Consider the following 57,671-nt stretch of genomic DNA (forward strand, 5'->3'; position numbering starts at 1 on the left):
CGGTCTCGGAGCTGATGCGTGAAATCGGCAACGAGCTCCTTGTCCAGGAAGTCGAGCATCGTTTCACGCGGCTCGATCAGCGTCACGTGTACATCGAGCGCGGAAAATATCGAGGCATATTCGACACCGATAACACCTGCGCCGATGACAGCGACCGACCGGGGCAATTCGCCAAGCTCGAGGATCTCGTCGCTATCGAGAACATACTCGCCATCAAAGGGAACATAGTCGGGGCGGAAGGGCTTGGTGCCGACGGCGATGATGAACTTGTCCGAGGTAATGAAATGAACTTCCCCGGCATCGCCCTCCACTTCGATCTTGTGCGGCTCGATGAACCTTGCCTCGCCCCGGATCGTATCGACCTTGTTTCGGGCAAACTGGTGCTCAAGAACCTCGACCTCGTGATTGAGGGTGATGTGCAACCGCGCACGAAGGTCCGCAGCCGTCAGGTCTTCCTTCACCCGGTAGGAGCGACCGTAGAAGCCTCGTTCGCGCCATCCGGTCAGGTTGAGCACGGTCTCACGCAAAGTCTTGGAAGGAATGGTCCCGGTGTGCACCGAAACGCCGCCGACCCGCCGTCCGCGTTCCACCACCAGAACATTGTATCCGAATTTTGCCGCCTGAATCGCCGCCCGGCGCCCGGCCGGTCCGCTGCCGATCACAACCAGATCGTAGTGTTCCATGTGCCCCTCACTGCCAGTTTTCTGTCAGCCACTTGGCCTCCGTTCGTGCGGAGGCACCTTGTTGAAAATCGCTGCACTGCAAAAACAGCATCTTGGCGGAAGGGTCAAGAAGGCAAGCGGAAAATGAAGGTTTTCCGTGAGCTTTGGTGGAGAAGCCGGTCGTGACCAGAACTTGTATCCAGGTTGCAAGACAAACACGGTCGGTCGTCTATATACTCGCCATCGATGAGATTCTCGGTCTCTGCCGAGCCATTCCCCTCACATTTCATGCGACCTTTCAGGAAGCTGAAGTTCGAGAGCGAAACGTAAATATGAAGGACCTTCACGACAACCAGGCGTGAACGGGTTTCCCAACACTGAAAGGGTCGACCACCGAAATGGGATCATCGCCTTCCCAGACGGCGTGCCGGGCAATGGCATTGCTTGAATGTATTACAGTCAGGCTGCCGCATGCGTTGGTTCTATTCAGTGCGATGCTGCTGTCGCCTATCGATAACGCGAAGGCGGAACAATCCGGCCAATGCCCGATGCATGAAGAGATCGTTCTTGCAGCGGAAGATGCCTTTTTTCCCTATTCAGGCCTTCATGACGGAGAGCTACGCGGATTTGCAGTGGATCTAGTAACCGCTGCCTTGAGCGCAAAACACTGCGACGTCACGCTCCACGTCATGCCGTACAACAGGTGCATACGTGAGGTCGCCCAGGGCAGACAGCTTGGCTGCTTCGACACCACCGGCTCGGATGAAAACAAGCGCAATTACATTTTTCACCAGACACCGCTGTTTTTCGGAAAGATCCTGGTTTACAGCCATCCGGACAACACGGCGAAATTTCATCCCGATTTCTTGAAAGACAAGACCTTCTCCGTGGTCAGAGGGTACACCTACACCGATGCCTTCGATGCCGATGAGACGATCTCGAAGGTTGAAGTGGATTCCGATCTGCAGACACTTGCGCTGGTAGCGAAGAGGCGAACCGACTACGCCGTCGCCTACGAAAAGGTTGCCGACTTTCACATCAACAACAGTCAGGATCTCATTTCCCCAGCCCCCAAGGCTGTCCACGAACTCGCAAGGTTCGGTCTTTTCGTGTCGTTTTCCAAATTGACGCCCGAGCGCTCTAGCGCGGTAGCAGCCCTTCTCGATGAGGGACTGCACGCCATACAGGAGAATGGGACTTATGATGATATCGATGCAGCCTGGGACGAATGGCTGAAGCACGGTCTGAAGGATGGGCGCCCCGCGCCGCACTGGAAAAGCCGGTAAAACGTCAGGTAGTCTTTTTTCATTGCCATCCAGAAGCGTATAATCTATCCCTCTTGCCATGAACATGAACCTGAAAGCAGCTTGGTGGTGGCGTCGCGCGAAATAGGCGGCCAGCGATCAATCATGCTCTGAAGGGATCGAGTATCAAACCAAAGGCCGCCGCGGGACACCGCTGGCGGCCTTGGTTCTTTATAAGGCCGTCACAAAGGCAGCCACCAGAACGGGACCAGAGACATGCCGGTGCTGGCAGACCAGACCTATGAAACCGATTGCGGGATCACCATCCTGCGCACATCGCGCCCTTCCGACTACGAAACCGGAACGTCGGAATGGATCGACCGGCTGGATGCCGAGATGGGGGCGGTCCTTTCCTCCTCCTATGAATATCCCGGACGGTATACTCGCTGGGACATGGCGCTGGTGAACCCGCCCCTGGTGATGGAAGCAACGGACAGAAACGTCGAGGTCCGTGCTCTGAACGACCGCGGCGGCCTGCTGCTGCCGGCAATTGCCGAAGTGCTGAAAAAACATGACGATGTGGACACGTTCAATGTCGACACCGGCAAGATCCAGCTAACGGTCAAGCGGCCCGACCGGTTGTTCAACGAGGAAGAACGCTCACGCCAGCCGTCTACCTTTTCGATAATCCGTGCCCTGAAGGACATGTTCGCCTGTGGCGATGACCAGCTCGGGCTTTACGGCGCCTTCGGCTATGACGTTGCCTTTCAGTTCGAACCCATCGAACAGAAGCTCGACCGACCGGACGACCAGCGCGACGTCGTCCTGTTTTTGCCGGATGAGATCCTGATCGTCGATCACCACGGCAAGCGCGCCTACGTGCTGGAATATGACTTTGTTGTCGGTGGTCGTACCACCAAGGGCATGGAGCGGACGGGAGCCAAGCAGCAGTATACGCCGGCGAACCGTGACCCTGGCCGCGGTGATCATGAATCCGGCGAATATGCAAAGCTCGTCGAGAAGGCCAAGGACTACTTCCGCAGGGGCGATCTGTTCGAGACCGTGCCTGGCCAGACCTTCTACGAGCCCTGTGCCAATCCACCGTCCGCCGTTTCGCGGCGCCTCGCCCAGATCAACCCTTCCCCCTATTCATTCTTCTTCAATCTCGGCAATCAGGAATATCTCGTCGGCGCTTCGCCGGAAATGTACGTGCGGGTCACCGGAGGTCGCCGGGTGGAAACCTGCCCGATTTCCGGAACGATCCGGCGCGGCAAGAACGCCATTGAAGACGAAGCCCAGATCCGCAAGCTGCTGAACTCTGCCAAGGACGAAGCGGAACTGACCATGTGCTCCGATGTCGACCGCAACGACAAGAGCCGCGTCTGCGTTCCCGGCTCCGTTCGGGTGATCGGGCGGCGGCAGATCGAGATGTACTCCCGCCTGATCCATACGGTGGACCACATAGAAGGCATCCTGCGCGAAGACATGGATGCGCTCGATGCTTTCCTCTCCCACACCTGGGCGGTAACCGTGACAGGCGCACCCAAACGCTGGGCCATGCAGTTTATCGAAGACCACGAAAAGTCCCCACGCGCCTGGTATGGCGGCGCAATTGGTGCCGTGCTCTTTAATGGAGACATGAACACCGGCCTGACGTTGCGCACCGTGCGCATCAAGGATGGCACAGCCCAGATCCGTGCCGGCGCGACCCTGCTGTACGACAGTGTTCCGGAAGACGAGGAAGCCGAAACCGAACTGAAGGCGGAAGCCATGCGGGCAGCCGTTCGCGAGGCCGGTCTTGCCGTCAACGCGCAGGAGAAGCGCGAGGACCGGAAACCCGGCAAAGGTATGAAGATCCTGCTGGTCGACCACGAAGACAGTTTCGTGCACACGCTTGCCAACTATTTCCGCCAGACCGGCGCAGATGTCGTTACCTACCGAACCCCGGTGGCAGACCACGTCTTTCACGACGTCAATCCGGATCTGGTGGTCCTGTCTCCCGGCCCAGGCAATCCCAAGGACTTCGACTGTGCCGCCACCATCGGCCGAGCTCGCGCGCGCGCCTTGCCTATTTTCGGTGTCTGCCTCGGGCTGCAGGCGCTCTCCGAATACTTCGGGGCGGAACTGGGCCAGCTTGACGTACCGATGCACGGCAAGCCTTCGCCGATTTCCGTTTCCGGAAACTCGCTGCTGTTTGAAGGCCTCAACGCCCCGGTGGTCGTCGGCCGCTACCACTCGCTTTACGCCAAACGGGAAACGGTGCCGGCAGATATCCGCGTGACTGCGGAAACCGACGACGGGATCGTGATGGCGATAGAACACGAGAAAGAAGCGATCGCGGCGGTGCAATTCCATCCGGAGTCGATCATGTCTCTGGATCAGGATGCCGGCCACAAGATTATAGAAAACGTGGTTACACGCCTTGTTGCGTCAAAAGACCAACAGGTGGCTGCAGCTTCCTGATTTGCGAGCAGCAGGGCAATGTCAGCCCTCTCCAAACGTTGAAATCCCGAACGGCGCCGTTGATGGCGCCGTTTCACTTTTTCCATTCAACGTCTTGTTTCTCAATACCGTTTACCCACGCGCGCGAAAAGTGCCGGTCCATTTCGTTCCTGAAACTTGATGTTCCTCATCTGAAAATTTCGTGACTGAAAAATCAGGAACGATACCGGGTGTCATTGCATTTTCTCCCCGACCGCCTCAACGGCACGGACCTCAAGTCAGGTTTCAGCGAGTTGCAGGTGTCTCACGAAGCAAAGGAGAAAACCAATGCTTACCCTTAAGAAGACAATCGTTCCGCTCATGAGCGCATTCATCGCCTCCACGGCAATGGTCAGCTTCGCACAGGCGGAAGATCCTTGCGGCAGCGACGGAAGCGGCGACAAGCCAATTGTTGCATGTCCTGAAGCAAACGCAGCAGCTGCGGCTGACGCACCGGTTGATGCCCCCAAGGCAATGGTGGGCGATCTTGACGGTGACGAACCGTTGACCGCCGAACAGCAGGTTGAAGGCCGTGTTGAAAACCACGCTTCAACCAAAATGGACCTGGACGGCAATCAGGCAACCAACCAGCCGCTCATGGACAAGACCGACGGCAACGATTCCTAATTGAGCCGTCGAAAAACAGTCGCGCCGAACCGGCGCGGCTTTTTTTCTTTCAACTCCCGGCACCCTCGTGATTTTTGTCACGATTTTTCCCGCAACCTGAGGTAAAGCTGACGCAGTTTTTTTGAAGGAGATTTTCCTTGCATATTCTGCTTGCAGCTCTTGGCATTTTAGCCGCTGGCGCTTTTTGGATCTATCGAGTTCGCAGGGTCGCCGACAACACCAGGGTGGTGCTTGATGCTGCTCAAGACATCAAGGCAGCCGCGCGGCGTTTCGGGTTCAGGACACGAGCAAACCAGCACCCGGCGGAAGGTGTCGATGACCCTCGTGTTTCGGCTGCTGCTCTCCTGGTCCTCGTCGCCGAAACCGATGGCGGCATTTCCAGAGCCGAACAGGATATGATCCTGGAACAGCTTCAGTCGGTGTTTGCAATGCCTGCCGGTGAAGTGGAGGAACTGTTCCAGTTTGCCAAATGGCTCGCCAATCAGAGCAGCAATCCGGACGACATGATCCGGCGCCTCATCAAACGTACGGTAAATCTTGGCGGTCGCGACACTCTGCCAGATTTGATCCGCATGGTCAGTGCGGTGGGAAAGGCCGACACCGGACCCCTTACAGACGACACCCAACAAGTGATCGAGCGTCTCAAACAACTGAATGCCTGAGATCTAATTTTACGTTACGTAACTTTAGTATCGAAAGATAAGTTCTGCATCTTCGTTTCGCATGTTTCAGCATGATTTGAAGACTGCTTTGCCAAAAGAAAGTTGATTAACAGATTACAACAGAGTTCTATAGATATACGCAGTCTGGTTTATTCAGCCTTCACTGTTGAAAAGTATAAATACCAAATCCTGTCAAAACAGGTTTCAGGGAGACATGATGGCCGTAAGCGTACCAGAGGCAAGGACACGCAGGGTTCGGTCGTGGGGTGACGCATGCCGCTGCCTCGTGGCGGCAGCCATTCTGATGTTTCCCTTTTATGGTCAACCTTCCGCTGCCGAAGACGGCGCGTCGTTGAAGAACCACATCCTCGGTCTTGGAACCTGCCCTCCCTGGAACCCGCAATCGGTCGAAATCTGCCGTTACAGTGTGGACAAGGTGATGTCCTCACTGGCCCCAAGGCTCGACGCCGGGCCAGACCGGCAACACTTGCTTGTCAACGAGGGCGCCAGTGCTGCCGCTCTCAAACTCAAGGCAACCGAACTTGCCAACAAGCTCGGACCTGAAGACCGGCTGGTGATCTATGCCAACTTGCCACTTGGTGTTGTCGAGGCAACCGGCACCGCTGACCAAACCAACTATGCGCTGGAGCTCTGGGCCAGTGCCAAGCCCGAGACAACGCTTCAGGCGATCAGCGACGGAACCTGGATGTCTGCTTCCGCGTTTGCGGCACTGATCCACGCCATTCCTGCTGGTGAAGTCATTTTGATACTCGACACCAACAATCCTCAAGCGTTCGACCTTGGCCTTCTTGAACATCATGCGGTCGATAACAAGAACAGGCCGGAAGCGTTGGTCATTTCCTCTGGTCCAGGCCAGTCAGCCAATTATTCCGCAGACCGCACGATTTCGCTGTTCGGAAAGCATCTCGCTGTCGCATTGCACGCTGGCGAAGGCACGCTGCAAGACATCGTGACGACGGCTGTCAACGGCACCCGGCAGGCGGCCATTCCCATCTGCGCGGAACTCAAGGAAAAGCGCGGCGAGACAACCGAACCGCAGCCCGACTGCACCCAGGTGCCGGAAATACACGATCCGGATGCCCTGCTGAACAGGACCGTGCTTCTGCCACTGTCGGAATCCAACGTGAACTGAAGCAGGCGTCTAGCTGGCCAGGTTCTTCTGGTTGGCCGCTTCAAACACCTGCAGCCCGCCGAACTTCAGCCGATCGAGCGCCTCACTCACTTCTTCCGGGATACTCCGGACAAGTTTGGACGTCGGTGCGGGCATTCCGATCAGATAACCCTGAGCTTCGTGGCATCCGCGCTGTGCCAACAGGCAGAGCTTTTCCGTGTCTTCCACGCCTTCGGCGACGACGCGCATCTTGAGAGCCTTGCCGAGCCTGACCACCGTTTCGATGATCGCCAATGAACCGTAATTGCGCTGTGCTTCGGAAACGAAGGACCGGTCGATCTTGATGCAATCGAAGGGAAAGCGGCTCAGGTAGCTGAGGGACGAATAACCGACGCCGAAATCGTCCAGCGCTATTTTCACCCCGATTTCCTTCAGGCGTGTCAGCACCGCCAATGCTCTGGCGTCGTCTTCAATCAGGGTGTTTTCTGTGATTTCCAGTTCGATCCGTCCTGCCGGAACACCTGACGTTTCGATGGCTCTGCGAACGTCATCGACAAAATCCCGATCACGGAACTGAACCGGGCTGACGTTGATGCTGATGCTGGCAGTCGTGATTGTCGAGGAGGCTATCCTCAAGGCTTCAGCCAACACATACTTGCCGATCAGAACGATCTGTCCGGAAGCCTCCGCGACGGGAATGAACTCGGCAGGACTGACAAGTCCTCGCTCGGGATGGTTCCAGCGGATGAGCGCTTCATAGCTGACGATACGCGCGGTTGCCAGGCACATGCGCGGCTGGAAAAACAACTCGAATTCGCCCGCCGAGAGTGCCGTATTCATGTCCTTTTCCAAGGCCCTGCGCTGACGGACTTCATCCCCCATGCCCGGCTGGAAGACACAATAGGTATGCCGTCCGCCGTTCTTGGCATTGTAAAGCGCGATGTCGGCATTGGAGATGACCTGGTCTTCGGCGTCGTATCCGGTCATCAGCGCAACACCGATGCTTGCACCCGGTTTCAGAATTAGCCCGTGACCACAGTCGATCGGCTCCGACAGGGACTTGACCAGACGCATGGCCATATCCTCTGCCTGATTGGCGAATTGGATGCCGTTCTGGATGATCGCAAACTCATCGCCGCCGAGGCGTGAAACGGTATCGCCGTGGCGGCACGAGTGGCGCAAACGCTCGGCGGTGACCCGGATAACGATGTCACCGACCGGGTGACCGTGCAGATCATTGATATCCTTGAAGCGGTCCAGATCGATGATCAGAAGGGCTGCCGACATACCGTGCTGCTTGCACTTGCCGATGGTCTGTTTGAGCTCGGCATTGAAGACGGCGCGATTGGGCAAGTCCGTCAACGGATCGTGCTGGGCAAGGTGCAGGATCTGTGCCTCAGCCTTCTTGCGCTCCCTCAGGTCAACCAGAGCGGAGACGCGGGTCGGAATGCCGCGATAGGAAATGACACGGGTGCGGATCTCGACGGGCACACGCTCGCCGGAGCGGTTGATCAGAGTGACTTCCCTCGGTTCCTTTTCCGCCTTGACCAGATGCTCCTCGAGCGTGCCGGCGAGTTCATTATCGACAAACTCGTACAGTCCGCGCATCTCGAGTTCGTCGATCGGATAGCCGATGAGATCCTCGAAGGTCTTGTTACCGTCCAGGATCCGTCCGTCGACCGAAATGACGATTGCATCGAATGTGGCGTTGGCAAGGGCCGACAGTCGTTCGGCCTCTTCGCGCGTGCGCTTGGCATCTGCGGCACGATTGTGAGCCTGTTCCTCATTCTGAACGGTATCCATGAGCGCATTGAACAGTCGCGTCAGGCGCTCTGAATCATCGCCCTTGGCAACTTCCAGCCTCATGGAAAGGTCCGCCTTGCCGGCAATCAGGCGATCAAGGGCATCTTCCACATGTCCGATACCGAGCCGCGTGCCGTGCTCCGCCTCGTTGAGGCCAAGATCCTCGCTTGCAAGGTCGAGCCGGATCGGCTGCATCTTGTTCAGGACGGACAGGACAAGCCAACCGGACCCGAAACTCCAGACAAAGCAGGCAAGCGCTCCGGTGAACTGGACCAGAAACTGCGGCAGATGAGCTCCCAGCGGCAACTGGTCTGCTGGTGCCAGAAGCGCCAGGCCCAGCGTACCGGCAACGCCTGAAAATCCGTGTACGCTGATTGCGCCGACGGGATCGTCAATCTTCAGGACACGTTCCAGAAGGACCGCACCGAGAATGGCAACGGCACCACCGGCAGCGCCGATCACCAGTGCACCGACCGGGGTCAGAAGATGGCAACCGGCCGTGACGGCAACCAGGCCACCCAATAGCCCCGAGATCGAGTTTTCCGGCAGAATGACCTTGTCTTTCTGCCGGCCAAGAAGATACCCCGCCCCGGTGCCAGCCGCGGCGGCGAGAACGGTGTTGGCAAGGATCATCGGCACATGCCAGGAGGCGGCAAGTGTGGAGCCGCCGTTGAAGCCAAGCCAGCCGACAAAAAGGATCAACGCACCAGACGTTGCAAGAACGGAACTGTGGCCCTGAATGCGATAGGCACGCCCGTCGGCTCCGAAGCGGCCGGATCTCGGCCCCAGGGTCACACAGGCAGCCAGCGCGATCCATGCGCCCGTGCCATGGACCACCGTTGACCCCGCGAAATCGACAAAGCCGATGTTGGCAAGCATTGCCGTGGCATCTGAAAACAGCGCCTGTCCCCAGGCCCAATGCGCAAACACAGGGTAGATCAGCCCGGCGGTCAGCACGGAACACCAGATGTACGCCGAAAGGCGCATGCGTTCAGCCACCGCACCGGAAATGATCGTTGCCGCCGTACCGCAGAACATGACCTGGAAGGCGAAGATGGTCAGGCCCCAGGGATCAAGGTCGGACAGACCGAACAACCGCGTATCAAATCCCGCAAACCAGCTTCCGCCGGCGCCGAATGCCAGCGAAAAGCCAAAGACCGCAAAGATCAGAACGGAGACAGCGAGATCGAGAAGGTTCTTCTGGGCAACGTTGATCGAGTTCTTGGAACGGACGAGGCCAGCTTCCAGCAACATGAAGCCAACTTGCATCAACAAAACCAGCCCGGCTGCAAACAGCACCCAGACCATGTCCAGGCTCTTCTGGAAAGTCGCCAGCTCCATTGTCTGCGCGGCCATTGCCGGCCCCGCCACCAGAATACCGGCACCGCAGAGAACGGATCTAGTGTATGCCGCCCGGCTCATGATGTATTTGCCCCGTCGTTCGAAAACACAGGCATGATTTCGCCGAGAGGTTAATTCTGTCTTGCTAATTTTGTCAGGTCTTTTACTGCAAAACGGGTGCCCATTTCTTCAGCAATCTCGCCTAAGTTCAAATGAACAAAAATCTAAATTTAACTAACTGAAATAATTGATCAAATTCGCCTCAACCACGCCAGCGCCAACGCAGTACCGGGCATATTCCCGCAGAAAACATGCTCAAAATTAAAGCAGCTAACAATCTGTAAAACCTGAAGAATTTCTGCTGCCACTTGCCAGCAGGCGGTTTCACATCAACTCACACAAGTGGATTGCAGGGGCATCTAATTCAGCGGCAATGCAGTGTTCTAACCGGAAGTCCCATCAGGGAGCGCACATGCCCGCCCGGCAATGGCCTCTCCAGTTCCAGCAACAGCTGCCTCCGCCTGGCGCACCGCTACCACACCCTTGAGCCGGGCAGTCAGCCACGTCCAGTCTTGAGGATCCACCCTCACCTCTCCCGTTGCGCTTCGTGGAGGGATTTCCCGGAAGCCATCATCCTGGGCGTCGGCAATCGCAAAGCGGAAAACATAGTTCGGGGTCATGCCCATGCGCAGATCGGAGATGACGAGCTTTCCGTCGTCTAGTTCGGCCCTGTAGTAGCCACGGCTGAACCAGTCCAGTTTCCGGAAGGCCTGCGTATCTTCAACACAGGCAACGAGTTCCGGGTGTCGAGGATGGGTATAGATCTCCGGTTTCCCGCCCTCGTCCAGAAGCGAATAATACAGATTGTCGTAGCGGTCTTCCTGAAGGCCGATGACCTTCCAGACGAGAATGTTGAAGGGAGCGGCAATTGCAAAAACTTTGTCCGGAAGAATGCCTTCCTGCCTGAACAGATCCTGAGCTTTCTGCTCGACATGACGCTGAAGGACGACGCTCAGGCCAAGATATCCGGTCGAAACCACCAGTGCAGCCGTCATCCAGGCCTGAAAGCGCCGTGTCCAGTTTTTCCTGAACAGAGCCCAGATCACGACAGCCAGAAGAGGCAGAGTATAGAGCGGATCAATAATAAACACCGACCCGACGCCGACGGGATCCGGATAAAAAGGCCAGAACAGACGCGTGCCGTAGACCGTCATTGCATCAATGCCTGCATGGGTGGCAAGACACAGGAAGACAGTGAGCCAGGTCAGCCAGCGGTAGTCCCTCAGGCCCTTGAACAGTCTTATCAGCCCCTCGCCCAACAATGGCGCCGCCAATGCATGTACAAAGACCGAATGGGTCCAGCCGCGATGGTAGACGAAACTGTCGATTGGATCATCATAGGGGATCAGGACATCCAGATCCGGCAACGTCCCAAGGGCCCCGCCGATAAGAGCAGCCTTTCTGGGGCCAAGTTTTTTGCCAAGGAGTGCTGTGGAGACGGCTGCGCCGAGAACAAACTGGGTAAGAGAATCCATCTACTGCCTTGGATCTGAACCGGAAGATAAGCCGGATATGTGCGGCGGAAGCATGCGAATGACAAGGGTATTGGGCGAATTGATTTCCCGAACAACCAACAAGCCTTCAGGCTGAAGCGATTGTCTTGCCTTGTCATAACCTTGAAATGACAAACGCCCCACGGCCTATCGGGCGCAGGGCGTTGCAGTTGCAGTTTGCCAAAATTCAGTTCAGCTCGTTGTCAGTCAACAACCCGGAAGGCGCCTTTGGAAGCGCTGGTGGTCAGTTTGGCGTAGGCGCGAAGTGCCGTTGAAACCTTGCGCTTGCGGATCTCGACCGGCTTCCAGGCTTGATCGCCCTTTGCTTCCATTGCAGCGCGGCGTTCGGCAAAGACTGAATCCGGCAGATCGACCTTCAGAACACGGTTCGGAATATCGATCACGATAGGATCGCCTTCCTCGACCAGTCCGATAGCACCGCCTTCGGCAGCTTCCGGAGAAATGTGGCCAATGGACAGGCCCGAAGAACCACCCGAGAAACGGCCATCGGTGATCAACGCGCAGGCTTTGCCGAGTCCCTTGGACTTCAGGTAGCTGGTCGGATAGAGCATTTCCTGCATGCCCGGACCACCGCGCGGACCTTCGTAGCGGATCAGCACCACGTCGCCTTCCTTGACCTTGTTGGTCAGGATCGCGGAGACGGCACTGTCCTGGCTCTCGAAGATCCGAGCCGGACCGGAAAACTTCAGGATGCTTTCATCAACACCGGCAGTCTTCACCACACAGCCATCCTCGGCAATGTTGCCGTAAAGCACGGCGAGGCCGCCATCCTTGCTGTAGGCATGTTCCGCCTCGCGGATGACACCGGTCTTGCGGTCGATGTCGAGATCGTCCCAGCGACGCTCCTGGCTGAAGGCAACCTGTGTCGGCACACCGCCCGGTGCTGCACTGAAGAACTTGTGCACGCTCTCGGAGTTCGTCTGGCGGATATCCCAACGCGAGAGTGCTTCCTTCATCGTGGCCGAATGAACTGTCGGAAGGTCCGTGTGCAGCAGCCCTGCCCGGTCCAGTTCGCCGAGAATACCCATGATGCCGCCCGCCCGGTGGACGTCTTCCATGTGGATGTTTTCGACCGCGGGCGCGACCTTGCACAGCACCGGAACCTGTTTCGACAGGCGGTCGATGTCATCGATGGTGAAGCCGATTTCGCCTTCATGGGACGCTGCCAGAAGGTGCAGGATCGTGTTGGTGGATCCGCCCATGGAGATATCGAGGCTCATGGCGTTTTCGAACGCCTTGAAGTTCGCAATGTTCCGCGGCAGCACGCTTTCGTCGTCCTGCTCGTAGTAGCGTTTAGCAAGATCGACGATCAGATGCCCAGCTTCCACGAAAAGCCGTTCGCGATCTGCGTGGGTTGCCAGCGTCGAGCCGTTGCCCGGCAAGGCCAGACCAAGGGCTTCCGTCAGGCAGTTCATGGAGTTCGCCGTGAACATGCCCGAGCAGGATCCGCATGTCGGGCAGGCATTCTGTTCCATTGTCAGAACGTCTGCATCGGACATCCGGTCGTCGGCAGCGGCAATCATCGCGTCGATCAGGTCGACAGACTTGGCAACGCCATTTTCCAGCACCACCTTGCCGGCTTCCATCGGCCCGCCGGAAACGAAGACAACCGGAATGTTGAGCCGCATGGCAGCGTTCAGCATGCCCGGGGTAATCTTGTCGCAGTTGGAAATACAGACAAGCGCATCCGCGCAATGGCCGTTGACCATGTATTCGACCGCATCGGAAATCACTTCGCGCGAGGGCAGCGAATAGAGCATGCCATCGTGTCCCATGGCGATACCGTCATCGACCGCGATGGTGTTGAATTCCTTGGCGACACCGCCAGCCTTTTCCACTTCTCTGGCAACCAGCTGGCCGAGGTCCTTCAGATGGACGTGGCCCGGCACAAACTGTGTGAAGGAGTTGGCGATGGCAATGATCGGCTTGCCGAAGTCGTCGTCCTTCATGCCGGTCGCGCGCCAAAGGCCGCGCGCACCAGCCATATTGCGGCCGTGAGTGGATGTTCTGGAACGATACGGGGGCATTTTCGTTTCTCCCTACGTGTGCAGGCCTTTGTCCCTCCGGCGCGACGTGCTGCCGGAGCGGATCAGGTTTCCGCGCCCGATTTAGCTCTGATATGGGTTTGACAGGTTTTTTTGCCGAACGAAAGGCCGGAATGGGAAAAAAGAGTACGCTCCGGTACGGTTACCAGTCACAGCCGCGGCCGATGCTGAAATCACGCCGGTTTATTGCCTTCGATATGCCCCCGGCGACGTCCCGACAATCCGTTTGAAGGCCCGTGCAAATGCTGCTTCGGACTCGTAGCCGAGCCCGATGGCAATCTCCGCCAGTGTACGCTTTCCTTCCTTCAGATCCATTTGCGCCAATTGCATGCGCCAATGCAGGGCATACTGCATGGCACCTTCTCCGGTCAGTTGCTTGAAGCGCGCGGCAAACGCGGATCGTGACATACCAGCCCTTTCCGCCAACCTGGCAATGGTCCAGCCTTCCTGCGGAGCCCGGTGAAAGGCCTGCAGGGCCCGCCCGATCTTCGGATCGCGCAAGGCTGCAAACCAACCTGTTGCAAGCGCCTCGTTGCTCTGCAGCCACGCCCGGATCGCCTGTACGACGAGAATATCCGTCAGGCGTGTCAGCACCGTTTCTCCGCCCGGCTGCGGATTACGCGCCTCTTCTGCCAGGTATTTCAACGTACTGTAGATCCATGGGCCGGCGTGCTGAGCGAAGGTGTCCAATCGTATGACGGGGGGCAACAGCTGCTGCAGTCGTTCGGCAGCCGCGTGGTCGAGCTTCAACACACCACAGGTCATCCGGGTCACGGCCCCGCCCCCACCAAAAATCATGGTTTCGTAGGACGGGCTGTGGCGGATGGCAGGAATGTCGAACAGAGGCGTCGCGACAGCTTCGGCATCACTACTCATGACAACCGGTTTGCCATGCGGCAACAGCACAAGCTGCCCGGCGGTCAAGGAAATCGTCTCGCAGTGCTCGGTCTGCAGCAAACAACTCCCCTCGGTCACCACCAGAAGAACCATCTGTCCACCCATGTCCGGAACATCAATCGCCCAGGGAGCTGACAGTTCAGGATTGCAGTAGAAGGTTCCCGTGAGCCGCAGAAGATGCAACACATCGCCAAGCGGGGCAAAATCCAGCGAAGGCGAGGATTGGTCAGCTTGCAAGACCGGGCTCGGCAAGGACATCAGAAACTCCCTCTTGAACGCTGGTCACCTGCCCAGAAATCTGGACGATCTGCAAGTTTTCTTATTCTTTATATCATAGATCATCTGGCACTCGTATCAGATCCTGGTTTCCAGTTCAAACGAACCGGAGACAGCCAATGAACACCCTGAGCAAAAAAGCCGCCCTCGCCCTGTCCGCCCTGACCTTTCTGGTGATCGGCTCCCTGATCGTCTTTGCGCCGGAGCTTCTGTTTTCTTCAAACGGAATAACCCTCAATCCTTCCGCGGCGATGATGAGCGAGGTTCGCTCACCCGGCGTCCTCATCTTGCTGGCGTGTTTCGCCGCTTCGATGGGTCTTTTCTACCGTTCGTGGGAGACAATCGGATTGCTGGTGTCCGCCGCCTTACTGCTTGGCTATGGCACAGGCCGGCTTGTCAGCCTGGCCCTCGACGGCATGCCCCCTGCACCACTTGTCGCCGCGACCGCAGTGGAGTTGGGACTTGGCTGCTGGTGTGCCGCTCACCTGCTTGTCAGCAGGGCAAATACCCCTTTGCACGCATAAAAAGAAAGCCGGTGCGGGTCGAAACCCTGCACCGGCTATCCTTCAGACCGCCCCGGAGGGGGTGGATGTCGGGCGGCCCGAAACCTTCTGGATTACTCCGCCGCGACAGACGCTTCTGCCAAGGTGGGATAATCCGTGTAGCCTTTTTCGCTGCCGCCATAGAGCGTATCGGTATCCAGCGCGTTCAGCGGAGCATTCTTCTCCAGCCGCTCGACCAGATCCGGATTGGAAATGAACGGACGGCCGAACGCGACCAGATCGACTGCGCCTGTTTCCACTGCCTCGATTGCGGAAGCACGGTCGTAACCGTTGTTGCCCATATGGGCGCCGTCGAAGAGTGCGTAGAGAGCTGACAAATCACCACCGTCCGGGATATCGCGCGGACCACCGGTCTGGCCTTCAACCAGATGCAGGTAGGCAAGACCATAGCCGTTGAGCAATTTGATCGCGTGCGAGAAGGTCGCTTGCGGATTGCTGTCGGCAATGTCGTTGGCGCTGGAGAACGGGCTCAGCCTGATGCCGACCCGGTCACCACCCAGCACACCAACAACGGCATCCATGACTTCCTTCAGGAAGCGGGTCCGGTTCTCGATGGATCCGCCGTAGGCATCGTCACGCTTGTTGGAGCCGTCGCGCAGGAACTGGTCGATCAGATAACCGTTGGCAGCGTGCACCTCGACACCGTCGAAGCCAGCTTTCTTCGCGTTTTCGGCGGCTTTTCTATAGTCCTCGACAATGCCCGGGATCTCGCTGGCGTCCAGCGCACGCGGTGTCGGCGTATCGACGAATTGCGTTCCGTCAAACGTCTTGGATTTTGCAGCAATTGCAGAAGGAGCCACCGGATCTGCGCCACCCGGCTGGAGAACCGGATGCGAAATACGGCCGACATGCCAGAGCTGGATGACAATCTTGCCACCTTTTGCATGAACCGCATCAGTGACTTTCTTCCAGCCCGCGACCTGCGCATCTGAATAGATGCCCGGCGTCCATGCATATCCCTTGCCCTGCGGCGAGATCTGCGAGGCCTCGGTGATGATCAATCCTGCTCCGGCACGCTGATCGTAATATTTCACTGTCAGATCATGCGGTGCATCGTCTTCGTGCCGGGCCCGGTTGCGGGTCAACGGTGCCATCACGATACGGTTCTTCAGTTCGATTGCCCCTGCCTTTGCGGGCGAAAACAGTTTTGCTTCTGACATGTTCTTCTTTCCTTTTGAAGTTTGTCTGCTTCACTATTTCTGGACTAAACAGTCCAATATTATGCGCACAACTCCGTGGTTCTTCATGAACGCTTCCACACCGCCCGGGCGATTATGGCATCAGGACGGTCCGTGCCTGCTTCAGGGTTCTGGCAATCCGCTCTGCCGGAACTCCAGCCTTGCGCAGCGCCAGAGTTCCAATGGCAAGCGATGAATAGGCGCTCGCCCTATCCCGGACAGCATCCGGGTTGTCCGGGTCGATCGCCCTGGCAAAGAGGTCTTCGATGTTTTCCAGGTGACGACGGCCAATCTCGGCAACCTTGTCGTCATGGGGGGCAAGTTCGGTGATGCAATTGACCAGAAGGCAACCCCTTGGGCCCCCTTTCGGATCGGACAAAGCCTGCATCATCGCGTCCACCGCGTCATCTTCAGCGGTTTCGGCAACTTCCTTCAGGCCACGGATTCCATTTTTGGAATAATGCTCCAGAGCTCGCAAAAACAGCGTCTGCTTGCAGCCGAAAGTCGCGTAGAAACTGGAACGGCTAAGCCCCATTGCCTTGGTGAGATCGTCCAGAGAAGTCGCTTCAAAGCCCTTCTGCCAGAAAACATGCATGGCCGCCTCAAGCGCCGCGGCTTCATCGAAGCTGCGCGGCCTGCCCGGACCTGACGTGCGTTTTTCCGAGCCGGAAATATGGACCTCTGCGTTTCTCATGCCTCTGATATGGACTACGCAGTCCAGAATGCAAGAGGAGCAAGTCCGATTTCTGGACTGATCGTTTCAGATTATCCCGATACCTGGTCTGTGCAGGATAAAATTACATACGGCACGAACCGGCATAGGCATCGCCGACATCGTCGAAGACCCGGGCAACGGCTTCCATCTCATAGAGCTTGCTGGTGCGCCGGACCCCTTCCACAATATAGAAATCCTGAATGGGAAACTGGTTGGAATTGAAGCGGAAGTCGCCTCGAACGCTTTCAAAGGGAGCCGCACTGATAGCCGAGATCAACGCTTCCTGGTCCTTGATGCCCCCGGTCAGTTCCAGGGCAAAATGGATCAGCTTGGCAGCATCATAGCCCTGCGCAGCGTAGACCGAGGGCTCGTACTTGTAGGCCTTACTGAACTCCCGCACGAACCTCTTGTTGGCCGGATTATCAAGGTTTGGCGCCCAATGAGATGCGCTGTAAAGTCCCTCAGCCATCTCCGCCGTATAGGGTAGCGTGACGGCATTGACCGTGTCGGACGAGAGAAACGGTACAATACCCTTCAGCCCGGAAGTGTGGAACTGTTTCACCAGTTCCACCCCCATGCCGCCCGGCATAAAGGTGAAAATCGCATCCGGTTCTATTTCCTCGATCTGCTTGAATTCATCCGAGAAATCGGTCTGACCCAGTTTCGGGAACAGTTCGCGGGCGATCTGTCCCTTGAAATGGCGGCGGAACGCGGCAACGGCATCCCGGGCAGCTTCATAGTCCGGAGCGATCGTGACGACGTCTTGGTACCCTTTGAGGCTGGCGTAACGCCCCATCGTCTCGTGGACCTGATCGTCCTGTGACGCGGTGGAGAAGAAATAACGGCTGCAATTGCGCCCGGCGATCGGCGCAGGCCCGGAATGCGTTCCGATAAACAAGGTCTTCGACCGCACGATAGGATCGTGCACAGCAAGCATCACCTTGGAGAAATTGACGCCGACGATGAGATCGACGCCATTTTCCTCGATCAGTTTCGTTGCCTGCTCCAGCGCGTTGTCCGGATCCAGCTTGTCATCGACCACGATCACATTGGTGGGCAAGCCACCAAGCGCGCCATTGGATTGCTCGACGGCCAGCATGAAACCGTCGCGCATGTGTTCACCGTAGACGGCCGCCGGGCCGGACAGTGTCGCCAACAAGCCGATCTTCAATTCCTGCACATCCTGCGCGGCCGCCGAGTGGCACGTGAGCGCCATTCCAGCAGCAACGCCCGCCGCCAATCCGACCGTTCGAGAGATGAGGTTAGAGATCCAGCGCGTCATGATCTTTTTTGCCTGTCGTTTCTGGCTTCGCCTTTCGCCCTGCCCGGGCGAAATGCCTGCCGTTCATTCTACCGGCAGGCCATTTGCGCGCAGTTTGTCAGAGACAGGTTAGGCTTTTGCAAACGCACATCCATTTGGCCCCGCAAGACCACAGACCCGTCACATTTCATGCAAAATTCCCTACTGCCGCCGCAATCCGGCCTGCGTGCCGACGCATTAACGAAGATTAATGCTCCGGTACCCAGATATGGCAACCGCTCCGAGCGTGCCCGCACCGCAAAACCAGGAGGGCCACATGTATTCCGTCACCGCGCCAGCCAACACTTGCGACTTCCCCGAAGGCCACGATCCGGACAATGCACCTCAAAAGAACGAGCTGAAGCTCGTCGTTCCAAACGATCCGTCCAAGGACGATGAAGTCCCTCTTAGCGAAACCGAAGTTCACACAGTGGCGGCAGACACAGGTTCTGACGCCAGCACACTTGCCGCCAAGATCCTTCAGATGCATGCAACCGCCGACGAACTGAAGCCGACAGCCTCCCGCCGCCCGACGCTGACAGGTGCAACGGACGAAGCCGGCTTTGATATGCCAGGCGTGTTGCGCACTCCGGTACGAGGCTCCCGGAATATCGGTCTTCAGCCTGAACAAGTCCCCGCACCTGCAGCCGCTTCCAAAGCGGCAGCCAATTTCCGGCATGGTCCGAGTTTCAGAACACTGTTGGTCAGTACACTTGTGATTGTCGGCGTCGGCGCAGGAGCAATCTATTTGAGCCTGAGCGACCTGCTGGCCGGCAAAGAGGCAGACAGCCGCACGGTCCAGACCCAGCAGATCAATACCGAACCGACGATCGAGAGCCTGATTGCCGGCGCAGATCCCGAATACCAGGGCAGGACGGATCTGACCGCAACACCGACCGCAAGCGCAGAGCAGGTAAAGTCGGCCAAGGACCGTATCCGCGAGGTATTCGCCTCAAGGTCGATCGCGTCCACTGCACCTGAAGACCATTCCAACCCGCTGGGGCATGAGACCAACAAGGTTGCCGACGACAAGATCCAGTCGCGACTTGCTCCAGCTCAGCCCGCCCCGGTCAGAACAAATAGCCAATCGGCACGCGGTACCACCAATACGCTCGTTGCCAGCGCTGCTGCAGCAGTGCAGGAGACCGACGAAAATCCGGTATCGGATGCATCGCCGCTGGGAGCTGACATTCCGGCCGTCACGGCACCTGACACCGACACCGCATCCGCCTCTACTCCGGAAACCAGCGCCGCCGCGTCGGAGTTTCCGCTTTCGGCAAAAATCAAGTCATCCGTGAATCTGCGTGAAGCGCAGAACAAGGATGCGACGGTTCTGGCCGTCATCCCGGCTGGAGCCGAGGTTCGTTTCAACACGTGCGGCAACTGGTGGTGTGGCGTTCAGTATGACGGCAAGACCGGCTACGTAGGTGAAAGTTTCCTGGAACCCCAGCAGCAGCCATGAGTAAAACCTGCGTTTGCCAGGTAGAGCCTTGTTAAGTGTCGAGGCGTAATATCCCGTCGATTTAAGATTTGCCCTGCGGACCGCGGGGACAGTTGCATCGACGGGCGCAATCAGCAGCGCCTGTTTCGATTGCTCTCGATATGTCGCAACATTCTTCCGGCCGGTCTCGGCATTTGGATTGTTGCGCTTTCGCGGTGCAAGTCAGGCACTGCAGACAGGAGACGGACCATGGCAAACCGTGCAGCCCTCAACCTCAGCGCTTCCCTTCTCTTCACTTTCCCGGCCGCAATCACACAAGCTCAGGCGGATGGAACCGATTGCACAGTCTATGCGACCGACTATGCCAACGCCCGCATGGGCAGCGGTGATGTCGTCGGAGATGCTGTGTCCGGCGGCATGGCCGGAGCGGTTGTTGGCGGTGAATGGCGCGGGGCTTCGGGCGCTTATCGTGGCGCCCGCGCCGGTGCAGCGCTTGGCGTCCTGGACAACATGGGCTCAATGCCCGGCGGTTGGCAGGCCCTTTACGACATGGCCTACCAGATGTGCCAGCAGCAGACGTCCGGGGTAAACGCCCCCTATTACCAGTCCCCCAGCGTCGGAACGTCTTCCTCCGACTGTCGTTCTTCAGCCAGCGTCAACGCGCCGCTGAAAAGATCCCCGAACGGCGGCATCATGGTCGGCTCTGATTTCGGCAATTGCCGTTAGCACCGCAGCTTGCTGCCAAAGACTTGGTGGAAGAGCGCAGCTCGCCCTGCCGACGGGTTGACGTTACAGGCGAAGCACAGTCAACTATGGCCGATTTTTAAAGGCTCCGGCCTGCCTTTGCGCACAACGACAGGATTTTTCATGACACTCCGCTTCTCCCCGAAAATCGCTGCCACCGCCCTCGCCGGTTTCTGGCTCGCCACCGCGCCTGCTCAGGCGCAGCAGTGTGGCGGCGACTTCCGGCAGTTCCTTGCAGGCGTGAAACAGGAAGCGATTGCCAAGGGCCTTTCCGCGAATGCGGCAGACCAGACCCTGGCGGGCGCGCAGGTCGACCGCAAGGTGCTGTCGCGTGATCGGGCGCAGGGTGTCTTCAAGATGACCTTCCTGGACTTTTCCAAGCGGGTCATTTCCGGCTACCGGATGAAAAACGGCGCCGCGAACATGAAGAAATACGCGAGCGTATTCCAGCGCACCGAATCCGAATACGGCGTTCCGGCACCTGTCATTACCGCTTTCTGGGCGCTTGAAACGGATTTTGGCGCGGTTCAGGGCGATTTCAACACCGTCAACGCGCTGGCCACGCTTGCTCATGATTGCCGCCGCCCGGAACTGTTCCGGCCGCAACTGATCGCTGCCATCGAGATGGTCCAGCACGGTGATCTTGACCCGCGCAGCACGACCGGCGCCTGGGCAGGTGAGATCGGTATGGTTCAGATGCTGCCGGAAGACATCATCAAGTTCGGCCGCGACGGCGATGGTGACGGGCACGTGAAGCTGAAGGAAAGTGCCGCCGATGCCATTCTGACTGCCGGTGCCTTCATCCAGCATCTGGGCTGGCGCCGCGGCGAACCCTGGCTGCAGGAGGTCAAGGTACCGCAGAACCTCAACTGGGCTGAAAGCGGGCTCGACAAGACCAAGACCGGTGCCCAGTGGGCTGCTCTTGGCGTGCAGCCGCGTTGGGGTCAGATTTCCGGCAACCTGCCCGCTTCGCTGCTCCTGCCTCAGGGCCGCAAGGGGCCGGCATTCCTCGCCTATCCGAATTACAACATCTATCTGGAATGGAACCAGTCGTTCGTCTACACGACCACTGCCGCCTATTTCGCGACAAGGCTCGCCGGCGCACCGGTCTACACGGAAGGCAACCCGGACCTTGGCCTGGACGACGCCCAGATGAAGCAACTTCAGTCGAAGCTATCCAGCATGGGTTATGACGTCGGCAAGATCGACGGCATCCTCGGCTCCGGCACCCGAAATGCCGTGCAGCAGGTGCAGCAGAAGCTTGGCATGCCGGCCGATGCCTGGCCGACACCTGAACTGCTGCGCCGTCTCTGAGATCCAAGATCAGAAGACCGCTAATTTCTGCGGTTCTGGACGACACATTGGCCAATGCGCAAAAAGCCCGGGGCCTAGCAAGCCCCCGGGCTTTTTATTGTAGTGACGCGTTTAACTCAGTTGCTGCCGCTCATGCCGGCTTTCAACTTTTCCTCGATCGCTGACAGGTTGAAGGATCCAGGTGTCTGGCTTGGCGGATAGTCCTGCATTGTCTGCAGGAACCTTGAGGCCAGTGCCTGGATCGGAACGATCACGAACGCACGGTCCAGCAACCAGTCGAAATAGATATTCGCATTGTGCTGGGCCTTTTCGAAAGGATCCCGGCGCAGGTTGAAGACGGCGGGCACACGCAGTTCGGTGAAGGGCTCCTGCCAGACGCCGAAGGCCTGACCGCGGTTTTCCAGGAACACGACCTTCCAGTCGTCGTACCGGGCCGCAACCACCTGACCATCGTCATTCACGTACCAGAACTCGTGACGCGGCGATGAATCGGTCTCGCCTTTCAAATAGGCGTTGAGGTCGTAACCATCGATGTAGTTGCGGTAAGTCCGTCCACCGAGTTCAACACCTTCAAGAAGCTGTTCCTTGATATCCGAAGCCCCTGCAATCGCGGCGAAGGTCGGCAGCCAGTCTTCATGGGCAACGATACCGTTCAGCGTCACGTTTTCCTGGAAGACGCCGGGCCAGCGAACAAAGGTCGGCACACGGTAAGCGCCTTCCCAGTTGGAATTCTTTTCGCTCCGGAACGGCGTCGTGCCGGCATCCGGCCAGGTGTTGAAATGCGGGCCGTTGTCAGTCGAATACATCACCACCGTGTTATCGGCGATGCCGAGTTCGTCCAACAGGTCCAGCAGCTCGCCGACATGCATGTCATGCTCGACCATGCCGTCGTGATAGGTATCCCCGCTCGGACCGGCAATCCCTGTGTGCTCCTCCTTCACATGTGTGCGGAAATGCATGCGGGTTCCGTTCCACCAGACAAAGAAGGGAACGCCCTCTTCCACCGCTTCGCGGATAAAACGCTTGGCTTCGGCGAGCGACTCCTCATCGACGGTTTCCATGCGCTTCTTCGTAAGAGGACCGGTGTCCTCGATCTTCTGCGTTCCGTCTGCATTTGCCCATGTATGGAGGACACCACGCGGACCGAACTGTTCGCGGAAAGTCTTGCCGTTCGCCAGAACCATGTCACCCGGGTAGTCCCGGTTTTCCGGCTCTTCTTCGGCGTTCAGATGGTAGAGATTGCCGAAGAACTCATCGAAACCGTGGTTTGTCGGCAGATGTTCGTCCAGGTCTCCCTGGTGGTTCTTGCCGAACTGGCCGGTCTTGTAACCTTGCGACTTCAGGATAGTTGCCATGGTGACGTCGGTTTCCTGCCAGCCCTGTTCGGCACCCGGCAACCCTACCTTTGTCATGCCTGTCCGAACTGGCACATTGCCGCCGATGAAGGCGGCACGGCCGGCCGTACAGCTTTGCTGGGCATAATAGTCGGTAAAGGCAACGCCTTCCTGCGCAATCCGGTCAATGTTTGGCGTGCGGTAGCCCATCATGCCACGGTTGTTGTGACTGATGTTCCATGTGCCGATGTCATCCCCCCAAATTGCGAGAATATTCGGCTTCTGCGCTTCCTGCGCCAGACTTGTCTGGGACGTTACCGCAAAAGCTGCCGCGAGTCCGAGAACCACCGCGCACAAACGCGGCAACGTGCGAAAATAGCTCATGAAAACTCCCACCTGAATGGTTGCTTAGACTGCGCCCCCAGATTGCAGACGCGTTTTGCATCATCCGGCAGACCGTCTTCACTTACCTTAGGTCAGCTTTTGGATCTGACAAGCGATTTTCGATATTTTACAGAAAGTTCGTGTTCCCGAATGTATCGGAAATCGAAAAGAGTCCATTCAATCAATGGGTGTGTAGGACGGTTAGGCGAGATTTCTCGCCGCTATTCGACCTTGTTCTTGTTTGCACCTGGCTTGTCCTCGGCGACCGTTGCCACACCGTCATCCCCGAGCAGGAAAACAGCCAGGATCTTGGCAGGCCCTTCACCGGTATTCTGCCCTTTGTGGGTGACATCCATTGCTTCCAGAAGACCGTCGCCGGCACGGTAGACCTTCTTGCCAAGTTCCTCGTAAGTGACGGTAATCTCGCCTTCCAGAATGTAGGCAAAGAGCGGCGCATGATGCTGGTGCCACTGTGTCTCCTCGCCCGGCTCCATGGTGATCTCGATGGCCTTTATCGAGGGGTTCGATTGCGGAAAGGCGACCTTTTCACCGGCAACTGTCGTATCTCCGGAAAACACGTCCCGCACCGTCGAATAAGGCGTTTGAGCAGCAGCTTCTTCATCCTGCGCGGCTTTGGACCCCGGCTTGGCATGCGGCTTGGAAGGCGCGGGCTTGCCGTCAGGCGTGATCGACTTGTCTGCCGACAAGACAGGCGACGCACAAAGAGCGCCGCTCAGAACCGCGATGAAAGCAAAGCTGGACAGCTTCATGATAAGTCCCCGGTTATTCACTTGCTTGGGTGGCTGGGCCAAAACGACGGCTTGGCTACCATCATAATGTGCGTGCATTGTGCCTGACGATTGAAGGCACAACAATATTCTCACAATGACTTGAACAACTTATCACACACCAAAGCGCATTCAGCCATTCGGGTGTACAGAAGCATCGTCATACCCCAACGATAAACACACCAAATATTTTTACTGCTCTCTGAAACACATTCTTAAAACTATCAATGTTCTTTTCCCCTACCATCTGGCGAAATACTTATTTAATCCAAGCCCCATACCATCAGAGAACTCACTTCAGACATGTTGAGGCTCTCATGAGATTCGGAATTTCCCGCAAGCTGGCGCTGGTATTTGGTGCCCTGGTTCTGGTTTCCCTGTCCATGGGGTTCTTCTCCTACAGTCTCATGAAAAGTGTCGCGAGCGAAGGGGAACACCTGGGAGCAGAATTGGCGCCGCTTGGGGATGCCGCGATGGAGATCAAGCTCACCGCGACGCATGCGCATTTGCTCTTTGAGGAAATCATGTCCGGTGACGACGGCGAGAGCATCGACGAAGTCTGGAATCTCCTCGACGAAACACGGTTTTACGCGAACGCCATATTAAACGGCGCGAGCAACGAAGAAGGAACCTTCTACCCTTCCCGCTCCCCGGAAGTCCGCGAAAAGATCAAGGAAGTTCTGGCCGCAGTCGACGAGTTTGTTGCCTCCGCTCAAGGCCGGTACGCTTCCCTCGCAGGCGATCAAGGTGTCGGCAGTTCGGCTGACGAGAAGTTCGATGCGATCTACGACGATCTGGAACAGAAGATCGCTGCAATCTCCGCACCGCTTACAAATGATGCGAAGGCGCAAGCCCTGGCAGGTGAAGCAAGGTTCAGTCTTGCGCATGGACATTTGCTGGTCGCGGAAATCCTGGGCGGTGATGCCGGTGAGGAATTCGCTGAAGCTCTGGGCAGTTTCGAAAACGCCCGGAAAGCGCTTGAGGCCCATCCGGACCTTCAGAAGAGCAAGGACGTTCTCGCCCAGATCGGCGAACTGATCGACCTTGCGAACGTTCGACACCAGGCCATGCTTTCAACCGAGAAAGCCGGCTCGGGAGCCGATGTTGCCTTTGACGAAACCTTCGAACGTTTCATAGCCCTGGCGGATGACGCCGAAACGCTCATTCACCAGGAAATGGATAACGGGTTGTCATCCCTGCGCTCGGCCGCAGAAACGTCCAATGCACTTCAGGTCGGCGGCACGCTGGTGCTTGCGCTATTTGCGGCAACAGCCTGGTTCTATTTCAGCCGCACTATCGGTCACCGCGCACGGCAGCTTTCCGAAAATGCCAACCTGCTGGCATCCGGCCAGCTTGAAATCGAGCGACCGACCTGGCGGGCAGCAGATGAGCTGGGCCAGCTCCGCGACACGCTGGACGTCTTCCAGGGCTCTCTGGTTGAACAACGCAAGTTGGCAGAAGAAGTCGACCGGCAGCGCGAGGTCCAGGCAGCAGACCGCAAGAAGCTGATGCACAGGCTTGCAGAAGATTTCCGTGCCAGCACCGAAGCGGTCCTCGCGGCTCTCGACAATGCCACAGAGGGACTGCAGGTCGCCGTTGATATGTCCACCAAGGCCGCCGAGGACTCCGGCTCGATCGTACAATCGACCACTCACGCCGCGGACAATGCATCCGGCAAGGTCGATACGGTTGCCGCCGCCGCAGAAGAGCTTACTGCCTCCATTGCGGACATCAGCAGACAGGTGGAAGCGACCGCGTCCGTGGTTGCCTCGGCCACCGGCCAGGCCAGCTTGACCAACGAGAAGATTTCTAACCTGGCCGACGCAGCCGACAAGATTGGTGAAGTTGTCATTCTTATCCAGGCTATCGCCGAGCAGACGAACCTGCTCGCACTGAACGCAACCATCGAAGCGGCGCGGGCCGGTGAAGCAGGCAAGGGATTTGCGGTGGTCGCGGCGGAAGTGAAAGAGTTGGCGACCCAAACGTCCAAGGCGACCGAGGAAATCGGCGGGCAGATTGCAGCCATTCAATCGGAAACCAGAGAGGCTGTGCTCGCAATCGAACAAATTTCAACGACCATGACAGAAGTCGACACCCATACGACAACGATTTCCGCCGCTGTTTCACAGCAGGGCTCGGCAACAACCGAGATTGCCGCAAACGCGCAGGAAACGTCTTCAGATACCAGCGTCGTCTCCCGCAACATGATGCAGATGCAGGAAGCCATTCAGGCGCTTGTTCAATCCTCGGACCAGCTCCGAGGGTCTTCTTCCTCCGTTCAGGATCAATCGACCAATCTCAGGAAATCTCTGGACGACTTCCTCGCCCGCCTGGATGCAGCCTGATGGTTTCAGCAACGTGTTGGCTGGTGGCAGGTCAGCCGCCAGCCAACCAAATCGCCTCTCCTAATGCTTCAGCGCATCGCCTGACCTTGCGTACGGCTTGGTACTCTTGAACTTTACGAGAGGCGATCTCCCCTCGCTCGCCGGTAAAAATGGCATTGCACGATGAGTGCTGCTTTGAACGTTTATCCAAGCAAAGATCTAAGCTTGGGCGATATCTCCACCTCGATCACTGTCGTCCCCCTGTGCGCAAGCGCCGCGGAAAGAGACGCCCTGAATTCGTCAGCGGTTTTCACCTTCGCAGTCTTTGCGCCATATCCACGCCCAAGTGCCTCAATATCAAGCCCGGGAAGATCAAGCCCCGGAACGTTCGGCGTTTCCTCCAGGATCGCGAACTCCTTCAGGATCGCATATTGACTGTTGCGCATGGCAACGAAGACCACATGCGCTTCCTCCTGCACGCCGGTGTATATGCTCTGCACCGAATACTGGAACGAGCCGTCGCCGATCACGGCGATTACGGGCCTATTGCGTCCGCTCGTTTCCTCGGCAATCGCAAGACCGACAGCGGCCGGCATGTCCCAGCCGAGACCTCCGGATGCAAAAGTGTAGAACGTGTCCGGCTTGTCGATCGGAATTTGTCGCTCCAGCTCGATGACGTTGGATGGAGATTCTTCAACCAGCACGAAATCTGAGGGCGCAGCCTCCCGGATCAAGCTGTAGACTGCATCCGGCGTCAGTGGCAGGGCCGAATAGTCGGGTACCGGCGCCGGATCCTTTTGGTAGGGATTGGGCTTTTCCTCACGTCGATCCAGCTGAGGCAGGATTGCCTGAAGGAAAAGCCTGCTGTCCGAGACGAGGCTGTCGCCAACCGGTGCCTTGGCCGCCATGTCCGGATCGTCGGTGATTTGCAGCAGCTTTGTTCCTGCCGGAAGGTAGTCTCCCGCGACATATGGATAGTAGCGAAAAACCGGCGCTCCAACTGTGATGACGAGGTCGTGCCCCTCGAGCCGCTTGCAGATGGGGCCGATGGCCGAAGGCAATGTGCCGGCGTGGAGCCGATGACTTTCCGGAAAAGGCGTGCGTTCCGCGAAAGGAGCCGTCAGAACCGGGGCAGACAGCGCTTCTGCGAACGCGATCCCTTCGTCCCAGGCTTCTGACCGGGCAATGTCCGAGCCGTAGACCAGAACCGGAGTTTTTGCTGCGTTGATACGCTCAGCGAAATCTTTGATTCTTGCCGGGTCGGCGGCCGAGCGCAGAGACACGGAACGGACTTCTGCGGGTCCTTCCATTTCCTTGTCCCAGTCGTCCAGCGGGAGCGATAGAAACACCGGCCCGCTCGGCTGCTGGATCGCTGCTGCGTAGGCCCGCATGAATGCGGCCGGAACGTCCTGGGCCCTTGCCGGTTCATAACTCCACTTCACCCATGGCTGGGGCAAAAGCGTCGCATTGATGTTGGTAAGAAGCGGCTCGAGCAGCAGCATGTCTCGGGTCTGCTGTCCGGCGGTCAGAATGAGTGGTGTCTTGTTCTGGTAGGCGGTCAGGATGCAGCCCATCGCGTTACCGAGGCCTGCTCCTGTATGGACATTCACAATGACAGGTTTGCGCAGTCCCTGCGCCAGGCCGTCAGCGATACCGACGACGCTGGCTTCCTGCAATGAAAGCACGTAGCGGAAGTCGTCCGGAAAATTCTTCAGAAAGGTTTCTTCAGTGGACCCGGGATTGCCGACGATAGTTGTCAAGCCGAGCTTGCGAAGCAGATCGAAGGTAACGTCTTTTACAGTCGGCATATTATCCTCCGCTGGACGCTGGAACCAAAGGTCCCAGCGTCACAAAACAAGAAAACCACCTCTACTTCTTAAATTTCTCGGAAAAAGACTAAACCTCTACATCCAAGTGAGACAAGCAAAGATTGCTTCCCTCGGCAGCCCCCGTCAGACGTCAATCGGTTCACCGGGTTTTGGCTTTGCCACCTTGTCGCGATCGCCGCCCATTGCCTGAAGGAACGTATCCGCCGTCTGGTCGATGATCGGGAACGAGCCGTAATGGCAGGGAATGATCGTATCGAAGTTGAAGAAACGGGTGCAGGCGAGCGCTGCCGTCTTGCCACCCATCGTGAAGCGGTCTCCGATGGGAACAAGCCCGATTTTCGGCTGGTAGATCTCGTCGATCAGAGCCATGTCGGAGAAGATGTCGGTATCTCCCAGATGATAGAGCGTCTTTTCTCCAGGGGCTTCGATGATGACACCATGTGGATTGCCCAGATAGACGGCCTCACCGCCAGCCTGGAAGGACGACGAGTGATCGGCGCGCGTCAGCGCGACGCTGAACGGGCCAGCGTTCACCTTGCCGCCGGAATTCATGGGACTGATATTCTCGATCCCCTGCCGGTTGGCCCACATGCAGATTTCAAAATTGGACGTCAGCTGCGCGCCGGTTTTTTTCAGGATGTCGACGGCGTCACCGATGTGATCGTTGTGACCATGGGTCAGGATGACATGCGTTACGCCATCTGACGCCTGATCGACTGACAGGTTCTCGGGAAAAGACGGATTTCCGGTAAAGAACGGATCGAACAGGATGGATGCTCCTTCAATCTCGATCTTGAAGGCGGAATGGCCATACCAGGTCAGTTTCATCGCGGTCTCCTAATTCGACGACAGGTATTCGGGACCCTATCAGCGGCAGCCGGTCCGCAACAAGCTGAATGCGTTCAATCTGCCTTGCAGGGCACGGTCTCGTTATCGATATTTTTGACAGTGCACCTGTGCAATTATGGCAACGCCTTGATTATTTCAACAACCAGAGCTGGTTTCTCCTTCTACTTCAACGCAAGATGACGTTGGGGATTCGAGAGACTTTGGAGCAGTGCCGATGCGATTGCGTTCGAAACGTGCCTGGCTGGACGTCATCTGCCCGGCAGCTCTGCTCTTCAGCAGCCTTTCGACATCCGCCCTTGCCGCCAATTGCAAAAATGATGGCGGCCTGCTTTTTCTGGGAACCAACAAATCCGATAGCCGTTCGATCTGGATTTCGGGAACGGTCGCAGGAGGTTACCGACTGGACGCCGCTCAGGGTAACCAGACTGTCGACACCTGGTCCCGCTCCAGCACCGGCCTGCATTTATCAACTTCTCCGGTCGTTTCGAACGGAAACGGTGGCACGCACAAGCTTTACAGTGTCGACGGCGGTTCCGATTGTCTTATCGATACGCAGAACCAGAAACGCGATTTCCAGCTGCCCGACAACATCAAGCCGCCAAGCCTGGTAAAGCCTCCAATCGGCAGGCTGTTTCCGGATTTTGGACGGCCGGTACCACCGATCGCGGTCCTTCCTCCCAGCGGAGTGATGCCCGGGCTGCCAGGTCCTATTTCGCCACCATCTAGTGGCGTTACTCCGCCAATAGGGGCGCTGCCACCGGCCGGACTTTCACCCGGACGCCCCGGAACAGCCACACCACCAATCGGCATTGTGCGGCCTTCGGGCGTTTTGCCAGGGGCACCTGGAGGGGTAACACCTCCCATTGGCACGCTTCCTCCATCCGGTGGTCTCCCCGGCTCTCCTGGAGCGCCAGGCACGGTCACGCCACCAATCGGAACCCTGCCGCCCGGCAGCCGCAATCCAAATCAACCTGCCCTTCCGGCCGGCTTTGTGCCGGTCAGGCGCGCTGATGGTCAGGTGATCAGTTACTGCGTCGATCCACGATCAGCCGAGGAGACACGGACTGACAATACACAGACGTTCTGCACCCGCGAACAACTGCTGGCCGCCGGGCGTCTGCAGACGCAGGACGAAGTTCCAATCACACCGGGCCGGGATCTGATCGAACCGACACTCTGGAATGCCTGGAGCACGGTAACCGGGGTCTACAGCGACGACCGTCGTTTCGGCAGGGACTTTCAGACACTCAGCGGAACCGCGGCCTTTGGTGCCGACCGCAAGCTGACTGAAGATATCGTCGGCGGTGTTTCCGTGACCTTTGAAACCATCGACACCGACGGCTTCAATTCCAACCTGACAATCGACACCCAGGGCTTTGAGATCGGCCCCTATGTTGCCGCACGAATTTCTCAGCACTGGGCGGTTGATGGCTCGCTGAGCTATGGCTTTTCAAACAGTCAGTCGGATATCTCGGTTTTGAGCGGCGAATACAACACCCACGAACTCGGCGCGACTTTCAGTGTTCACGGTCAATACGCGTTGAGCGAGATCCAGGTACGCCCCAAGGCGACCGTAACCTTCAACCGCGTGTTTTCCGATGGTTACGATCTGAACGGGACGATACTCAACCGGGCCATAAGCGTTCCCATCTCGGGCAATGCCGCCTCTCTGGGTACAATTGAACTGACGACCGAATTCAGCCGTCAATTTACCTTGCAGGACGGGCTTCTGATCCAGCCCTATGTGGAAGCAGGTGCGGTCTACGAATATTTGCGACCGAACGACGGCAAGATCCTCGATGATGAACTGAACTTTGTCACCGCATCAGCCTGGAGCTTTACACTGCGCGGCGGGGCGACTGCCCTGATTGCGGAGAACGTGACGCTTGATGCAAAGGGAGGCTATCTCAGCCTGGGCCAGAACGGGCTGGACGTTTGGGAAGGGCAACTTCGTGTTGCCATCGGGTTCTGAGTGAAAATCGAACTGGCGTTTTCCATGGCTCGCTGGTAAAGCCGCCGAATGGCAAATGACACCGCACTTTCCCTGGAAGACTTCATGGCCGCCGTGCCCGACCGCACCCGGCTGATCGGCCTGGATCTTGGCACCAAGACTATTGGTCTGGCGCTTTCTGATCTCGGACGTGGCATCGCCTCTCCCATGGAAACGATCCGGCGCAAGAAGTTCACCCTGGATGCGGAGCAACTCCTGGCCATCTGCGCCAAGCAGGGCGTCGGCGGCATGGTGCTCGGTCTGCCGCTCAACATGGATGGCTCCGAAGGCCCCCGCGTCCAGGCGACCCGCGCCTTCGTGAGAAACCTCTCGCAGAAAACGGACCTGCCGATCACCTATTGGGACGAGCGGCTGTCGACGGCGGCCGTGACGCGCACGCTGCTGGAAGCCGATACGAGCCGTGCGAAACGGGCCGACGTGGTCGACAAGATGGCCGCTGCCTACATCCTGCAGGGCTTTCTGGACCGACTCGGCTTTATGGGCTTAGATAACGGCTGATCCCACCGCTGCAGGGTACGGGCCCTTGTTTCAGGGCCTGTCGAACGCGAAAGCCGAACACATGCTGACCACACTTGCCGCCCTGATGCCGGTCATCCTCGTGATTGCCTCCGGCTACCTGATCGCCCGCACCGGACTGATTACCGGTGAGCAATGGCGTGGTGTCGAACGGCTTGCCTATTATGTCCTGTTTCCGGCGGTGTTGTTCCGCACGATCTCGCAAGCGGATTTCGCCAGTTTTCCGACGCTCAACATGGGCGGTGCCCTGCTCGCCTCCATCTTGTCCATGGCGCTGCTTCTGCTTCTGGCACGCACGACCATCGAGCGTGCCTGGGGCATCGCCGCGCCGCGTTTTACCTCCATTTTCCAGGGAACCTTGCGCTGGAACGCCATGATCGCGCTCGCGATTGCCGACAATGTGGTCGGTGAAACAGGGCTGGCCATGCTTGCGGTCGCAATGGTGTTCATGATCCCCTTGCTCAACGTCGCCAGCATCCTGGTACTGTCGCATTACGCCAGTGGAACGTCACCAAGTGGCGCGAAGATCCTGAAAGACCTGTTCACCAATCCCTTCATCCTCTCGATCGGCGCAGGCGGCATCATGAACGCGGGTGGCATCTCCCTGCCTTTCGTGGTCGACGATACCCTGGAGATTTTCTCCAGGGCCGCGCTCCCCATCGGCATCATCTGCGTCGGAGCCGGGCTGGACCTCGGCTCACTCCGCAGACCGGGACCGGCACTCGCCCTCGGCACCTTTTTGCGTCCGATATTCATGCCGTTGCTTGCCTTTGGCTTTGCCAGTCTTTTCGGCGTTACCGGCCCCGCATTGGTCGTGGTCATCATTGCCAGTTCAGTGCCCTGTGCCAGCAACTCCTACCTGCTCGCCCGCCAGATGGGCGGCGACGCAAAGCTGATGGCCGAGATCATCACGCTTCAGACGCTGGCAGCGACCCTGACGATCCCGCTCGCCCTGCTGCTGGTCACTTGATCAGGCTCTTTGGCAGTGGGCGCTCGCCCAGTTACGCAAAATCGTGCCCGTCATCAATTCGCTTTAGACCGGCACAGTTGCCAAGCCATGTTCAACGCCTGACAGAAACTGGAAATTGCCTATAATTTTCAGAAACTTGTCAGCTGCAACCTACCAGGGTGACAGCAAGCTGCGAGCGGATGAAAACCTGCAGGCTCTTTGCACTATTGCGACAGTATTCTCGCCGAGATTCGGTCGTGATCTTGAGTGGAACACAATAGATTCAATCCTTTGGCAGCACCTGCGCGTGCCGCCGTTGAACCCTCTCCCGTTTACCGCGGCGCAAGCAGCCATATTTTGTCCAGCCGATCAAATATTTAGCAGGTATGTGGACAGCGGGCATGATGTGATTTCCTGACTTGTCGAACCGGGCGTTCCTCCTTATAGGAATGGTCTCGATGACCGCGAGCAACACCCATCGAGACAGCCCTTACCCCCATCGTCATTTGCTGGGCATAGAGGGCCTTCACCCCCACGAAATTCTGGGCCTTCTGGACCGGGCGGAAGAAGCCGTAGAGGTTTCCCGCCAGATCAGCAAACGACGGCTGGTCTTGCAGGGACGAACCCAGATCAACCTCTTTTTCGAGAACTCAACCCGCACCCAAAGTTCTTTTGAACTGGCCGGAAAACGGCTCGGGGCGGATGTGATGAACATGGCAGTGTCCCAGTCGTCTGTGAAAAAGGGCGAGACGCTGATCGATACGGCGGCAACGCTGAACGCCATGCACCCCGACCTTCTGGTGGTTCGCCACCACGCGGCCGGTGCGGTGCATCTTCTGGCGCGCAAGGTCGGCTGCTCCGTGGTCAATGCCGGTGACGGCCCGCATGAACACCCGACACAGGCCCTGCTCGACGCCCTTACCATCCGACGACACAAGGGAAAGATCGCGCGGTTGACCGTGGCCATCTGCGGTGACATCGCCCATTCTCGCGTTGCCCGGTCCAATATCATTCTTTTGAACGCGCTCGGAGCGCGCGTCCGTGTTGTTGCCCCCACTACCCTCCTGCCGTCCGGCATCGCCAAGATGGGCGTCGAGGTCTTCACCAGCATGAAGGAAGGTCTCGAGGGTGCCGACATCGTCATGATGCTGCGCCTGCAGCGCGAGCGCATGAACGGTGCCTTCATTCCATCTGTAAGGGAATATTACCGCTACTACGGACTGGACGCGGAAAAGCTCGCCTATGCCAAGGAAGACGCCCTTGTCATGCATCCGGGGCCGATGAACCGCGGTGTCGAGATCGATGCCTCGATTGCCGATGGTGCCCAAAGCCTTATTCGCGAACAGGTGGAAATGGGCGTTGCCGTGCGCATGGCCGTGCTTGAAGCCCTTGCCGCCAATCTGCCGAACAATTGATCCAGGGGACAAGACACGTGGCTTACGACACACCCAAACCTCTGGTTCTTTCAAACGCCAGAGTGATTGACCCGGCACGCGGCCTGGATGCTCCAGGTTCCGTCATCATCGCGGACGGCACCATTCTCGCCGCCGGGCCGGAAGCTGCCAACCAGGGCTCTCCCTACGGAGCGGAAATTATCGACTGCAAGGGCGCGATCGCATGTCCGGGCCTGATCGACTTCTGCGTCTCCGTCGGAGAACCGGGTGCAGAGCACCGGGAAACGCTCGCCAGTGCCTCCCAGGCTGCCGCAAGCGGCGGCGTGACGACAATTTGCACCATGCCCGATACGGATCCGGTCATTGATGATCCCGCGCTGGTCGATTTCATCCTGCGCCGGGCGCGGGACACGGCCATCGTCAACGTGTTGCCACTGGCCGCCTTGACCAAGGGCCTCAAGGGCGAGGAAATGGCCGAAATCGGCTTGCTGAAGGAAGCGGGAGCCGTTGCCTTCACCAACGGCCACAAGTCGGTCAAGAATGCCCAGGTCATGCGCCGCATGATGACCTATGCCCGCGATTTCGACGCGCTGGTCATCCACCACACGGAAGACCCGGACCTCGCCGGCGGGGTCATGAACGCAGGGCTGAACGCCAGTTGGAAAGGTCTTTCCGGTGTGCCGCGTGAAGCGGAAATCATCATGCTGGAGCGGGACCTGCGCCTGGTTGCCATGTCCAAGGGCAAGTACCACGCAAACCTCATTTCCACCTCCGACAGCGCAGACGTGGTTCGAGCAGGCAAGGCGAAAGGGCTGGACATCACCGCCGGTGTGTCGATCAATCACCTGACCCACAATGAAAACGACATCGGCGCCTATCGAACGTTCTTCAAGATGTCGCCACCACTGCGCGATGAAGACGACCGGCAAGCGATGATCGCGGCTGTTGCCGATGGCACAATCGACATCATCTGCTCCAATCATGACCCGCAGGACGTGGAAACCAAACGGCATCCGTGGGCGGAAGCAGAAGACGGCGCCATCGGCCTTGAAACCCTTCTGGCGGCGGCCTTGCGGCTTTATCATTCCGAGCAGGTCGACCTTGTCACCCTGCTTGGCGCGATGACCTGCCGCCCGGCGGACCGGCTTGGACTGGAAACCGGACGTCTCTCCAAGGGAGCTCCGGCGGATGTGACCGTGTTCGATCCCGAGCGTCCCTGGGTCCTGGAAAAAAGTACCATCAAGTCACGTTCGAAGAATTCTCCCTTCGAGGATGCACGGTTCTCGGGGCGGGTGCTGCGCACGGTTGTCGGTGGGAAAACGGTTTTCAGCCACACCTGAACAAGCCCTTGTTTCCGTTCCAACGTTGATCCTGTTCGCGCCACAATTCTCCCTGAATCTGGCGCGAACGGAACTTCCAACGGAACATGCTGATGCGCCTGATCGCCCTTGCCTTTCTGATACCCGCGCTGTTTACCGGCAGCGCTTCGGCGGCTGACCTCTACATTAAGTACAAGCTTTACGCCCTTGGGCTGCCTATCGGCTCCGGCGTCATGTCACTGGATGTCGACAGCAAGTCCTATTCCGTCAGCGCCAACGGCCAGACCGCCGCCTTCGGACGGCTGGTGTCTGACGGCAAAGGGACAGTTGAAGTCGCTGGAACCGCACAAAAACTCGACCTGGAGCCAGCCCGCTACGCTCTTGATCTCAAGAGTGAAGACGAGACCGGAACCATCACCATGCGGATGCGTAAGGGCAGTATCGACGCTATCGAAGTTCGGCCGCCGCAGGATCGGATGAAGGAACGGGTCAAGGTAACCGCAGAGCATCTTAAGAGTGTTCTCGATCCCCTGACCGCCGCCGTGCTTCCTGCCCCGCAGGGCCTTGCCAAAGAGAGCTGCAACAGGACATTGCGCATCTTCGACGGCAAGGAACGTTACGACGTTCACCTGCAGTACAAATCCCGCAAGGCCACCAGAACGTCTGATGGCCGGTTCAAGGGCGACGTCATAGTCTGCGGTGTCCGTTACGAACCCATTTCCGGCCACCGGCCGAAGCGCAAGTCGATCCAGCAACTCGCGGCAAACAAGTCCATGGAAGTCTGGCTCGCACCGGTTGGTGACAAGCCGTATCTCGTCCCGCTCCGGGCCAGTATTTCCCTTCCGTTCGGGTCGCTGCTGGTGGAAGCGGAAAAATACAAGCTCTCGGATTAGACCCCGCGCTATTTCCCTGCAAAGACACTCTTTTCTCAGTTGCCGGACTTGATCCGGGCTGCCATGCCGTTACATTGCGATGGCTATTTATTATGCACGTCATTGGAGTATCGCGTGCCAGAACCGATCAGCTGGGCCTTTGCCTGGCCCTACTATCTCGCCGCCCTCGCCTTCGGCTATCTGCTCGGTTCGATTCCCTTCGGCCTGCTGTTCACGCGCATGGCCGGCCTTGGAGACATCCGCCAAATCGGCTCGGGCAATATCGGCACCACCAACGTTCTGCGCACCGGCCGCAAATCTCTGGCAGCTGCCACGTTGCTGGGGGATGGATTGAAGGGCACCGTTGCCGTTCTGATTGTCAATCACTTCTACGGCCAGGAAATGGCTCTTATCGCCGGCCTTGGGGCGTTTCTCGGGCATCTCTTCCCGGTGTGGCTGAAGTTCAAGGGCGGCAAGGGTGTTGCAACCTACCTTGGCATTCTGCTTGGCCTCTATTGGCCGATGTTCCTGCTCGCGGCAGGCATCTGGATCGGCATGGCCTTCCTGTTCCGTTATTCGTCTCTGTCGGCACTGACGGCTACCCTGCTGACCCCGATCGTGCTCTATCTCGTTTTCCATCAGGTCCAGATAGCTCAGATGTTCGTCTTGCTGTCGGTGCTGCTTTGGGCCAAGCATCACGAAAACATTGCGCGGCTTCTGCGTGGGGAAGAAAGCAAGATCGGCTCGAAATCCAAACCGGCGGCCAATGCTTCGTCTCCGCCCGGCGATGAAAGCGCGTGAACCGCGTTTCTGAAAATATAACTCCCGGCAACCTCTCCGAGGCGGAACGTCTGGCGTGGCTTCGCCTAATACGATCGGAAAACGTTGGTCCCGTTACATTCGCGGAACTTCTGAAACACGCTGGCTCCGCTCAACGAGCGCTTGAGCTGCTTCCCGATCTTGCAAGGCGCGGCGGTAAGGCAAGCCGGATTTGTCCGCTTGAAGACGCTGAAGCCGAGCTGGACGCCCATGGGCGGATCGGGGCCCGGTTGATTGGCCTGCATGAACCCGACTATCCGCAACATCTTCGACATATCGACGGTCCGCCCCCGCTCCTGTCCGTAAAGGGCGGCACCTCCGCACTGACCCGGGAACGGATGATTGCGATCGTCGGTGCCCGCAACGCTTCGCTTTCCGGCAGAAAACTTGCGGCACGATTTGCACAGGGGCTTGGGGCGGAAGGCTTTTCAATTGTGTCCGGCCTCGCCCGCGGGATCGATGCTGCCGCCCATGAAGCCTCACTTCAAACAGGCACCATCGCCGTGTTCGCGGGAGGCATCAATGTGCTCTACCCGCCGGAACACGACAGGTTGCTTGCCGCCGTTCTCGACACAGGGGGCGCCGTCATCAGCGAGATGCCTCTTGGCTGGAAACCCCGCAGCCGGGATTTTCCCCGGCGAAACCGGCTGATTTCAGGCCTGTCTCTGGGGGTCATCGTTATCGAAGCTGCCAAGGCCTCCGGCTCTCTTCATACCGCTCGTTATGCTCTTGAGCAGAACAGGGACATTTTCGCCGTACCGGGTTCCCCCCTGGATCCGCGTTCGGAAGGTGCCAACGGCTTGATCCGGCAGGGTGCGGCACTTGTCTCGACCGCCGACGATGTGCTGGAAGGCCTTGGTGGTCGACTGGCACCAACCCTTCCCTTTGGCAGGCAGTTCCGCGAAGAGAGCGAAACCGCCCCTCTTTCCCGCTCCGAACCGGATGGAAAGCTGCGTGACCGCGTCCTTGCGGCGCTTGGTCCAACCCCTGTGGACATGGATGAATTGATACGCTTTGCGGATGGTGATGCGAGGTCGGTTCACGTCGTGCTGCTGGAACTCGAACTTGCCGGACGCCTCGAAAGACACCGCGGCAACAAAATCTCCGCTTTGATGTAAGGGGCCGTTTTTCCTTGAATCTCAGTGGATAACCCGTATCTGGACCGAACCGCTTGACCCGGAAGGATCAAAGGTCCATTTGACAGGCGGCGCTTGATCCTTGATCGTCTGCGCCACTGAATTAGCACTCAGATCACCTTCTCCACCGGGCGGGGGCTCCGTATCCGGCAAAAATATTTTGGGTAAGAATGAACGTCGTCATTGTCGAATCGCCGGCGAAAGCCAAGACGATCAACAAATATCTCGGTTCCGACTATACGGTGCTGGCTTCCTACGGCCATGTGCGAGATCTGCCCGCCAAGGACGGCTCGGTGCTGCCGGACGACAATTTCGCCATGAGCTGGCAAGTGGATGCGAAGGCGCAGAAACGGCTGAGCGAAATCGCCAATGCGGTCAAGGATGCCGACCGCCTCATTCTCGCGACTGACCCCGACCGCGAAGGGGAAGCAATTTCGTGGCACGTTCTGGAAGTGCTGCAAAAGAAGAAGGTGCTGAAGGACAAGCAGGTCGAGCGCGTGGTCTTCAACGCGATCACCAAGAAGGCGATCCTGGAAGCGATGGACAATCCGCGCCAGCTGGATACGCCGCTGGTCGATGCCTATCTCGCCCGCCGAGCACTGGATTACCTGGTCGGTTTCACCCTGTCTCCGGTTCTGTGGCGCAAGCTGCCCGGTGCCCGTTCCGCCGGGCGCGTGCAGTCTGTCGCATTGCGGCTGATCTGCGACCGGGAAATGGAAATCGAAACCTTCAAGCCGCAGGAATACTGGTCGATCTTCGCCAACATGAAGACACCGACCGGGGACATGTTCCAGGCTGGCGTGACCGGTTTCGACGGCAAGAAAATCGGCCGTCTCGACATCAACAACGAAGCGGAAGCCACCGCGATCAAGACCATGCTGGAAAGTGCCAGCTTCAAGGTCGACAGCGTGGCTTCCAAACCTGCGAAGCGCAATCCGGCGGCACCGTTCACCACCTCCACCCTGCAGCAGGAAGCCTCACGTAAACTCGGGTTTTCCGCATCGCGCACCATGCAGGTGGCGCAGAAGCTTTATGAGGGCATCTCAATCGGTGGCGAGACTTCCGGTCTCATCACCTACATGCGTACCGACGGCGTTCAGATTGCCGGCGAAGCGATCGCTGCCGCCCGCTCCGTAATCGCCAAGGATTTCGGTGACAATTACGTTCCGGAAAGCCCGCGCGTCTATACCTCCAAGGCAAAGAACGCCCAGGAAGCACACGAAGCGATCCGGCCAACGGACCTTTCGCGTCGCCCGAAGGATGTCGCCAGGTTCCTGGATCCGGACCAGGCCAAGCTTTATGAGCTGGTGTGGAAACGGACTATGGCCTCTCAGATGGAGTCGGCCGTTCTGGAACGGACCACCATCGAGATTCTCGCCGACGGTTCCGGTAAACGCGCCAATCTGCGTGCCACTGGTTCCGTCGTCCGCTTCGACGGTTTTCTTGCGCTTTACCAGGAAGGCCGGGACGACGAGGAAGACGAGAACTCCAAGCGTCTGCCAGCGGTCGATGAAGGTGCCGCGCTGACGGCTGCCTCTGTCGACGGGACCGCACAAGCCATCGAAGCCTCGCAGCATTTCACGACACCGCCGCCGCGCTACACCGAAGCGAGCCTGGTCAAGAAGATGGAAGAGCTTGGCATCGGCCGGCCGTCCACCTATGCCTCGACGCTTCAGACCCTGCGCGACCGTGACTATGTCGAACTCGACAAGAAGCAGCTTGTTCCGATGGACAAGGGCCGCATTGTTACCGCGTTCCTGGAAAGCTTCTTCCAGCGCTATGTCGAATTCGACTTCACAGCGAGCCTGGAAGAACAGCTCGACAAGATTTCAGCAGGCGAGCTTTCCTGGCTCGACGTGCTGCGTGATTTCTGGACCGGGTTCTCCGGCGCGGTCGATGAAATCAAGGACCTGCGCGTTGCCCATGTCATCGACGCGCTGAACGAACTGCTCGGGCCGCATATCTTCCCGCCGAAGGAAGATGGAACCGATCCGCGCAAATGCCCGTCCTGCGACACAGGTCAGCTATCGCTCAAGGTCAGCCGCTGGGGCGCTTTCATCGGCTGCTCCAACTATCCCGAATGCGGCTTTACACGGCAGCTCGGCAAGCCGAGCGGTGAAGACGGCGAAGGTGACGACGGCCCGAAGGTTCTCGGCACCGATCCGGAAACCGGCCTTGACGTTTCCCTGCGCAACGGCCGCTTCGGCCCCTATGTTCAGCTGGGCGAAGAAGCCAAGCCGAAACGAGCCTCCCTGCCCCGTGGCTGGTCCGCACCGGATATGGATCTGGAAAAGGCGCTGCAGCTTCTGTCGCTGCCACGCGAGGTGGGGCCACACCCGGAAGACGGCAAGATGATCTCGGCCGGAATCGGTCGCTACGGGCCGTTCGTGCTGCATGAAGGCACCTATGCCAATCTGTCCACACCAGACGAAGTGTTCTCCGTCGGCATCAACCGTGCTGTTGATGCGCTGGCGCAGAAACGCGCCAAGGGGGGTGGCCGCGGCGGTGCAGCGGCAACGCCGCTGAAGGAGCTTGGTGACCATCCGTCCGAAGGTGGCCCGATCAATGTCTATGACGGGCGCTATGGGCCTTACGTCAAGCACGGCAAGATCAACGCCACGCTACCGAAGGACACCGACCCCAAGGCCGTGACGATGGAACAGGCGCTGGAGCTGATCGCGGCAAAGGCCTCCAAGGGCGGCACCAAGAAGAAGGCGGCTGCCAAGAAACCTGCTGCGAAGAAAACAGCAACCAAAAAGACGGCCACCAAGAAGACGACGGCAAAGTCATCCGCAAAGGCAAAGGTCGATGCGTCGTCCGAAGAGGTGCCCTGGGATGATGCGAGTTGAGCGCAAAACGGATTAACACGCGCAAGCACACCAATCGAAAACACGCCAAGGTTCCGGGTGAAATGCCATCACGCGAGGATATTCTCGCGTTTGTTGCAGATAACCCGGGGCGTGCGGGCAAGCGCGAGATTGCCCGTCATTTCGGTATTATCGGCGGGGCCCGCATCCATCTGAAAAAGATGTTGAAGGACCTGACCGACGACGGCCTGATGGAAAAGCGCAACAAGCGCATGATCCGTCCTGGCGATCTGCCGCCGGTTTTCGTGGCCAATCTCATTGCACGCGACCGGGACGGTGAGCTGATCGCGACCCCTGTCGACTGGGACGACGAGGCTGGCACTCCGCCGAAAATTCTGGTGCTGACCGGCAAGACCAAGGCGACGCAACCCGGCCTGGGTGACCGCGCACTCGTGCGCCTGACCGAAGCTGAGAGCGGCCCCGAAACAGAACATGTTGCCCGCGTCATCCGCGTTTTGGAAAAGCGTCAGGGTGCAATCCTCGGGATTCTGCGGAAGCGTGACGGCACCCGCCCGCCCTATCTCGAACCGATTGACCGCAAGCAGCGGGAACTCGACATTGATCCGCGTGACCTCAAGGACTCAGAGGACGGAGATCTTGTCAGCGTTCAGGTGACGCGCTCCGGCCGCTACGGCCATCCCGTCGCGTCGGTGGTTGAGCGCTTCGGCTCGATGAATTCGGAAAAGGCGGTTTCGGAGATCGCCCTGCAATCACATGGCATTCCGCATGTCTTTCCGGCAGCTGTAGAAGCGCAGGCCGAAAGCGCAAAGCCGGTGGAGAAACTCGGCAAGCGCGAGGACTGGCGGCAGGTGCCGCTGATCACCATCGACCCGCCCGACGCAAAAGACCACGACGACGCCGTCTACGCCGAAGCGGACGAGGACCCTTCCAACGAAGGCGGCTATATTTGCTATGTGGCGATTGCGGATGTCGCATACTACGTCACCCCCGGTTCTCCGATGGACCGGGAAGCGAACCTGCGCGGCAACTCGGTCTATTTTCCCGACCGGGTGATCCCGATGCTGCCGGAGCGGATTTCCAACCAGCTCTGCTCGCTCCGGGAAAAGGAAGACAAGCCGGCGCTTGGCGTGCGAATGGTGTTCGACAAGACCGGACGCAAGACCGGGCACACCTTTCACAGGGTGCTGATGCGTTCGGCGGCAAAACTCTCCTATCTGCAGGCCCAGAAGGCGATTGACGGTACGACAGACGAGAAGACCGAAACCCTGCTCGACGGCGTCCTGAAGCCGCTATGGGCCGCTTACGCCGTGCTGAAGAAGGGACGCGAGGCGCGCGAACCGCTGGAACTCGATCTGCCGGAACGCAAGATCAAGCTGAAACCGGATGGAACTGTCGATCATGTCTATGTTCCGGAGCGTCTGGACGCCCACAAGCTGATCGAAGAATTCATGATCCAGGCGAACGTGGCAGCCGCCGAAACGCTGGAGCAGAAGAAAACGCCTCTGCTCTACCGGATCCACGATGCCTCGACCCCGGAAAAGCTGGAAAGCCTGAAAGACTTTCTGTCGACGATCAACATCAAGCTGCCGTCCTCCGGTGGTCTCCGCCCCTCCGCCTTCAACGGCATACTTGCCAAGGTGAAGGACACACCGCAGGCCAATCTCGTCAACGAGGTGGTCTTGCGCAGCCAGGCCCAGGCAGAATACGCCCCGCAGAACATCGGCCATTTCGGCTTGAACCTGCGGCGGTACGCGCATTTCACGTCACCGATCCGCCGGTATGCTGATCTGATCGTGCACCGTGGGCTGATATCCGCGCTCGGACTTGGCAAGGATGGCTTGCCGGAAGGTATCGAGACGAAACTGGAGGCCATCGGCGCTGAAATCTCGGCCGCTGAACGGCGGGCAATGCTTGCCGAGCGCGACACAATCGACCGTCTGATTGCCCTTTGGATGAGCGACCAGATCGGCGCGAGTTTTCAGGGCAGAATTGCAGGGGTGGTCAAGTCCGGCATGTTTGTTCGCCTGTCCGATACAGGTGCCGACGGCTTCGTACCGGCCTCCACAATCGGCCTCGATTATTATCGCTATGACGAAGGGTCGCACGCCCTTATAGGTGACAAAACCGGCGAGACCTACCAACTTGGCGATCAAGTGGAGGTCCGGCTGGTGGAAGCAGCCCCCTTTGCCGGTGCACTGACATTCGAGCTGCTGAGCCACGGCAGCATTGCCGGCAAACGCATCCGGAAAGCCGCGCCAAAGGTGCGGCGCGGGCCGCCGAAGGGCGGACGCAGCAAGGCCTCACCGAAGAAACAGGGTCGAAGGAGATCTTCGTGACGGTCCGGTATGAACTGCACGACAAACTGGAAACGCCGGAAACAGCATCCGAAAAACCGCGGCGCAACGTTCTTCAGGCCATGCTGCGCGGTGCCGGCAACCGGTGCATGAACTGCGGGAAAGGCAAGGTGTTCGACGGCTTCCTTCAGCCGCACTATGCCTGCTCTGTCTGCGGCGAGGAGTTCCATCACCATCGCGCGGACGACGCCCCACCCTATTTCACAATCACCATTGTCGGCCACATTATCGTTCCCGGCCTTCTGGCCGTGGAAGTGTTGTGGCATCCCGCGCTGTGGATCCATATGTCTCTCTGGGTGCCGCTGACGCTGATCCTGTCGCTGTCGCTTCTGCGACCGATCAAAGGCGCGCTGATCGGTCTTCAGTGGGCGCTCTACATGCATGGTTTTGACCCGGATGCGGAAGACGACACGCCTCCCATTCCGGTGCCTTCCGAAAGGGTTACATGAGCGGTTCGTTCGAAAAGCAGCTGGCAAAAGACGAAAAAGCCGGAAACTATCCGTATATCCGTCCCAAGGATGCCGCAACGCTGCTCATTCTGGACCGCGACGATCGGGGTTCCGTGAAGCTTCTGATGGGCCGTCGTCACATGCGCCATGCCTTCATGCCGGGAAAATTCGTGTTCCCTGGTGGCAGAGTGGATGTCTCCGATTCCCGTGTGACCGACGTGCTTCCCTATCATCCGGACGTCGAGGCAAAGCTTACGCAGGACCTGAAGAACGCCAAGTCTGCCGCGCGCGTTCGTGCGCTGGCCCTGGCCGCCATTCGGGAAACCTATGAAGAGGCCGGGCTGTTTATCGGCCGTCAGGCACACAACAACCACCTGCACCTTGGTACCGGCTTCGAGGCATTTGCCGAGCGCGGCATACAGCCCGACCTGAGCGGCCTTCGGATGATTGCGAGGGCCATCACCCCACCGCAACGCCCGCGACGCTTCGACACCCGTTTTCTGGCCGTCTGGGCCGACGCCATTGCCGACAGGTTGCCCGATGGAACCGGCCCGTCCGGCGAACTGGAAGATTGTGCCTGGCTGACTTTCGAAGAGGCGAGGCAGAAGGATCTGCCGATGATCACCAACAAGATCCTGACCGACCTGGAAGACAGGCTGGCGAAAGACCCTGAGCTTTCACCGACGACGCCTGTCCCCTACTATTTCTTTCGCAAGGGCGGTTTCGTGAAGCAGGAGCTCTGAAGCTACCTGTACCTGGCGGATTGCCGGCTGTTGCAACACACAAAGGTGTGTCCAGGCTTATGCCTTTCCTGATTGCCCTTTCCGGTTTACCCGGCGTCGGCAAGTCGACGATAGCAAAGGATCTGAGCGGGCGGCTGCCCGCATTTCTTTTGCGTGTGGATGCGGTTGAAGCTGCCCTCAAACGCAGTGTCTTGAACATTCATCCGGCTGAAGACGCGGGTTACCTCGCCCTTGCTGCTATCGCTGCCGGAAACCTGGAACTTGGTCACAACGTCGTTGCAGATACGGTCAACCCGGTTGCCGAATCCAGGCAATTGTGGAGGGAGACCGCTCAATCAACCGGCGCGACACTGCTGAATGTCGAGATTGTCTGCTCGGATGAGCGCGAACACCGCAAGCGCGTTGCAAGCAGGGAAACCGAGATTGACGGACTGACCCTGCCCCGGTGGCCTGAGGTACGAAGTCATGAATACGAACCGTGGACGGAACCATGTCTCCAGCTGGATAGTTTCAGCCTGAGCGTGGGCCAATCGGTTGATACGATAACGAAGGCTTTGACAGCACTGCGGCAGAATGGCTGACATGGTTCGAAAAGGCGGCTGAACCATAGCAAGTGCTTGACTTTCGCGCTGCGATGAGTAGTTTGCGCGCTGATTTCAGACATTGGGGCAGATTCATCGCCAGCCATCTGGCCGCAAGAACTCTTTGCCCGACAACAGAGAACAGGATCCAAGGCCATGGCCAAGGCGACAACAATCAAGATCAAGCTCCTCTCCACGGCTGACACCGGCTTCTTCTATGTCACCAAGAAGAACTCCCGTACGATGACCGAGAAGATGGTCAAAAAGAAATACGACCCGGTTGCCAAGAAGCACGTCGAGTTCAAGGAAACCAAGATCAAGTAAGATCTGATTCCAGATGATTTTTAAAGAACCCGCCGGAAACGGCGGGTTTTTTCATGCGTGGCCGAATGTGATTTCGAAATTTTGTCGGCGCAGGCCAGCGTCCTGAAACCTATTTCCACAAATGATTACTGTGCGGACGCAGAGGCACGACGACGCAGCTTCAGCATTGCTGCTGGTGCTGCTTCTTGATTTTCGGTTGAAAGATTAGTGGTCGGCGGGAACACGGCATTCGAGGAGGCCACTCATCGGCCGGTTCCCTGCCGACCTGCCCCACGGACCCAGGAGATGCGGCGGACCTGAGCACTCCGAGGGGAAACTGTATTGCCCGTTTTGACGCTACGGCATTCTTTACCACGTCATTGAGGCGATCAGGAAAAACACTAATCTGCGGTCACACTACCTGAATGTTGCCTGATTGCAATATTTTCCGCAAAATATGCACAGAAACAATGCCGTTTTAGTAAATCCGTAACCTTAATATGAAGAGCACATGAGCGCGAGGTTTTGCGATTCGCAGGAATTGGTTGCACGCAGCCGTGCCAAACAACCGTGAAACCTTGCAGAAATCTTTACCCGCCGCAGTTCTACCGCCGGCGGTGGCCCGTTACGCTTCGCCGAGATATGCCCGGACTGTTTCCAGGAATTTCGCTACGGAGATCGGCTTGGATATGTAAGCTTCGCACCCGCCCTGCCGGATACGCTCCTCATCGCCCTTCATGGCGAATGCGGTCACGGCGATAACCGGGATGGAAGCGATATCCTCGTCTTCCTTGATCCATTTCGTGACTTCCAGCCCCGACACTTCCGGCAGCTGAATATCCATCAGGATCAGATCGGGATGATGCTCACGGGCCAACTGCAAGGCTTCGATGCCGGTCCGGGTCTGCAATGTATTATAGCCGTGCGCTTCGAGCAGATCATGAAACAGCTTCATGTTCAGCTCGTTGTCTTCGACGATCAACACGGATTTTGCCATATGTCCGGCCCTTTACCCGGCCTCTTGCCGGTCCCATTTTATCTTCGCAGCACTTTTTAGTCCGCGGTAGAACCCTTCCCCGGTCCGCATTAAATTTCTTCTAACCCGGAATCGTTTCAGAAAGGCAAAAAAACACAATGAAAAATGTACAGAGCAAGTCATTGTCCGTTGAAGAAGCACAAGGAATTGCTACTGAAGCCCTTCTCCAGCTCAGTCGAGACCCTGAACAGATCGGCAGGTTTCTTGCTTTTTCTGGAATTGGACCGGAAATGATTCGAGAAGCGGCGGGAGAACCGGGGTTTCTTGCCGGTGTGCTCGAGTTCTACATGATGGACGAAGCTCTGCTGCTTGCCTTTTGTGAAAATGCCGGAATACGGCCAACGATGATGGCCGCTGCACGCTACGCAATTGCCGGCGGAGACGAAGACCATGCCTGAACCGACGCAAGTGCTGCCCGAAGTTCTTGCGCAGATCCAGGCACTGCCTTTTTCGAACCGCCCTTTGATCATCTGCGATGTGGATGAAGTGATTTTGCATCTGATCGCTCATCTGGAAGACTATCTACACGCTCGTGACCTGGCTTTCCTGAAGTACGAGTACAGGCTGACCGGCAATATTGGCCGGCGGGACAACGGTGAGCCCCTGTCGTCCGACGACGTTCGCAGACTGCTTCTGGAGTTCTTCGACGAGGTCAGCCATCGTCAGGACATGGTCCCCGGTGCAGGCGATGCGCTCAATGCACTTGCACAGCAATGGGACGTTATCCTGCTGACCAATCTGCCCGGAGGTCACAACAAGCCGGTGCGGGAAAAGCTGCTCACCGGGCTCGGTATCACCTTTCCGTTGCTGACGAATTCCGGTCCCAAAGGTGGTGCGGTTGCAGCTCTGTCTCGTGGACGTCCGGAGCCGGTTGTCTTCATTGACGACAGTCCGACCAACCACACCTCCGTGAACGCGACCCTGCCGTCTGCTGTCCAGATACAGTTCATCGCAGACGCCAGATTTCTGCAGACCACTGAAAAGGCAGGTTACATCGATCTGTTGAGCAGCGATTGGCAGGAGACGGCCGCCTTTATCGGAGCTATTCTGCAGGGCTCGAACCGAAACCAGCAGAGCGGCTGATTGCCCATCCGCACCGCAGCCGATTGCCAACGCCGTGTCCCAACCCGTTCCGCCCTTACGTGCCCTTTGCCGAGACTGCGGTGCCCGCCTCGCCCCTTCGGCAGCCAGGTGCACCCGCTGCGGCAGCCCGAGGCTGGTCAAGCATCCGGAACTCGACACGCTGGCCATTGCCCACATTGATTGCGACGCCTTTTATGCTTCGATCGAAAAACGCGACAATCCGGAGCTGCAGGACCAGCCGGTAATCGTTGGCGGAGGTCAGCGCGGGGTGGTTTCCACATGCTGCTACATCGCCCGCATTTACGGTGTGCGGTCCGCAATGCCCATGTTCAAGGCGCTTGAGGCTTGCCCGCAAGCGATCGTGATCAAGCCTGACATGGCCAAATACGCGAGTGTCGGCAAGGCGATCCGTGAACGCATGCGTGCGCTCACGCCCCTGGTGGAGCCTTTGTCCATCGACGAAGCCTTTCTTGATCTGACGGGCACCGAACGCCTGCACAAGAAGTCTCCGGCGGAAACACTCGCCGGCTTCATACGCGACATGGAAGCCGATATCGGCATATCGGCGTCTGTCGGCCTTGCCCCCAACAAGTTTCTGGCAAAACTTGCGTCAGATCTCGAAAAGCCGCGTGGTTTCTCCGTCATCGGCGCAGCGGAAGCCGAAGACGTTCTGGCGGCCATGCCTGTGGGCCGCATCTGGGGGGTCGGCAAGGTGTTCCAGCAGAAACTGGAGAGGGACGGCATTCGGACAATCGGACAGCTGCAGGAAATGGAAGCTACGGATCTCGCCCGCCGATACGGCACCATCGGCCTGCGTCTGGCCCGTCTTTCGCATGGAGACGACAGCCGTGAAGTCACTCCTGAACGGGGTGCAAAAAGCGTTTCCGCGGAAACCACCTTCTTCACCGACATCTCGAGTTTCGATACCCTGCGCCCCATTCTCAGAAACCTGGCCGAGAAAGTGTCTGCGAGGCTCAAGAAGGCGGAACTCTCAGGGCGCGGTGTGACTTTGAAACTGAAAACCGCCGACTTCAAGACGATCACCCGCGCCAGGCATTTTTCCGATCCGACCCAATTGGCCGACAAGATCTACGCGGCGGGTGAAAATCTTCTTCAGATCGAAGCCGATGGCCGCCGTTTCCGGCTTATCGGCATAGGCGTCAGCGATCTGGAAAATGCGGACCGCGCCGATCCGAGAGACCTGCTCGACCAGTCGGCCGAACGACGGAAGAATGCGGAACTTGCCGTGGATCGGCTTCGGGACAAGTTCGGAACGTCAGCTGTCGAACTCGGCCTCACGCACGCAGCGCGCGCGGCGAAGGAAGCCAAGAAGCAGGGTGACAAGTAGTCCGCCTGTCACCCGATTATTTCAAGAAGCGGTCTTGCCCGGTTACTGCTGCGGGCACTCGGTCTCATCGTAAAGCTCCAGCGATGCCATCTTGCCCTGGATGGTGAAATCGCCGTAGTCGAGCTTCAGGTGTCCGCTGATGCCGTTTTCATACAGCCAGAATGACAGCTGATAGACCGGCAGAAGCTCTCCACTTGCGTCTTCGGCACTCGGGTCGAAGTAGGCGACGGTAACGGGCCAGTAGCCCTTGCCGGACAGCGGTGCATCCACGTGGTCAGCATCGGTTTTTGCGTCGTTGACGGCTTTGGCACCGATCACCGTCGTCGTGGCATAAACCTTTTCCCCGGTTTCGGCGCCGTCATAGATGTCGGCTGCAACAAAATGGACGCCCGCCTCGGCCGACTTCATGATCGTCAGAAGATGCTCCGTCGGAAACAGCACTTCCCGGCCAATCTCCAGCGATTTTTCCGAAGGTTCCTTCAGTTCGACAGTGCGTGCTTTCTTTCCGCTCCGTGCGGTTCCACGGGTCGCTTCGACCAGTTTCTGATCGACAAAGGTCTTGGAGAGGAACTGGTAGCTCTCGGCGCGTGGCTCTTCGAAGGAAGTCGTCTGCAGATCAGTGATCTGTGAACCACCGTCGGTATTCTGGAACTCGGTGACAAAGCGGAAGTTTACGCTGTAGCCCTCGCAGGCGCTTCCGGAGAAATCGTAGACCATGCGTCCGTTGAGGCCCGCGATCCCGGCTTGCTCCTCGCTGTCTCCCAGGTTCATGTCGTAAACGGCGCGATGGGGCACGAGTTTAAAGCCGACAGTGCCGCTCGCATCGGCGTCGGTCGCGCCAGACACCGCAAAAGCTGCGGCGGCCAAAACGATCGCACCAACGGTCGAGGACACTGACTTCGGAACGCATTGCATCAAAAAAACCTCATTCTCGTCCTGGTGGAAACGCCACCTGGACCGGTTCCACACATTATGCGGCAAACTGCACATTCCGCCACCGCGAATGTGCAGCCATGCCCCAAGCCCCGCTGGCCTGTTATTTCACAAATCGTCCTTCTCAAGTGGTGACCGTGGCAATCGAAACCAAGCTCCTCCACAGTTTCCTTTTACCGTACACACCCCATTTTGACCTTGTCACCTGTGACGAATTACGCCAAGACACGCCGAAAGCTCTCAAACTTGGAGACCCCCATGAGCAGCGCGATCGAAGCCCGGCTGAACGAACTTGGCATCACCCTTCCGGAAGCGGCGGCACCCGCGGCCAACTATGTGCCTTTCCTGCAGACCGGCAATCAGCTGTTCGTTTCCGGCCAGTTGCCGATGGCAGGCGGCAAGCTTCAGATCTCCGGCAAGCTGGGTGACGGTCTGGGCATCGACGAAGGCAAGGCCGCTGCCAAGCTGTGCGCCATCAACCTGCTTGCCCAGGCTAAGGCTGCCACCGGAAATCTCGACAAGGTTGCCCGACTGGTGAAGATCGTCGGCTTCGTGAACTCCACGGCCGAATTCGTCGACCAGCCGCAGGTCATCAACGGCGCATCCGACTTCCTGGTAGAAGCGATGGGCGAAAAGGGCCGCCATGCGCGCTCCGCCGTCAGCGCCGCGTCCCTGCCCTTCGGTGCTGCTGTCGAGATCGAAGCGATTTTCGAAATCGAAGACTGACTGATTGCGGGGAGCCAGGCCTCCCCCACACTCTTCCCGAAGCCTCACCGGCCGGTGAGGCATTTTCCTTCCTGACGAGCCCCCGCCATGACACCGGAACTCGAAGCCATCTTCGCCCGCCCGATCGCCCATCGGGGTTATCACGATGCCGACAACGGCGTCATTGAGAATACGCCTACCGCAATTCAGCATGCGATCGACAAGAATTTCGCGATCGAGGTGGATGTTCAGGAAACGGCAGACGGTGAAGCTCTGGTGTTCCATGACTACACGCTGGAGCGCCTTGCGGAGGGTACCGGCAGGGTTATCGATCTGGCCGCATCCGAGCTCACCAGCATTCACATGAAGACCGGAACAGACAAGCTCTGGCTCCTGAAGGACCTGTTCGATCTTGTCGACGGCCGCGTCCCCCTGGTGGTCGAGATCAAGTCGTTGATGCGCCGTGATGCGCAAATGGACTTTGTCCGGCACGTGACGGACCAGGTGGCGGGCTACAAGGGCCCTGCATGCATCAAGTCATTCGACCCGGACATGTTGTCCATTGCAAAGGCACGCAACGCCTCGGTACTGCGCGGTATCGTTGCCGATGGCGCCGAGCCCGGTCCTGACTATGCCCGCTACAGCCGTGTCGACCGGTTCATCCTGCGCCATATCCTGCATGCACCGCGCACGCGCCCGCATTTCATTTCCTACGGTGTCAAGGACCTGCCAAAGGCCGGACCCAGTCTGCTGCGCTCTGTGTTCAAGGTGCCACTGATGTCCTGGACGGTGAGGACCACCGAACAACGGGAAAAGGCCGATCGCTACGCAGACCAGATCGTTTTCGAGGGCTTTGATCCGGACAGGAGCGCAGCCCGTTCCCTTTAGAAATAACCATTACACGACATCAACCTCTTGCACTGCAAAATGCCAGCGCTACATCAAGAGTATGGTTTCAAACTTTGGTTTCTTCTGACGCATGACCTCCTCCCGGTCCACGGACGGCAACTCCCCGGCTACAGATGACGGCGGACAGACAGCGACCTTGCGAATCCTGTCTTCCTTGAAGGATGTCACTGCCTCCAACTGGGATCAGGTGGCCAATCCAGGCTGGCATCTTTCCGGACGGGGGCTCTTGAAGAAAGACCCGAAATGCGAGGCGCTGGCCGAGCTTTCCGGGGCACTTGGCGGCAGTTCCGAATTTGCCGGTGAGGACATCGATTTCAACCCGTTTCTGTCCCACGCTTTTCTGGAGGCTCTGGAGGCTTCCGGATGTGCAACGGAAGCGACAGGCTGGCTGCCCAGACACATGGTGCTGGAAGATAGCGGCGGCGAGATCCTCGGTGCCGTGCCGGCTTATCTCAAGAGCCATTCGCAAGGCGAATATGTGTTCGACCACGGTTGGGCCGACGCCTTCTACCGTGCAGGCGGTGACTATTATCCGAAACTTCAGATCAGCGTGCCCTTCACGCCGGCAACCGGACGCCGGTTTCTGACAGGTGCCGGTGTCAACCGTGAAGCGGGCCTGCAAGCGCTTGCCGCCGGTCTGGTACAGGTATGTCAGCGCTCCGGGGCTTCATCCGTGCATGCCACTTTCCTGACCAAACCGGAATGGGACAGTCTGGGTGAACTAGGATATCTGCAACGGACCGATCAGCAGTTTCACTGGGAAAACCACGGTTACGACAATTTCGATGGCTTTCTGGCAGATCTGGCGTCGCGCAAACGCAAGGCCGTCAAGAAAGAGCGGCGCGAAGCCCTGAGCGCTGAGGGCATTGAGGTGGAATGGGTTACCGGGTCCGATCTGACCGAGGCCCATTGGGACGCCTTCTACAAATTCTACATGGACACGGGTTCACGGAAGTGGGGCCGCCCCTATCTGAACAGAAAATTCTATTCGCTGATCAATGAGAGGCTGGCTGACCGCACCTTGCTGGTTCTTGCCAAACGGCATGGCCAATACATTGCCGGTGCCCTCAACTTCATCGGTTCGCACACCTTGTTCGGGCGCCATTGGGGCTGCACCGAGCACCACCCGTTCCTGCATTTCGAGCTCTGCTACTACCAGGCGATCGACTTTGCCATCGCCAACAAGTTGAAGCGCGTTGAAGCCGGCGCTCAAGGTGCCCACAAGCTGGCGCGCGGCTATTTGCCGACCACCACCTATTCCGCCCACTGGATCGCCCATGAAGGGCTACATCAGGCTGTCGCCGATTTTCTGGAACACGAACGCCTTGCCGTCGAACGCGAGAACGAGGCGCTGGCCGAACACGCACCATTCCGCAAGATCGACCAAGAGACCTGAACCTTGGTGTGCACTTAGCATTCAAGCCGCATTTCGTATTGTTGCAGCAGCTCTTCCGCACCTGACAGGCGCAGGAATGCGTTGGCGCTTTGCGCAGCCGTGTCGACGTTGACAAACCGCAGTTCTGACCCGCCCAGGGCCTCCATCAGCCCCTGCAACAAGGCTCGGCCAATGCCTTGGCGACGGTGGTTCTTGTGAACGGCAATCTGCGCGACCGCGCCATCGGCAAAACTCGCCCCCCACCCCAGAATTTCATCGTCCTGGCGAACAGCCAGAAGATGGATATCCGGGGTCAAACCACGAAGCCCGGCAATACTGTTCTGGGGGGTCGGCAAGGTATCGAAATAGGGGCCGGTATCATCAGGAAGATCGTTCAACCCGATCCGCTCCAGCACCCACTCTCCGACATGCGCCTTGAGCGCCTTGCTGTTCACGAGCCGAAAGACACCAAGTGTCCTTTCGCGGCGAAAGCCAAAGGCTTCATAAGCAGCAACCGCCTTTTCGTTTGTCGTGATGACCTCAAGCTGCAGGCCTTTCGCGCCGACCTCAAGCTGCTTTTCGAGGACCGCTGCAAGGAGCTTTCTCGACAGGCCTTTGCGACGATGCGCAGGACTGGTCCCGACGGACAACGTATAGGCCGTGTCGCCATAACTGGAGTTCGGCAAGCTCGAAAACCAGAAGGCTGCAATCTCTTCCCCTGCCATCGCCACGAAGGAATGCTCTGCCGAAAACCCGCGCTGGCGCTGAAACTCACGGAAATCCTTCTCGCTCAGATGCAGTGGCGTGACGTAATCCGAGAAAGCAATGTTCAAGGCCTCGCACAGCTGGTCAGCACCAAACGAGCGGCAATCGACAATCTGGTAGGACATGGAAGTTTCCGAAAAATGCGGGAAGTCTCGCAAGGAACCTCCGGTCCCTGTTCCAGGAGCCCGGAGCAATGTGCAACGCCGGTCCTTCATGACCGGCGCCATCACGATTTCTGCCATGAAGGTCAGGTCAGTCGTAGGCGTCCACGACGTCGTACATCACCGGTTCGAAACTCTTGCACAATGAACTGATACGCCGGTTGCGCTCTCGCATTTCCGGTGAACGCAACATGGCCAGAAAATCTTCCCGTCGGCGCCACTGCGAATAGTTGGCGATACGGGTTTGAGCATCGTTGACGTGCAGCCCGGCCCCAATGAAGCCCTGCTGATGGCTAATGAAATTCTCGTAGGCGTCCTTCAGTTCGTCCAGAAGGTCGTAGCATGTGCCCGGGGTCATTTCGAAAGTGGTAATGACGGTCTGGCAATCGCGGTCGCTTGAAATTTCAGGCATGGGGCTCTCCTCCTCCGCCGGTACCTCCGAGGCTGGCACGTTTTTAGCGGACCGGCAATATGGGGAGGATTACGTGGCACGGGGGACCATCAATTCTGCTTTACGGCTTTGCGCTTCCAATTACCTTTGTGAGCCTCTTTCAGGCCGGCTCGACACCCTCAACTTTCATGCTGTTCACCGCCTGGAGCGCTAGGGACAGCAGGTTTTCGAAATGGGTGGTTCGGGAAGACCCGCATCGCCAGACGAGGTACATCGTCCGGCGCATCGGCAAGCCCTCGATCTTCTTCAACAGAAGATCCGGCTCCTTTCCGAATTCGGACGCAATGTAAGCGGCGGGAAAGAGTGCCAGCCCCATGCCGATCGAAGCCATCTGGCGCAAGGCATCAAGGCTTGTGCCTTCATAGTCCTGCCGGAAGTCCGCACCCGCGGCATGTGCCAATGCCTGAACATCGTTGTGGAGGCGAAACCCCTGACCGAGTGCAAGCAGCTTCTCGCCGCGCAACATATCCACCGGGATCACTTCGACGCCAGCCAAGGGGTGCGACTTCGGCACGGCAAGTGAAACGCTTTCCCGGCACAGCACCTGTGCCGTCCACTGATCCGATGACGCAAAATCCGGTGTCAGAATGCAGTCGAGCGCACCGGACATCAGTCCCTCTTCCAGGAGATTGGGCCTGTCTTCGCGGATGTAGAGCTCGAGAAGCGGAAATTCACGTTTCAGGATTGGCAACAGGTAGGGCATGAAATACGGCCCGAATGTGGGCGAGACCCCAAGGCGGATCAGACCGCCGAGATTGGATTGCCCTGCCTGGGCGACAGTCACGATTTCGTCGAGATTCTCGAGGGTACGCCGTGCAAGCGGCAGCAGGCGCTCACCGGAGGCCGTCAGGCTGATCCCCCCACTGCCGCGCTCCAGCAAGGTGCAGCCAAGTTGCTCTTCAAGCAGCTTGAATTGCGCCGAAAGCGTTGGCTGCGAGACATGGCAGCGAGAGGCAGCCCTGCCGAAGTGCAAGGTTTCTGCAAGTGCAACGAAATAGTCCAGCTGCCGTGAAGATGGCCGAAACCGCATGTCGCCTCCCTGCATGATAGATAATTTCTATCAAATCAATCGAAACAATGTATTTCATCTATTCTCTCCTCGTATCCATATCAAGGGTGTCACAGACACAGCCCACGAAAGAGGAGCAGGCGATGTACAACAGACTGAAGTCGCTGCGCAGCCAGCACAACACCCTGGATTCCCTGATCCGCAGAGAGGAAATGCACCCTTATCCGGATACGCAGCACATACGGTCGTTGAAGAAATTCAAGCTTCGGTTGCGGGATGAGATTACCCGGATCGAGACCAACCTGAGCTCCTCTCAGCTGGTCTACTGACCGGCAACACAACGCCAATCGGGAGGTTTTGAATGAATCCGTTCCTGCCATTCTTTTCACCCTTTGCAGCCCTGCAGCGCACGCCTTCCAGACAGTCCCGCCTGAAGGATATCGATGCTCGCATGGCCTCGTTCTTGCGCGAGAAACAGACGTCGGGCGCCGCCTGCCCCAAGGTGCTCGACAACGTCAAGACCGCAAGGAGCACAGTCCAGCGCGAGATGGTCTCGGCACGTTAGAACCACGTCCCGAAAAGAGGACGGGTTCTTGGCCCCAACCGGATTTCCGCCATCCGGACCACGCTGACCATCCAGCTGGACATCCCGCCCGCAGGCCTCGCGGGCGGGTTTTCTTTTTCGTTGCCTTGCCGTAAGCCGCGCTTTCTAATTCAGATCGAAACAGTGTTTCGGCAACGGTTCAGGGAAACCCGCATGACCTCATCGCCCTACTACTCTCCAAGCGGCGGTCACCCGCCACAAACCCAGCTGCTGACCGACCGGGCCGTCTTCACAGAGGCTTATGCCGTCATCCCGAAGGGCACGATGCGTGACATCGTCACCAGTTATCTGCCGTTCTGGGAAAAGACCCGGCTTTGGGTGCTGTCACGCCCTCTCTCCGGATTTGCAGAGACCTTCTCCCAATACATCATGGAAGTGCAGCCGGGCGGCGGCAGCAGGAACCCGGAGCAGGACGCCGATGCAGAAGCGGTTCTCTTTGTGGTGCAAGGAAAACTGACGCTGACAATCGAGGGGACTGGGCACGTGCTGGAAGACGGCGGATACGCCTATCTACCGGCCGGTTGTGCCTGGACGGTCGAAAATTCGGCCGATGCTCCAGTCCGGTTTCACTGGATCCGGAAAGCCTATGAAGCAGTCGAGGGACTGGCTGCCCCGGATGCATTCGTAACGAACGAAAAACAGATCAAGCCGACCGAAATGCCGGGGACGGACGGTAAGTGGGCAACCACCCGTTTCGTCGCGCCGGAAGACCTGCGTCATGACATGCATGTGACCATCGTTACCTTCGAACCGGGTGCTGTTATCCCGTTTGCCGAAACCCACGTAATGGAGCACGGTCTTTACGTGCTGGAGGGCAAAGCCGTCTACAGGCTCAATCAGGACTGGGTCGAGGTTGAAGCCGGTGACTACATGTGGCTGCGCGCCTTCTGCCCGCAAGCCTGTTATGCCGGTGGGCCAGGCAAGTTCCGCTATCTGCTCTACAAGGATGTCAACCGGCACATGAAACTCAGTCGCGGCTGAAAGGCAGACTGAGAAAATGAGTCCGGATACGTCGACAAGATATTGATATCACGAGACTAGATGGCTCTGGAGAGCCATAGCGAAAACCGGAACAGCATTTCCGTGTTTCTTGCACTCCCTGGCGTAACGAGTTGGTCCCATGATCAAGCCATGGGGGGGCCGGTGTTGGTTGGCGTTGGGATGTCATTTGAGAGAAAGACAAAAGGCGGCTCGAAGGCCGCCTTTCAAGTTCGTGAGTGACCGCGTCCGGGGTTACTTGGCCGGAACAGCATCCGCCGGAACTGACGGCTCCGCCTTCGTCTTGTTTTTCTTCGGCGGGCGAACCCGGAAGAACAGGGCATAGAGCACGGGTGCGGCAATCAGGGTCAGCACGGTGGCAAACGCCAGACCGCCCATGATCGTCACTGCCATGCCCCGGAAGAAGGCATCCGACAGGAGCGGTGCCATGCCGAGGATGGTGGTAATCGCCGCCAGCATCACCGGCCGCATACGCGAGACGCTTGCATCGACGATTGCCTGGTATTTGTCCC

The 57,671-nt window shown here is 58.1% G+C and carries 50 protein-coding genes and 1 pseudogene (2 of these 51 running past the window's edge); 33 read left to right on the forward strand and 18 right to left on the reverse strand.

Annotated elements, in window-relative coordinates; genetic code table 11:
- A protein-coding gene (sthA, locus tag HEP89_RS24155; protein ID WP_023004084.1) for a Si-specific NAD(P)(+) transhydrogenase crosses the window boundary here: on the reverse strand, positions 1-683 show its beginning. Its footprint begins 718 nt before the window's first position; the window shows 683 of its 1,401 coding nt (coding positions 1-683); the start codon lies at positions 681-683; its stop codon lies beyond the left edge, outside the window.
- A gap of 413 nt (positions 684-1,096) precedes the next feature.
- Between sthA and HEP89_RS24160 the strand changes: the two genes are divergently transcribed.
- The 5 genes from HEP89_RS24160 (at position 1,097) to HEP89_RS24180 (ending at position 6,829) form a co-directional block, all read left to right on the forward strand.
- Positions 1,097-1,948 carry a transporter substrate-binding domain-containing protein gene (locus HEP89_RS24160; RefSeq protein WP_168693231.1) on the forward strand — a complete coding sequence of 284 codons (852 nt, stop codon included), beginning with the start codon at positions 1,097-1,099 and terminating at the stop codon, positions 1,946-1,948.
- Positions 1,949-2,182: 234 nt separating this feature from the next.
- On the forward strand, positions 2,183-4,369 hold the full coding sequence (locus HEP89_RS24165) for an anthranilate synthase component I (RefSeq protein WP_168693232.1): 2,187 nt from the start codon (positions 2,183-2,185) through the stop codon (positions 4,367-4,369).
- Between the two features lie 306 nt (positions 4,370-4,675).
- Positions 4,676-5,014, forward strand: a complete 339-nt coding sequence (locus HEP89_RS24170; RefSeq protein ID WP_023004080.1) for a hypothetical protein — start codon at positions 4,676-4,678, stop codon at positions 5,012-5,014.
- Positions 5,015-5,151: 137 nt separating this feature from the next.
- Positions 5,152-5,676, forward strand: coding sequence for a TerB family tellurite resistance protein (locus HEP89_RS24175; RefSeq protein ID WP_168693233.1), 525 nt, complete (start codon positions 5,152-5,154; stop codon positions 5,674-5,676).
- Between the two features lie 214 nt (positions 5,677-5,890).
- Positions 5,891-6,829, forward strand: a complete 939-nt coding sequence (locus HEP89_RS24180; RefSeq protein ID WP_209014811.1) for a hypothetical protein — start codon at positions 5,891-5,893, stop codon at positions 6,827-6,829.
- 9 nt (positions 6,830-6,838) lie between these two features.
- Here the strand turns inward: HEP89_RS24180 and amt are convergent, their stop codons facing one another.
- The 4 genes from amt to HEP89_RS24200 form a co-directional block, all read right to left on the reverse strand.
- Complete coding sequence (gene amt, locus HEP89_RS24185; RefSeq protein WP_209014812.1) at positions 6,839-10,033, reverse strand: ammonium transporter; 3,195 nt, start codon at positions 10,031-10,033, stop codon at positions 6,839-6,841.
- Between the two features lie 362 nt (positions 10,034-10,395).
- Complete coding sequence (locus HEP89_RS24190) at positions 10,396-11,487, reverse strand: metal-dependent hydrolase (protein WP_168693234.1); 1,092 nt, start codon at positions 11,485-11,487, stop codon at positions 10,396-10,398.
- Positions 11,488-11,708: 221 nt separating this feature from the next.
- Positions 11,709-13,553: a dihydroxy-acid dehydratase gene (ilvD, locus tag HEP89_RS24195; RefSeq protein ID WP_152511049.1), complete on the reverse strand. Its 1,845-nt coding sequence runs from the start codon at positions 13,551-13,553 to the stop codon at positions 11,709-11,711.
- A 201-nt stretch (positions 13,554-13,754) separates the two neighbouring features.
- The gene (locus HEP89_RS24200; protein ID WP_168693235.1) at positions 13,755-14,726 is read right to left on the reverse strand and encodes an AraC family transcriptional regulator; all 972 of its coding nucleotides are present in this window, start codon (positions 14,724-14,726) and stop codon (positions 13,755-13,757) included.
- 137 nt (positions 14,727-14,863) lie between these two features.
- Between HEP89_RS24200 and HEP89_RS24205 the strand changes: the two genes are divergently transcribed.
- The gene (locus HEP89_RS24205; RefSeq protein WP_168693236.1) at positions 14,864-15,268 is read left to right on the forward strand and encodes a DUF4345 domain-containing protein; all 405 of its coding nucleotides are present in this window, start codon (positions 14,864-14,866) and stop codon (positions 15,266-15,268) included.
- Positions 15,269-15,360: 92 nt separating this feature from the next.
- Here the strand turns inward: HEP89_RS24205 and HEP89_RS24210 are convergent, their stop codons facing one another.
- From HEP89_RS24210 to HEP89_RS24220, 3 genes are all read right to left on the reverse strand, one after another.
- A complete protein-coding gene (locus tag HEP89_RS24210) occupies positions 15,361-16,467 on the reverse strand; it encodes an alkene reductase (RefSeq protein WP_055653755.1) in 1,107 nt (368 codons plus the stop codon).
- A 112-nt stretch (positions 16,468-16,579) separates the two neighbouring features.
- Positions 16,580-17,179 (reverse strand): TetR/AcrR family transcriptional regulator, encoded by a 600-nt coding sequence (locus HEP89_RS24215; RefSeq protein WP_168693237.1) that lies wholly within the window; start codon positions 17,177-17,179, stop codon positions 16,580-16,582.
- A 103-nt stretch (positions 17,180-17,282) separates the two neighbouring features.
- Positions 17,283-18,482 carry an ABC transporter substrate-binding protein gene (locus HEP89_RS24220; RefSeq protein WP_168693238.1) on the reverse strand — a complete coding sequence of 400 codons (1,200 nt, stop codon included), beginning with the start codon at positions 18,480-18,482 and terminating at the stop codon, positions 17,283-17,285.
- 295 nt (positions 18,483-18,777) lie between these two features.
- Here HEP89_RS24220 and HEP89_RS24225 point away from each other — a divergent pair, with 295 nt between their 5' ends.
- The 3 genes from HEP89_RS24225 to HEP89_RS24235 all read left to right on the forward strand — a co-directional run bounded on the left by HEP89_RS24225 (position 18,778) and on the right by HEP89_RS24235 (position 21,999).
- The gene (locus HEP89_RS24225; protein ID WP_168693239.1) at positions 18,778-19,962 is read left to right on the forward strand and encodes an SH3 domain-containing protein; all 1,185 of its coding nucleotides are present in this window, start codon (positions 18,778-18,780) and stop codon (positions 19,960-19,962) included.
- A 228-nt stretch (positions 19,963-20,190) separates the two neighbouring features.
- The gene (locus HEP89_RS24230) at positions 20,191-20,667 is read left to right on the forward strand and encodes a hypothetical protein (RefSeq protein ID WP_168693240.1); all 477 of its coding nucleotides are present in this window, start codon (positions 20,191-20,193) and stop codon (positions 20,665-20,667) included.
- Between the two features lie 141 nt (positions 20,668-20,808).
- A complete protein-coding gene (locus tag HEP89_RS24235) occupies positions 20,809-21,999 on the forward strand; it encodes a lytic murein transglycosylase (RefSeq protein ID WP_168693241.1) in 1,191 nt (396 codons plus the stop codon).
- Positions 22,000-22,115: 116 nt separating this feature from the next.
- Here HEP89_RS24235 and HEP89_RS24240 read toward each other — a convergent pair whose 3' ends face one another.
- Complete coding sequence (locus HEP89_RS24240; protein WP_209014813.1) at positions 22,116-23,717, reverse strand: arylsulfatase; 1,602 nt, start codon at positions 23,715-23,717, stop codon at positions 22,116-22,118.
- A 221-nt stretch (positions 23,718-23,938) separates the two neighbouring features.
- A complete protein-coding gene (locus HEP89_RS24245; protein WP_209014814.1) occupies positions 23,939-24,487 on the reverse strand; it encodes a cupin domain-containing protein in 549 nt (182 codons plus the stop codon).
- Positions 24,488-24,822: 335 nt separating this feature from the next.
- Here HEP89_RS24245 and HEP89_RS24250 point away from each other — a divergent pair, with 335 nt between their 5' ends.
- Positions 24,823-26,850, forward strand: coding sequence for a methyl-accepting chemotaxis protein (locus tag HEP89_RS24250; protein WP_168693242.1), 2,028 nt, complete (start codon positions 24,823-24,825; stop codon positions 26,848-26,850).
- 182 nt (positions 26,851-27,032) lie between these two features.
- On the opposite strand, the gene mdlC is transcribed toward HEP89_RS24250, so the two are convergent.
- Positions 27,033-28,637, reverse strand: a complete 1,605-nt coding sequence (gene mdlC, locus HEP89_RS24255) for a benzoylformate decarboxylase (RefSeq protein WP_168693243.1) — start codon at positions 28,635-28,637, stop codon at positions 27,033-27,035.
- A 144-nt stretch (positions 28,638-28,781) separates the two neighbouring features.
- A complete protein-coding gene (locus HEP89_RS24260; RefSeq protein WP_055653739.1) occupies positions 28,782-29,486 on the reverse strand; it encodes a metal-dependent hydrolase in 705 nt (234 codons plus the stop codon).
- Between the two features lie 235 nt (positions 29,487-29,721).
- Between HEP89_RS24260 and HEP89_RS24265 the strand changes: the two genes are divergently transcribed.
- From HEP89_RS24265 to rpmG, 14 genes are all read left to right on the forward strand, one after another.
- Positions 29,722-31,479 carry an autotransporter domain-containing protein gene (locus tag HEP89_RS24265; protein ID WP_168693244.1) on the forward strand — a complete coding sequence of 586 codons (1,758 nt, stop codon included), beginning with the start codon at positions 29,722-29,724 and terminating at the stop codon, positions 31,477-31,479.
- Positions 31,480-31,527: 48 nt separating this feature from the next.
- Positions 31,528-32,016, forward strand: coding sequence for a Holliday junction resolvase RuvX (gene ruvX / locus HEP89_RS24270; RefSeq protein ID WP_168693245.1), 489 nt, complete (start codon positions 31,528-31,530; stop codon positions 32,014-32,016).
- Positions 32,017-32,077: 61 nt separating this feature from the next.
- Positions 32,078-33,004, forward strand: coding sequence for an AEC family transporter (locus HEP89_RS24275; protein WP_023004058.1), 927 nt, complete (start codon positions 32,078-32,080; stop codon positions 33,002-33,004).
- 428 nt (positions 33,005-33,432) lie between these two features.
- Entirely contained in the window at positions 33,433-34,398 is a 966-nt protein-coding gene (locus tag HEP89_RS24280; protein ID WP_197923286.1) for an aspartate carbamoyltransferase catalytic subunit, read from the forward strand.
- Positions 34,399-34,415: 17 nt separating this feature from the next.
- Positions 34,416-35,717 (forward strand): dihydroorotase, encoded by a 1,302-nt coding sequence (locus HEP89_RS24285; RefSeq protein ID WP_031270764.1) that lies wholly within the window; start codon positions 34,416-34,418, stop codon positions 35,715-35,717.
- Between the two features lie 92 nt (positions 35,718-35,809).
- Entirely contained in the window at positions 35,810-36,589 is a 780-nt protein-coding gene (locus HEP89_RS24290; RefSeq protein WP_168693246.1) for a DUF3108 domain-containing protein, read from the forward strand.
- Positions 36,590-36,703: 114 nt separating this feature from the next.
- Entirely contained in the window at positions 36,704-37,369 is a 666-nt protein-coding gene (gene plsY / locus HEP89_RS24295) for a glycerol-3-phosphate 1-O-acyltransferase PlsY (protein WP_168693247.1), read from the forward strand.
- The gene (gene dprA, locus HEP89_RS24300; RefSeq protein WP_168693248.1) at positions 37,366-38,505 is read left to right on the forward strand and encodes a DNA-processing protein DprA; all 1,140 of its coding nucleotides are present in this window, start codon (positions 37,366-37,368) and stop codon (positions 38,503-38,505) included. Before plsY ends, dprA begins: the two co-directional genes overlap by 4 nt.
- 188 nt (positions 38,506-38,693) lie before the next feature.
- Positions 38,694-41,372 (forward strand): type I DNA topoisomerase, encoded by a 2,679-nt coding sequence (gene topA / locus HEP89_RS24305; RefSeq protein ID WP_077290069.1) that lies wholly within the window; start codon positions 38,694-38,696, stop codon positions 41,370-41,372.
- 62 nt (positions 41,373-41,434) lie between these two features.
- Positions 41,435-43,687 (forward strand): ribonuclease R, encoded by a 2,253-nt coding sequence (gene rnr, locus HEP89_RS24310; RefSeq protein ID WP_062489011.1) that lies wholly within the window; start codon positions 41,435-41,437, stop codon positions 43,685-43,687.
- Entirely contained in the window at positions 43,684-44,154 is a 471-nt protein-coding gene (locus HEP89_RS24315) for a DUF983 domain-containing protein (RefSeq protein ID WP_023004050.1), read from the forward strand. Before rnr ends, HEP89_RS24315 begins: the two co-directional genes overlap by 4 nt.
- On the forward strand, positions 44,151-44,897 hold the full coding sequence (locus HEP89_RS24320) for an NUDIX hydrolase (protein WP_023004049.1): 747 nt from the start codon (positions 44,151-44,153) through the stop codon (positions 44,895-44,897). Before HEP89_RS24315 ends, HEP89_RS24320 begins: the two co-directional genes overlap by 4 nt.
- 59 nt (positions 44,898-44,956) lie before the next feature.
- Entirely contained in the window at positions 44,957-45,478 is a 522-nt protein-coding gene (locus HEP89_RS24325) for an AAA family ATPase (protein WP_168693249.1), read from the forward strand.
- Between the two features lie 156 nt (positions 45,479-45,634).
- Complete coding sequence (gene rpmG, locus HEP89_RS24330) at positions 45,635-45,802, forward strand: 50S ribosomal protein L33 (protein ID WP_023004047.1); 168 nt, start codon at positions 45,635-45,637, stop codon at positions 45,800-45,802.
- A gap of 604 nt (positions 45,803-46,406) precedes the next feature.
- Here rpmG and HEP89_RS24335 read toward each other — a convergent pair.
- Positions 46,407-46,778 (reverse strand): response regulator, encoded by a 372-nt coding sequence (locus HEP89_RS24335; RefSeq protein ID WP_006934912.1) that lies wholly within the window; start codon positions 46,776-46,778, stop codon positions 46,407-46,409.
- Between the two features lie 137 nt (positions 46,779-46,915).
- Between HEP89_RS24335 and HEP89_RS24340 the strand changes: the two genes are divergently transcribed.
- Genes HEP89_RS24340 through HEP89_RS24350 form a run of 3 tightly spaced genes read left to right on the forward strand, consistent with a single transcriptional unit; the run spans position 46,916 to position 49,248 of the window.
- Positions 46,916-47,215: a DUF3572 domain-containing protein gene (locus HEP89_RS24340; RefSeq protein ID WP_168693250.1), complete on the forward strand. Its 300-nt coding sequence runs from the start codon at positions 46,916-46,918 to the stop codon at positions 47,213-47,215.
- Positions 47,208-47,900, forward strand: coding sequence for an HAD family hydrolase (locus tag HEP89_RS24345; RefSeq protein ID WP_023004045.1), 693 nt, complete (start codon positions 47,208-47,210; stop codon positions 47,898-47,900). The genes HEP89_RS24340 and HEP89_RS24345 overlap by 8 nt, the downstream gene beginning before the upstream one ends.
- A 34-nt stretch (positions 47,901-47,934) precedes the next feature.
- Positions 47,935-49,248, forward strand: coding sequence for a DNA polymerase IV (locus tag HEP89_RS24350; protein WP_168693251.1), 1,314 nt, complete (start codon positions 47,935-47,937; stop codon positions 49,246-49,248).
- A gap of 42 nt (positions 49,249-49,290) precedes the next feature.
- Here HEP89_RS24350 and HEP89_RS24355 read toward each other — a convergent pair whose 3' ends face one another.
- Positions 49,291-50,163 (reverse strand): cell envelope integrity EipB family protein, encoded by an 873-nt coding sequence (locus HEP89_RS24355; RefSeq protein WP_209014816.1) that lies wholly within the window; start codon positions 50,161-50,163, stop codon positions 49,291-49,293.
- A gap of 276 nt (positions 50,164-50,439) precedes the next feature.
- Here HEP89_RS24355 and HEP89_RS24360 point away from each other — a divergent pair, with 276 nt between their 5' ends.
- From HEP89_RS24360 to HEP89_RS24370, 3 genes are all read left to right on the forward strand, one after another.
- Entirely contained in the window at positions 50,440-50,907 is a 468-nt protein-coding gene (locus HEP89_RS24360) for a RidA family protein (RefSeq protein ID WP_023004042.1), read from the forward strand.
- 87 nt (positions 50,908-50,994) lie between these two features.
- Positions 50,995-51,774 carry a glycerophosphodiester phosphodiesterase family protein gene (locus tag HEP89_RS24365; protein WP_023004041.1) on the forward strand — a complete coding sequence of 260 codons (780 nt, stop codon included), beginning with the start codon at positions 50,995-50,997 and terminating at the stop codon, positions 51,772-51,774.
- Between the two features lie 91 nt (positions 51,775-51,865).
- Complete coding sequence (locus tag HEP89_RS24370; protein ID WP_197923287.1) at positions 51,866-53,191, forward strand: GNAT family N-acetyltransferase; 1,326 nt, start codon at positions 51,866-51,868, stop codon at positions 53,189-53,191.
- Between the two features lie 14 nt (positions 53,192-53,205).
- Here the strand turns inward: HEP89_RS24370 and HEP89_RS24375 are convergent, their stop codons facing one another.
- From HEP89_RS24375 to HEP89_RS24385, 3 genes are all read right to left on the reverse strand, one after another.
- Complete coding sequence (locus HEP89_RS24375) at positions 53,206-54,060, reverse strand: GNAT family N-acetyltransferase (RefSeq protein WP_168693252.1); 855 nt, start codon at positions 54,058-54,060, stop codon at positions 53,206-53,208.
- Positions 54,061-54,187: 127 nt separating this feature from the next.
- Entirely contained in the window at positions 54,188-54,508 is a 321-nt protein-coding gene (locus tag HEP89_RS24380) for an antibiotic biosynthesis monooxygenase (protein ID WP_062489017.1), read from the reverse strand.
- 139 nt (positions 54,509-54,647) lie between these two features.
- Entirely contained in the window at positions 54,648-55,577 is a 930-nt protein-coding gene (locus HEP89_RS24385; RefSeq protein ID WP_062491721.1) for a LysR substrate-binding domain-containing protein, read from the reverse strand.
- A gap of 122 nt (positions 55,578-55,699) precedes the next feature.
- Between HEP89_RS24385 and HEP89_RS24390 the strand changes: the two genes are divergently transcribed.
- From HEP89_RS24390 to HEP89_RS24400, 3 genes are all read left to right on the forward strand, one after another.
- Positions 55,700-55,885: a YdcH family protein gene (locus HEP89_RS24390; protein ID WP_031270751.1), complete on the forward strand. Its 186-nt coding sequence runs from the start codon at positions 55,700-55,702 to the stop codon at positions 55,883-55,885.
- Between the two features lie 32 nt (positions 55,886-55,917).
- A complete protein-coding gene (locus HEP89_RS24395) occupies positions 55,918-56,121 on the forward strand; it encodes a hypothetical protein (protein ID WP_055653717.1) in 204 nt (67 codons plus the stop codon).
- 192 nt (positions 56,122-56,313) lie between these two features.
- On the forward strand, positions 56,314-57,141 hold the full coding sequence (locus HEP89_RS24400) for a bifunctional allantoicase/(S)-ureidoglycine aminohydrolase (RefSeq protein ID WP_168693253.1): 828 nt from the start codon (positions 56,314-56,316) through the stop codon (positions 57,139-57,141).
- A gap of 252 nt (positions 57,142-57,393) precedes the next feature.
- Here the strand turns inward: HEP89_RS24400 and HEP89_RS24405 are convergent.
- Positions 57,394-57,671 (reverse strand): annotated as a pseudogene (locus tag HEP89_RS24405) (efflux RND transporter permease subunit); it runs 2,827 nt beyond the window's last position.

Origin of the sequence: Labrenzia sp. 5N (assembly GCF_012395805.1) — a bacterium.
In the GTDB taxonomy this organism is placed as follows: Bacteria; Pseudomonadota; Alphaproteobacteria; order Rhizobiales; family Stappiaceae; genus Roseibium; species Roseibium algicola.

Excerpts from the sequence above, each read along its gene's own strand:
- HEP89_RS24190 (WP_168693234.1), bottom strand. The coding sequence starts at position 11,487 with ATGGATTCTCTTACCCAGTTTGTTCTCGGCGCAGCCGTCTCCACAGCA.
- HEP89_RS24335 (WP_006934912.1), bottom strand. The coding sequence starts at position 46,778 with ATGGCAAAATCCGTGTTGATCGTCGAAGACAACGAGCTGAACATGAAG.
- HEP89_RS24235 (WP_168693241.1), top strand. The coding sequence starts at position 20,809 with ATGACACTCCGCTTCTCCCCGAAAATCGCTGCCACCGCCCTCGCCGGT.
- topA (WP_077290069.1), top strand. The coding sequence starts at position 38,694 with ATGAACGTCGTCATTGTCGAATCGCCGGCGAAAGCCAAGACGATCAAC.
- HEP89_RS24380 (WP_062489017.1), bottom strand. The coding sequence starts at position 54,508 with ATGCCTGAAATTTCAAGCGACCGCGATTGCCAGACCGTCATTACCACT.
- HEP89_RS24220 (WP_168693238.1), bottom strand. The coding sequence starts at position 18,482 with ATGACGCGCTGGATCTCTAACCTCATCTCTCGAACGGTCGGATTGGCG.
- HEP89_RS24170 (WP_023004080.1), top strand. The coding sequence starts at position 4,676 with ATGCTTACCCTTAAGAAGACAATCGTTCCGCTCATGAGCGCATTCATC.
- HEP89_RS24290 (WP_168693246.1), top strand. The coding sequence starts at position 35,810 with ATGCGCCTGATCGCCCTTGCCTTTCTGATACCCGCGCTGTTTACCGGC.
- HEP89_RS24230 (WP_168693240.1), top strand. The coding sequence starts at position 20,191 with ATGGCAAACCGTGCAGCCCTCAACCTCAGCGCTTCCCTTCTCTTCACT.
- HEP89_RS24205 (WP_168693236.1), top strand. The coding sequence starts at position 14,864 with ATGAACACCCTGAGCAAAAAAGCCGCCCTCGCCCTGTCCGCCCTGACC.
- HEP89_RS24385 (WP_062491721.1), bottom strand. The coding sequence starts at position 55,577 with ATGCGGTTTCGGCCATCTTCACGGCAGCTGGACTATTTCGTTGCACTT.
- HEP89_RS24180 (WP_209014811.1), top strand. The coding sequence starts at position 5,891 with ATGATGGCCGTAAGCGTACCAGAGGCAAGGACACGCAGGGTTCGGTCG.
- mdlC (WP_168693243.1), bottom strand. The coding sequence starts at position 28,637 with ATGCCGACTGTAAAAGACGTTACCTTCGATCTGCTTCGCAAGCTCGGC.
- HEP89_RS24165 (WP_168693232.1), top strand. The coding sequence starts at position 2,183 with ATGCCGGTGCTGGCAGACCAGACCTATGAAACCGATTGCGGGATCACC.
- HEP89_RS24320 (WP_023004049.1), top strand. The coding sequence starts at position 44,151 with ATGAGCGGTTCGTTCGAAAAGCAGCTGGCAAAAGACGAAAAAGCCGGA.
- HEP89_RS24375 (WP_168693252.1), bottom strand. The coding sequence starts at position 54,060 with ATGTCCTACCAGATTGTCGATTGCCGCTCGTTTGGTGCTGACCAGCTG.
- HEP89_RS24280 (WP_197923286.1), top strand. The coding sequence starts at position 33,433 with ATGGTCTCGATGACCGCGAGCAACACCCATCGAGACAGCCCTTACCCC.
- HEP89_RS24275 (WP_023004058.1), top strand. The coding sequence starts at position 32,078 with ATGCTGACCACACTTGCCGCCCTGATGCCGGTCATCCTCGTGATTGCC.
- HEP89_RS24340 (WP_168693250.1), top strand. The coding sequence starts at position 46,916 with ATGAAAAATGTACAGAGCAAGTCATTGTCCGTTGAAGAAGCACAAGGA.
- HEP89_RS24345 (WP_023004045.1), top strand. The coding sequence starts at position 47,208 with ATGCCTGAACCGACGCAAGTGCTGCCCGAAGTTCTTGCGCAGATCCAG.
- HEP89_RS24240 (WP_209014813.1), bottom strand. The coding sequence starts at position 23,717 with ATGAGCTATTTTCGCACGTTGCCGCGTTTGTGCGCGGTGGTTCTCGGA.
- HEP89_RS24260 (WP_055653739.1), bottom strand. The coding sequence starts at position 29,486 with ATGAAACTGACCTGGTATGGCCATTCCGCCTTCAAGATCGAGATTGAA.
- HEP89_RS24210 (WP_055653755.1), bottom strand. The coding sequence starts at position 16,467 with ATGTCAGAAGCAAAACTGTTTTCGCCCGCAAAGGCAGGGGCAATCGAA.
- HEP89_RS24390 (WP_031270751.1), top strand. The coding sequence starts at position 55,700 with ATGTACAACAGACTGAAGTCGCTGCGCAGCCAGCACAACACCCTGGAT.
- HEP89_RS24225 (WP_168693239.1), top strand. The coding sequence starts at position 18,778 with ATGTATTCCGTCACCGCGCCAGCCAACACTTGCGACTTCCCCGAAGGC.
- rnr (WP_062489011.1), top strand. The coding sequence starts at position 41,435 with ATGCCATCACGCGAGGATATTCTCGCGTTTGTTGCAGATAACCCGGGG.
- ruvX (WP_168693245.1), top strand. The coding sequence starts at position 31,528 with ATGGCAAATGACACCGCACTTTCCCTGGAAGACTTCATGGCCGCCGTG.
- HEP89_RS24360 (WP_023004042.1), top strand. The coding sequence starts at position 50,440 with ATGAGCAGCGCGATCGAAGCCCGGCTGAACGAACTTGGCATCACCCTT.
- rpmG (WP_023004047.1), top strand. The coding sequence starts at position 45,635 with ATGGCCAAGGCGACAACAATCAAGATCAAGCTCCTCTCCACGGCTGAC.
- HEP89_RS24370 (WP_197923287.1), top strand. The coding sequence starts at position 51,866 with ATGACCTCCTCCCGGTCCACGGACGGCAACTCCCCGGCTACAGATGAC.
- HEP89_RS24265 (WP_168693244.1), top strand. The coding sequence starts at position 29,722 with ATGCGATTGCGTTCGAAACGTGCCTGGCTGGACGTCATCTGCCCGGCA.
- HEP89_RS24395 (WP_055653717.1), top strand. The coding sequence starts at position 55,918 with ATGAATCCGTTCCTGCCATTCTTTTCACCCTTTGCAGCCCTGCAGCGC.
- HEP89_RS24215 (WP_168693237.1), bottom strand. The coding sequence starts at position 17,179 with ATGAGAAACGCAGAGGTCCATATTTCCGGCTCGGAAAAACGCACGTCA.
- HEP89_RS24250 (WP_168693242.1), top strand. The coding sequence starts at position 24,823 with ATGAGATTCGGAATTTCCCGCAAGCTGGCGCTGGTATTTGGTGCCCTG.
- HEP89_RS24160 (WP_168693231.1), top strand. The coding sequence starts at position 1,097 with ATGGCATTGCTTGAATGTATTACAGTCAGGCTGCCGCATGCGTTGGTT.
- HEP89_RS24325 (WP_168693249.1), top strand. The coding sequence starts at position 44,957 with ATGCCTTTCCTGATTGCCCTTTCCGGTTTACCCGGCGTCGGCAAGTCG.
- HEP89_RS24400 (WP_168693253.1), top strand. The coding sequence starts at position 56,314 with ATGACCTCATCGCCCTACTACTCTCCAAGCGGCGGTCACCCGCCACAA.
- ilvD (WP_152511049.1), bottom strand. The coding sequence starts at position 13,553 with ATGCCCCCGTATCGTTCCAGAACATCCACTCACGGCCGCAATATGGCT.
- HEP89_RS24200 (WP_168693235.1), bottom strand. The coding sequence starts at position 14,726 with ATGTCCTTGCCGAGCCCGGTCTTGCAAGCTGACCAATCCTCGCCTTCG.
- HEP89_RS24355 (WP_209014816.1), bottom strand. The coding sequence starts at position 50,163 with ATGCAATGCGTTCCGAAGTCAGTGTCCTCGACCGTTGGTGCGATCGTT.
- amt (WP_209014812.1), bottom strand. The coding sequence starts at position 10,033 with ATGAGCCGGGCGGCATACACTAGATCCGTTCTCTGCGGTGCCGGTATT.
- HEP89_RS24245 (WP_209014814.1), bottom strand. The coding sequence starts at position 24,487 with ATGAAGCTGTCCAGCTTTGCTTTCATCGCGGTTCTGAGCGGCGCTCTT.
- HEP89_RS24365 (WP_023004041.1), top strand. The coding sequence starts at position 50,995 with ATGACACCGGAACTCGAAGCCATCTTCGCCCGCCCGATCGCCCATCGG.